The 57,671-nt window shown below is 47.4% G+C and carries 54 protein-coding genes and 1 tRNA gene (1 of these 55 running past the window's edge); 31 read left to right on the top strand and 24 right to left on the bottom strand.

Annotated features, from left to right (window positions below):
- Together yidC and CSD97_RS16485 are read right to left on the bottom strand one after the other, a co-directional pair.
- Nucleotides 1-12, bottom strand: partial view of a membrane protein insertase YidC gene (gene yidC / locus CSD97_RS16490; RefSeq protein ID WP_098032735.1) — the start only. It extends 1,842 nt beyond the left edge of the window; the window shows 12 of its 1,854 coding nt (coding positions 1-12); the start codon lies at nucleotides 10-12; its stop codon lies off the left edge, out of view.
- A gap of 31 nt (nucleotides 13-43) precedes the next feature.
- Nucleotides 44-1,663 carry a CTP synthase gene (locus CSD97_RS16485; protein WP_098032734.1) on the bottom strand — a complete coding sequence of 540 codons (1,620 nt, stop codon included), beginning with the start codon at nucleotides 1,661-1,663 and terminating at the stop codon, nucleotides 44-46.
- A gap of 270 nt (nucleotides 1,664-1,933) precedes the next feature.
- Between CSD97_RS16485 and CSD97_RS16475 the strand changes: the two genes are divergently transcribed.
- From CSD97_RS16475 to CSD97_RS16385, 19 genes are all read left to right on the top strand, one after another.
- On the top strand, nucleotides 1,934-3,373 hold the full coding sequence (locus tag CSD97_RS16475; RefSeq protein WP_098032733.1) for a DUF3078 domain-containing protein: 1,440 nt from the start codon (nucleotides 1,934-1,936) through the stop codon (nucleotides 3,371-3,373).
- 230 nt (nucleotides 3,374-3,603) lie between these two features.
- Nucleotides 3,604-4,023: a SoxR reducing system RseC family protein gene (locus CSD97_RS16470; protein WP_016273709.1), complete on the top strand. Its 420-nt coding sequence runs from the start codon at nucleotides 3,604-3,606 to the stop codon at nucleotides 4,021-4,023.
- A 37-nt stretch (nucleotides 4,024-4,060) separates the two neighbouring features.
- Nucleotides 4,061-4,963, top strand: coding sequence for a Fe-S cluster domain-containing protein (locus tag CSD97_RS16465; protein ID WP_098032732.1), 903 nt, complete (start codon nucleotides 4,061-4,063; stop codon nucleotides 4,961-4,963).
- Between the two features lie 60 nt (nucleotides 4,964-5,023).
- Complete coding sequence (rsxC, locus tag CSD97_RS16460) at nucleotides 5,024-6,361, top strand: electron transport complex subunit RsxC (RefSeq protein ID WP_005829145.1); 1,338 nt, start codon at nucleotides 5,024-5,026, stop codon at nucleotides 6,359-6,361.
- A gap of 6 nt (nucleotides 6,362-6,367) precedes the next feature.
- The gene (locus CSD97_RS16455) at nucleotides 6,368-7,360 is read left to right on the top strand and encodes an RnfABCDGE type electron transport complex subunit D (protein ID WP_005829143.1); all 993 of its coding nucleotides are present in this window, start codon (nucleotides 6,368-6,370) and stop codon (nucleotides 7,358-7,360) included.
- Nucleotides 7,357-8,022: an RnfABCDGE type electron transport complex subunit G gene (locus CSD97_RS16450; RefSeq protein ID WP_005829140.1), complete on the top strand. Its 666-nt coding sequence runs from the start codon at nucleotides 7,357-7,359 to the stop codon at nucleotides 8,020-8,022. Before CSD97_RS16455 ends, CSD97_RS16450 begins: the two co-directional genes overlap by 4 nt.
- A 16-nt stretch (nucleotides 8,023-8,038) precedes the next feature.
- Entirely contained in the window at nucleotides 8,039-8,623 is a 585-nt protein-coding gene (locus CSD97_RS16445) for an electron transport complex subunit E (protein WP_005829138.1), read from the top strand.
- 93 nt (nucleotides 8,624-8,716) lie between these two features.
- The gene (gene rsxA / locus CSD97_RS16440; protein ID WP_008663551.1) at nucleotides 8,717-9,295 is read left to right on the top strand and encodes an electron transport complex subunit RsxA; all 579 of its coding nucleotides are present in this window, start codon (nucleotides 8,717-8,719) and stop codon (nucleotides 9,293-9,295) included.
- 131 nt (nucleotides 9,296-9,426) lie between these two features.
- Nucleotides 9,427-10,461, top strand: coding sequence for a UDP-glucose 4-epimerase GalE (galE, locus tag CSD97_RS16435; protein WP_005829134.1), 1,035 nt, complete (start codon nucleotides 9,427-9,429; stop codon nucleotides 10,459-10,461).
- Between the two features lie 611 nt (nucleotides 10,462-11,072).
- Nucleotides 11,073-12,608 (top strand): F0F1 ATP synthase subunit beta, encoded by a 1,536-nt coding sequence (gene atpD, locus CSD97_RS16430; protein ID WP_005829130.1) that lies wholly within the window; start codon nucleotides 11,073-11,075, stop codon nucleotides 12,606-12,608.
- Between the two features lie 19 nt (nucleotides 12,609-12,627).
- A complete protein-coding gene (gene atpC / locus CSD97_RS16425) occupies nucleotides 12,628-12,876 on the top strand; it encodes an ATP synthase F1 subunit epsilon (protein ID WP_034523421.1) in 249 nt (82 codons plus the stop codon).
- A 41-nt stretch (nucleotides 12,877-12,917) separates the two neighbouring features.
- Nucleotides 12,918-13,337 carry a hypothetical protein gene (locus CSD97_RS16420; protein ID WP_005829126.1) on the top strand — a complete coding sequence of 140 codons (420 nt, stop codon included), beginning with the start codon at nucleotides 12,918-12,920 and terminating at the stop codon, nucleotides 13,335-13,337.
- The gene (gene atpB, locus CSD97_RS16415) at nucleotides 13,321-14,391 is read left to right on the top strand and encodes a F0F1 ATP synthase subunit A (protein WP_008663554.1); all 1,071 of its coding nucleotides are present in this window, start codon (nucleotides 13,321-13,323) and stop codon (nucleotides 14,389-14,391) included. The genes CSD97_RS16420 and atpB overlap by 17 nt, the downstream gene beginning before the upstream one ends.
- Nucleotides 14,392-14,447: 56 nt before the next feature.
- Nucleotides 14,448-14,705: an ATP synthase F0 subunit C gene (atpE, locus tag CSD97_RS16410; RefSeq protein ID WP_005829122.1), complete on the top strand. Its 258-nt coding sequence runs from the start codon at nucleotides 14,448-14,450 to the stop codon at nucleotides 14,703-14,705.
- A 95-nt stretch (nucleotides 14,706-14,800) separates the two neighbouring features.
- A complete protein-coding gene (atpF, locus tag CSD97_RS16405; RefSeq protein ID WP_005836994.1) occupies nucleotides 14,801-15,307 on the top strand; it encodes a F0F1 ATP synthase subunit B in 507 nt (168 codons plus the stop codon).
- Nucleotides 15,308-15,318: 11 nt separating this feature from the next.
- Nucleotides 15,319-15,879 (top strand): F0F1 ATP synthase subunit delta, encoded by a 561-nt coding sequence (locus CSD97_RS16400; RefSeq protein WP_098032731.1) that lies wholly within the window; start codon nucleotides 15,319-15,321, stop codon nucleotides 15,877-15,879.
- Nucleotides 15,880-16,012: 133 nt separating this feature from the next.
- A complete protein-coding gene (gene atpA, locus CSD97_RS16395) occupies nucleotides 16,013-17,596 on the top strand; it encodes a F0F1 ATP synthase subunit alpha (protein WP_087332616.1) in 1,584 nt (527 codons plus the stop codon).
- Nucleotides 17,597-17,717: 121 nt separating this feature from the next.
- Entirely contained in the window at nucleotides 17,718-18,608 is an 891-nt protein-coding gene (locus CSD97_RS16390) for a F0F1 ATP synthase subunit gamma (RefSeq protein WP_044467776.1), read from the top strand.
- Between the two features lie 167 nt (nucleotides 18,609-18,775).
- Complete coding sequence (locus CSD97_RS16385) at nucleotides 18,776-20,992, top strand: AAA family ATPase (protein ID WP_098032730.1); 2,217 nt, start codon at nucleotides 18,776-18,778, stop codon at nucleotides 20,990-20,992.
- Nucleotides 20,993-21,044: 52 nt separating this feature from the next.
- Here CSD97_RS16385 and CSD97_RS16380 read toward each other — a convergent pair whose 3' ends face one another.
- From CSD97_RS16380 to CSD97_RS16360, 5 genes are all read right to left on the bottom strand, one after another.
- Nucleotides 21,045-21,947: an SDR family oxidoreductase gene (locus tag CSD97_RS16380; protein WP_098032729.1), complete on the bottom strand. Its 903-nt coding sequence runs from the start codon at nucleotides 21,945-21,947 to the stop codon at nucleotides 21,045-21,047.
- A gap of 25 nt (nucleotides 21,948-21,972) precedes the next feature.
- Complete coding sequence (locus CSD97_RS16375; RefSeq protein WP_022400749.1) at nucleotides 21,973-22,569, bottom strand: hypothetical protein; 597 nt, start codon at nucleotides 22,567-22,569, stop codon at nucleotides 21,973-21,975.
- A 100-nt stretch (nucleotides 22,570-22,669) separates the two neighbouring features.
- Nucleotides 22,670-23,476, bottom strand: coding sequence for a hypothetical protein (locus CSD97_RS16370; protein ID WP_098032728.1), 807 nt, complete (start codon nucleotides 23,474-23,476; stop codon nucleotides 22,670-22,672).
- A 21-nt stretch (nucleotides 23,477-23,497) separates the two neighbouring features.
- On the bottom strand, nucleotides 23,498-24,220 hold the full coding sequence (locus tag CSD97_RS16365; RefSeq protein WP_022400751.1) for a response regulator transcription factor: 723 nt from the start codon (nucleotides 24,218-24,220) through the stop codon (nucleotides 23,498-23,500).
- Nucleotides 24,221-24,293: 73 nt separating this feature from the next.
- Nucleotides 24,294-25,988: a HAMP domain-containing sensor histidine kinase gene (locus CSD97_RS16360; protein ID WP_022400752.1), complete on the bottom strand. Its 1,695-nt coding sequence runs from the start codon at nucleotides 25,986-25,988 to the stop codon at nucleotides 24,294-24,296.
- A 201-nt stretch (nucleotides 25,989-26,189) separates the two neighbouring features.
- Here CSD97_RS16360 and CSD97_RS16355 point away from each other — a divergent pair, with 201 nt between their 5' ends.
- Together CSD97_RS16355 and CSD97_RS16350 are read left to right on the top strand one after the other, a co-directional pair.
- Nucleotides 26,190-28,343 (top strand): outer membrane beta-barrel family protein, encoded by a 2,154-nt coding sequence (locus CSD97_RS16355; RefSeq protein ID WP_005837004.1) that lies wholly within the window; start codon nucleotides 26,190-26,192, stop codon nucleotides 28,341-28,343.
- Nucleotides 28,344-28,458: 115 nt separating this feature from the next.
- Entirely contained in the window at nucleotides 28,459-30,129 is a 1,671-nt protein-coding gene (locus tag CSD97_RS16350) for a formate--tetrahydrofolate ligase (protein ID WP_005829089.1), read from the top strand.
- A gap of 105 nt (nucleotides 30,130-30,234) precedes the next feature.
- Here the strand turns inward: CSD97_RS16350 and glyA are convergent, their stop codons facing one another.
- The 5 genes from glyA to pyrB all read right to left on the bottom strand — a co-directional run bounded on the left by glyA (nucleotide 30,235) and on the right by pyrB (nucleotide 34,413).
- A complete protein-coding gene (glyA, locus tag CSD97_RS16345; protein WP_009038485.1) occupies nucleotides 30,235-31,515 on the bottom strand; it encodes a serine hydroxymethyltransferase in 1,281 nt (426 codons plus the stop codon).
- A 102-nt stretch (nucleotides 31,516-31,617) separates the two neighbouring features.
- Entirely contained in the window at nucleotides 31,618-32,388 is a 771-nt protein-coding gene (locus CSD97_RS16340; RefSeq protein WP_008663573.1) for a porin family protein, read from the bottom strand.
- A 23-nt stretch (nucleotides 32,389-32,411) separates the two neighbouring features.
- Nucleotides 32,412-32,978: a flavin reductase family protein gene (locus CSD97_RS16335; protein WP_005829084.1), complete on the bottom strand. Its 567-nt coding sequence runs from the start codon at nucleotides 32,976-32,978 to the stop codon at nucleotides 32,412-32,414.
- Nucleotides 32,975-33,439: an aspartate carbamoyltransferase regulatory subunit gene (pyrI, locus tag CSD97_RS16330; protein ID WP_005829083.1), complete on the bottom strand. Its 465-nt coding sequence runs from the start codon at nucleotides 33,437-33,439 to the stop codon at nucleotides 32,975-32,977. The genes CSD97_RS16335 and pyrI overlap by 4 nt, the downstream gene beginning before the upstream one ends.
- 26 nt (nucleotides 33,440-33,465) lie before the next feature.
- Nucleotides 33,466-34,413, bottom strand: coding sequence for an aspartate carbamoyltransferase (pyrB, locus tag CSD97_RS16325; protein ID WP_005829081.1), 948 nt, complete (start codon nucleotides 34,411-34,413; stop codon nucleotides 33,466-33,468).
- A 612-nt stretch (nucleotides 34,414-35,025) separates the two neighbouring features.
- On the opposite strand from pyrB, the gene CSD97_RS16320 reads away from it, so the two are divergent.
- The 5 genes from CSD97_RS16320 (at nucleotide 35,026) to CSD97_RS16300 (ending at nucleotide 41,171) form a co-directional block, all read left to right on the top strand.
- Nucleotides 35,026-37,356 carry a transglycosylase domain-containing protein gene (locus tag CSD97_RS16320; RefSeq protein ID WP_057255865.1) on the top strand — a complete coding sequence of 777 codons (2,331 nt, stop codon included), beginning with the start codon at nucleotides 35,026-35,028 and terminating at the stop codon, nucleotides 37,354-37,356.
- Nucleotides 37,357-37,427: 71 nt separating this feature from the next.
- Nucleotides 37,428-37,793, top strand: a complete 366-nt coding sequence (locus CSD97_RS16315) for a 2-amino-4-hydroxy-6-hydroxymethyldihydropteridine diphosphokinase (RefSeq protein ID WP_005829072.1) — start codon at nucleotides 37,428-37,430, stop codon at nucleotides 37,791-37,793.
- A gap of 82 nt (nucleotides 37,794-37,875) precedes the next feature.
- Nucleotides 37,876-38,631, top strand: coding sequence for a 3-deoxy-manno-octulosonate cytidylyltransferase (kdsB, locus tag CSD97_RS16310; RefSeq protein ID WP_005829071.1), 756 nt, complete (start codon nucleotides 37,876-37,878; stop codon nucleotides 38,629-38,631).
- 12 nt (nucleotides 38,632-38,643) lie between these two features.
- Nucleotides 38,644-39,933, top strand: a complete 1,290-nt coding sequence (locus tag CSD97_RS16305; protein WP_098032727.1) for a pitrilysin family protein — start codon at nucleotides 38,644-38,646, stop codon at nucleotides 39,931-39,933.
- Nucleotides 39,934-40,007: 74 nt separating this feature from the next.
- Complete coding sequence (locus CSD97_RS16300) at nucleotides 40,008-41,171, top strand: phosphatidylinositol-4-phosphate 5-kinase (protein WP_005829069.1); 1,164 nt, start codon at nucleotides 40,008-40,010, stop codon at nucleotides 41,169-41,171.
- Between the two features lie 92 nt (nucleotides 41,172-41,263).
- On the opposite strand, the gene CSD97_RS16295 is transcribed toward CSD97_RS16300, so the two are convergent.
- The gene (locus tag CSD97_RS16295; RefSeq protein WP_005829068.1) at nucleotides 41,264-42,202 is read right to left on the bottom strand and encodes a ribose-phosphate pyrophosphokinase; all 939 of its coding nucleotides are present in this window, start codon (nucleotides 42,200-42,202) and stop codon (nucleotides 41,264-41,266) included.
- Between the two features lie 124 nt (nucleotides 42,203-42,326).
- Here CSD97_RS16295 and CSD97_RS16290 point away from each other — a divergent pair, with 124 nt between their 5' ends.
- The 3 genes from CSD97_RS16290 to CSD97_RS16280 are packed head-to-tail and all read left to right on the top strand — an operon-like array spanning nucleotide 42,327 to nucleotide 48,849.
- Complete coding sequence (locus CSD97_RS16290) at nucleotides 42,327-46,673, top strand: DUF5113 domain-containing protein (protein WP_008663579.1); 4,347 nt, start codon at nucleotides 42,327-42,329, stop codon at nucleotides 46,671-46,673.
- Nucleotides 46,674-46,676: 3 nt separating this feature from the next.
- On the top strand, nucleotides 46,677-47,405 hold the full coding sequence (locus tag CSD97_RS16285; protein ID WP_005829066.1) for a DUF5932 domain-containing protein: 729 nt from the start codon (nucleotides 46,677-46,679) through the stop codon (nucleotides 47,403-47,405).
- Entirely contained in the window at nucleotides 47,398-48,849 is a 1,452-nt protein-coding gene (locus CSD97_RS16280; RefSeq protein WP_129643452.1) for an AbgT family transporter, read from the top strand. The genes CSD97_RS16285 and CSD97_RS16280 overlap by 8 nt, the downstream gene beginning before the upstream one ends.
- Here CSD97_RS16280 and rpiA read toward each other — a convergent pair.
- Nucleotides 48,824-49,528: a ribose 5-phosphate isomerase A gene (rpiA, locus tag CSD97_RS16275; RefSeq protein ID WP_005829061.1), complete on the bottom strand. Its 705-nt coding sequence runs from the start codon at nucleotides 49,526-49,528 to the stop codon at nucleotides 48,824-48,826. The two genes, CSD97_RS16280 and rpiA, sit on opposite strands and share 26 nt — an antisense overlap.
- Nucleotides 49,529-49,816: 288 nt before the next feature.
- Here rpiA and CSD97_RS16270 point away from each other — a divergent pair.
- Both CSD97_RS16270 and CSD97_RS16265 read left to right on the top strand, forming a co-directional pair.
- Nucleotides 49,817-49,890: transfer RNA gene (locus CSD97_RS16270), tRNA-Arg, on the top strand.
- A gap of 180 nt (nucleotides 49,891-50,070) precedes the next feature.
- Nucleotides 50,071-51,237, top strand: a complete 1,167-nt coding sequence (locus tag CSD97_RS16265; RefSeq protein ID WP_098032726.1) for a site-specific integrase — start codon at nucleotides 50,071-50,073, stop codon at nucleotides 51,235-51,237.
- 115 nt (nucleotides 51,238-51,352) lie between these two features.
- Here CSD97_RS16265 and CSD97_RS16260 read toward each other — a convergent pair whose 3' ends face one another.
- From CSD97_RS16260 to CSD97_RS16210, 10 genes are all read right to left on the bottom strand, one after another.
- Complete coding sequence (locus CSD97_RS16260) at nucleotides 51,353-51,652, bottom strand: hypothetical protein (protein WP_098032725.1); 300 nt, start codon at nucleotides 51,650-51,652, stop codon at nucleotides 51,353-51,355.
- On the bottom strand, nucleotides 51,649-51,894 hold the full coding sequence (locus tag CSD97_RS16255) for a hypothetical protein (RefSeq protein ID WP_005837015.1): 246 nt from the start codon (nucleotides 51,892-51,894) through the stop codon (nucleotides 51,649-51,651). Before CSD97_RS16255 ends, CSD97_RS16260 begins: the two co-directional genes overlap by 4 nt.
- On the bottom strand, nucleotides 51,887-52,249 hold the full coding sequence (locus CSD97_RS16250; RefSeq protein ID WP_098032724.1) for a hypothetical protein: 363 nt from the start codon (nucleotides 52,247-52,249) through the stop codon (nucleotides 51,887-51,889). The genes CSD97_RS16255 and CSD97_RS16250 overlap by 8 nt, the downstream gene beginning before the upstream one ends.
- Nucleotides 52,246-52,443, bottom strand: coding sequence for a hypothetical protein (locus tag CSD97_RS16245; RefSeq protein WP_244284046.1), 198 nt, complete (start codon nucleotides 52,441-52,443; stop codon nucleotides 52,246-52,248). The genes CSD97_RS16250 and CSD97_RS16245 overlap by 4 nt, the downstream gene beginning before the upstream one ends.
- A gap of 594 nt (nucleotides 52,444-53,037) precedes the next feature.
- The gene (locus CSD97_RS16235; protein WP_159461940.1) at nucleotides 53,038-54,084 is read right to left on the bottom strand and encodes a hypothetical protein; all 1,047 of its coding nucleotides are present in this window, start codon (nucleotides 54,082-54,084) and stop codon (nucleotides 53,038-53,040) included.
- A 234-nt stretch (nucleotides 54,085-54,318) separates the two neighbouring features.
- Nucleotides 54,319-54,747: a DUF5053 domain-containing protein gene (locus tag CSD97_RS16230; protein ID WP_035449769.1), complete on the bottom strand. Its 429-nt coding sequence runs from the start codon at nucleotides 54,745-54,747 to the stop codon at nucleotides 54,319-54,321.
- 38 nt (nucleotides 54,748-54,785) lie between these two features.
- Nucleotides 54,786-54,980 carry a hypothetical protein gene (locus CSD97_RS16225; RefSeq protein WP_005837025.1) on the bottom strand — a complete coding sequence of 65 codons (195 nt, stop codon included), beginning with the start codon at nucleotides 54,978-54,980 and terminating at the stop codon, nucleotides 54,786-54,788.
- Between the two features lie 105 nt (nucleotides 54,981-55,085).
- Nucleotides 55,086-56,861, bottom strand: coding sequence for a hypothetical protein (locus tag CSD97_RS16220; RefSeq protein ID WP_098032720.1), 1,776 nt, complete (start codon nucleotides 56,859-56,861; stop codon nucleotides 55,086-55,088).
- Nucleotides 56,858-57,304: a hypothetical protein gene (locus CSD97_RS16215; protein WP_244284045.1), complete on the bottom strand. Its 447-nt coding sequence runs from the start codon at nucleotides 57,302-57,304 to the stop codon at nucleotides 56,858-56,860. Before CSD97_RS16215 ends, CSD97_RS16220 begins: the two co-directional genes overlap by 4 nt.
- A 147-nt stretch (nucleotides 57,305-57,451) precedes the next feature.
- Nucleotides 57,452-57,671, bottom strand: a 220-nt coding sequence (locus tag CSD97_RS16210; protein ID WP_159461939.1) for an ATP-binding protein, incomplete at its 5' end; no start/stop codon positions are given.

The raw sequence follows: 57,671 nt of genomic DNA, 5'->3' as shown, positions 1-57,671 counted from the left end.
ATTTTTATCCATTCTTTGTTGATTACAAATTACTTATTACAAATTATTTCTTTTCGTTTTCATTTTCGATGGCGGCCTTCACGAATGCTACGAACAGTGGGTGCGGATGCAATACCGTACTGCTGTATTCGGGATGGAACTGGGTACCGACAAACCACTTCAATGCGGGAATCTCAACAATTTCCACCAAGTCCGATTCGGGGTTTATACCCACACACTTCATACCTGCTGCTTCGTAGGCATCCTTGAAGCTGTTGTTGAATTCGTAGCGGTGACGGTGACGTTCCTGGATATGCTCGGTACCGTATGCCTCGTATGCCTTGCTGCCTTTCTGCAGAACACATTCGTAGGCACCCAGACGCATGGTTCCACCCATATTGGTGATGGACTTCTGCTCTTCCATGATGTCGATGACATTGTGCGGTGTCTTTTCGTCCATCTCGCGTGAGTTGGCATCGGCATAACCCAGTACGTTACGGGCAAATTCGATGGCGATACACTGCATACCCAGACAGATACCGAAGGTGGGGATGTCGTGCGTACGCGCATATTTGATGGCTACGAACTTGCCGGCAACGCCGCGTTCGCCGAAGCCCGGACCGATAAGTACGCCTGCCATACCTTTCAAGGCTTCTGTCACATTCTCGTCCGTCAGCTTTTCACTGTTCACGAAGTCTACCGACACCTTGCGGTCATTGTAGGTTCCTGCTTGTGAAAGGGCCTCGCGGATGGACTTGTAGGCATCCTGCAAGTCATATTTGCCCACCAATGCGATGTGCAGCGGGGCAGTCTCTTCGGCTTTGTGACGGCGTTCGAGGAAAGCGCGCCACGGTCCCAGTCCCGGAGTATCACCGACGGGAAGTCCCATTTTCTTCAAAATGGTAACGTCCAGTCCTTGGCTCTGCATCAAGATGGGCACCTCGTAGATGGTAGGCGCGTCGATGCTCTGCACCACGGCATTTTCGTCCACATTGCAGAACAGAGCCACTTTCTTGCGCAGGGTGGTACTCAACTCATGTTCCGTACGCAGTACGAGGACATCGGGTTGGATACCGGCACTTTGCAGTTCCTTTACGGAGTGCTGGGTGGGCTTGGTCTTCAGCTCACCGGCAGCTGCCAGGTAGGGGACATAAGTAAGGTGTACGCACAAGGCGTCTTTTCCCAGTTCCCACTTCAGCTGACGGATGCTTTCCAGATAGGGCAGAGACTCGATGTCACCCACTGTACCGCCAATCTCGGTAATAACAAAGTCGAATTTGTATTTGTTTCCCAGCAGTTTTACATTACGCTTGATTTCGTCTGTAATATGGGGAATAACCTGAATTGTCTTTCCCAGATAGTCACCCCGGCGCTCTTTGTCGATGACGCTTTTGTAGATGCGTCCGGTCGTGATATTGTTGGCCTTGGTGGTCTGGATGCCCAGGAAGCGTTCGTAATGGCCCAAATCGAGGTCGGCTTCGTGGCCATCCACGGTAACGTAGCATTCGCCGTGTTCATAAGGGTTCAGTGTACCCGGGTCGATGTTGATGTACGGGTCAAACTTCTGGATGGTTACCTTGTAACCTCTTGCTTGCAGCAATTTACCGATGGAGGATGAGATGATACCTTTACCTAATGAAGAGGCAACACCACCGGTGACGAAAATATACTTTGTTTCTCCCACAACTATATTATTTTATTAATTGTTTAATCTAATGCCAAGAGCCTATACGGCTTGTCGTTCAGGGTGCGCACTGCTCCCGTCAGTACACGTAGAACTTAAAAAGCGCAAAATTATAAAAAAAAGAGGAAGTAGAGAAAGTTTCGATGAAACAATTATTAAAAAATACGATTTCATCGAAGAAAGTCCTTCTTGCCTTTTTCTTATGGCTTTTCTATGTTTTCTAAACATTTTAAGCTAAATTTGCGCTCGAAACATAGACTTTAGGGCATTATGAAGAATAGACACATTGCATTTTGGTTAATTGCTACGATGATTTCTTCGTCGGTGATGGCACAGAATACGCTGGATACCGCCTCGAAGAACAGTGGACAGGAAACAACTGCCAAAGCCGACACCTTGCCGGATATAATGAAAGAATACATGATTCTGAAATTGAAACCGGAAGGTATGGGTTACAAGCTGGATACTGTTTCCATATTATATGAAAGGTATATCGGAGTGCTGGATTATTTGAATGACCCCACGACTCCGGAGCGTTATATACCTTCCAATCCGAACTACTATAGGTTGTTCCTTCCCCTTACCTATTATTATGCCCCCATGAGACGCCTTTCCAAGGTGGACTGGCATTTCCAGGTGCCTGATACGGTGCCTGCCCTGACGCGCGAGATGTTGCCGTTCGACACACTGAGTTTCACCTCAAAGGACCGAGCCAACAAACTGGTGGACCGTACGCTGCTGAACACGTATGTAGATTGTCCCAATCTGGTTGTAATGACCGAGAAGGAGGTGATGAAAGGGAAGATATTCAAGGATAATATAGAGAAGGAGGTTTCTTCCAAGCCGTCCGTCGTGAAACTGTTTGCACAAGAGAATATGGTGGGAGTGAAGGAGGAAGCCGACGTGATTATCCACAAGCCCAACTGGTGGGTGACGGGTGGAAACGGTTCATTGCAGATTACCCAGAACTATATCTCCGACAACTGGTACAAGGGAGGTGAGAGCACTAACGCCGTGCTTGCCAACCTGCAATTGTTTGCCAACTATAATGACCGTGAAAAGGTGCAGTGGGAAAATCTGCTCGATGCCAAGCTGGGCTTCAGCTCCGCACCTTCCGACGAGTTTCATAACTATCTGGTAAGTACCGACCAACTCCGGCTGTACAGTAAACTGGGTATTCAAGCTGCGTCCAAGTGGTATTATACCATCACGACTGAGTTTAAGACCCAGTTCTGCAATGGCTACAAGGCCAACAGTGAAGAGCTGGTTTCGGCTTTCTTTGCTCCGGCGGACTGGTCGAGCAGTATCGGTATGGACTACAAGTTGAAGAAGCAGAAATTCAGCTTGTCCGTTTTCATGGCTCCGCTGACGTACATGCTGCGCTATGTAGGAAATAAGGGGGTGAATGAAGTGAGTTTCGGTCTTGATGAGGGCAAATGCGTGAAGCATAACTTCGGTTCGCAGATACAGCCTACACTTTCATGGACCATCATTCCTTCCATCACGCTGGATTCCCGCTTGGACTTCCAGACCAGTTATGAGTGGACACGTATTGAATGGGAAAACACGGTGAACTTTGTGCTGAACCGCTATCTTTCCACCAAGCTCTATGTGCACGCCCGCTATGACGACAGTGCCAAGCCGACGGAAGGGGACAGCTATTTTCAGGTAAAAGAACTGCTCAGTTTCGGTATCAATTATAAATGGTAAATAAACAAATGGTCTGTTCGGAGTGAACAGATTATCTGTTTTAGTTAGTCAGACGGTCTGTTTTCCCTTGACAGACCGTCTGTTTTTTGTCTTTTTGTAGTCTGTGGCAGGTGAAAAAACATAAAAACATAGAAAAAGCACGTTTACGAACACAGAAAATGCATAGGAAAGGTTTGCAGTTCACAAATAATGCGTAAATTTGCCGCGATTTGTAATGCACACTTTGCAAAATGGCGAATACTATAAAACATCAAGGTATTGTGGAAAACATAAACGGTTCTCATCTCCAAGTGAGAATCATCCAGACTTCAGCGTGCGCTTCGTGTAGTGTCAAGGGACATTGTACCTCTGCGGATACGAAAGAGAAACTTGTCGATGTGGCCGATGCCGATGCCGCATCCTACCAGCCCGGCGACCGTGTATGGGTGACGGGCGAACTTTCAATGGGAGTGATGGCAGTTCTGTTTGCCTTTATATTTCCTTTCCTTATTCTGATAATCTCACTATTTGTCTTTATGGCTATCTGGAATGACGAGCTGCGTTCCGCGCTTTGTTCGCTAGCACTTCTTGTACCTTATTATTATATATTGTGGCTGAACAAGTCGCGGATGGGTAAGAAGTTCTCATTCTCCGTACGACCGATGAACTAACTAATAATAAAACAAATAATTAATAAACAACTAATTTATGAATGTAATTCTGATTGCAGTGATTTCATTGGGAGTTATAGCGCTGGTATCGGCCGCTATTCTTTACGTGGCTTCCAAGAAATTCGCCGTGTATGAAGATCCGCGGATTGCCCAGGTAGCAGAGGTGCTTCCCCAGGCAAATTGCGGTGGATGTGGTTACCCCGGTTGTAGCGGATTTGCAGATGCTTGCGTAAAGGCAGGTTCGCTGGATGGTAAACTTTGTCCGGTGGGTGGACAGCCCGTCATGACAAAGATTGCCGAGATTCTGGGCTTGGATGCCGCTGCTGCCGAACCTATGGTTGCGGTGGTGAGATGTAATGGAACTTGTGCCAACCGTCCTCGTGTGAACCAATACGATGGCGCCAAGAGTTGTGCCATTGCGGCTTCTCTCTATGGTGGTGAAACGGGTTGTAGTTATGGCTGTCTGGGATGCGGCGACTGTGTGGCTGCCTGCCAGTTCGATGCTATCCACATGAATCCGGAGACCGGACTTCCCGAAGTGGATGAGGAAAAGTGTACGGCTTGTGGAGCTTGTGCCAAGGCTTGTCCGAAATCTATCATTGAAATCCGTCCTCAAGGCAAGAAATCACGTCGTGTTTACGTACAGTGTGTAAACAAGGACAAGGGGGCCGTAGCACGCAAGGCTTGTACCGTGGCATGTATCGGTTGCGGCAAGTGTGTGAAGGTTTGTCCGTTCGAGGCTATCACGCTGGAAAACAATCTGGCTTACATTGACCCCAATAAGTGCAAATCCTGTCGCAAGTGCGAGGAAGCTTGTCCGCAAAACACAATCATTGCCCTCAACTTCCCGCCGCGCAAACCGAAGGCTGACGATGCAGCTCCCCAAGTAAAGGTTGCAGCTCCTAAAGCTGAGGTTGAGACTCCCAAAGCAGAGGTTTAGACTTCCCAAGTTGAGGTATGAATTAATAAAGTAAATAAACGACTAAAAATACAGAATTGTATGTTGAAGACATTTTCAATTGGTGGAGTCCATCCACACGAAAATAAACTTTCAGCACATCAGCCTATCATCAAGGCAGAGATTCCGGCCAAGGCCGCTATCTTGCTGGGACAGCACATCGGTGCTCCTGCCAAGCCTATCGTTGCCAAAGGTGATGTTGTGAAAGTGGGTACAAAGATTGCCGAGCCCGGCGGTTTTGTATCAGCAGCCATTCATTCGTCTGTCAGCGGGAAAGTCGCTAAGATTGACACGATTGTCGATGCCAGCGGTTACGCCAAGCCTGCTATATTCATTGACGTAGAAGGGGATGAATGGGAAGAATCCATTGACCGTTCCGAAACGTTGGTGAAGGAATGCAGTCTGACCTCCGAGGAAATCGTGAAGAAAATCGCTGATGCCGGTATCGTAGGTCTGGGCGGTGCATGCTTCCCTACGCAGGTCAAGTTGTGTCCTCCTCCTGCATTCAAGGCAGAGTGTGTCATCATCAACGCCGTAGAGTGCGAACCGTATCTGACTGCCGACCATCAGCTGATGCTGGAACATGCGGAAGAAATTATGGTAGGTGTATCCATTCTGATGAAAGCGGTAAAGGTGAACAAGGCATTCATTGGCATTGAGAACAACAAGCCCGATGCCATCCAGCTGATGACGAAAGTCGCTTCCAGTTATGCAGGTATCGAGGTGGTACCCTTGAAGGTACAATATCCGCAGGGTGGTGAAAAGCAGTTGATTGATGCAGTCATCAGTCGCCAGGTTGCAGCCGGTGCGCTGCCTATCTCCACGGGAGCTGTGGTGCAGAATGTGGGTACCGCATTTGCCGTTTACCAGGCCGTACAGAAGAACAAACCTCTGTTTGAACGTGTCATTACCGTGACTGGTAAGTCGTTGGCAAAGCCGTCCAATTTCCTGGCACGTATCGGTACGCCGATGAAGCAGCTGATTGAAGCTTGCGGCGGTCTGCCCGAAGATACGGGCAAGATTATCGGCGGTGGCCCGATGATGGGTAAAGCTCTGGTAAATACGGATGTACCGACAGCCAAAGGAAGCTCCGGTATTCTGATTATGAACGAGAAGGAAGCCAAGCGCGGCGAAGTACAGCCTTGTATCCGTTGTGCCAAGTGCGTGGGAGCCTGCCCGATGGGGTTGGAGCCGTATCTGCTGGCTACCGTTTCGGCCCACGGAGATTTTGAAAGAGTAGAGAAAGAAGACATTATGTCGTGTATAGAATGCGGTTCATGCCAGTTTACTTGTCCTTCCAACCGTCCGATGCTGGATTATATCCGCTTGGGTAAGGGTAAGGTAGGAGCGATGATCCGTGCACGTCAAGCTAAAAAATAACGAAGTATGAATAAATTAATCGTATCCCTTTCGCCCCACGTTCACGGCGGTGACAGCGTGAAGAAGAATATGTACGGTGTGCTTATCGCATTGATTCCGGCATTCCTCGTTTCGCTTTACTTTTTCGGACTGGGTGCGCTGATTGTTACGGCCACTTCCGTAGCAGCCTGCTTGTTCTTTGAATGGGCCATCGGCAAATTCCTCATGAAAAAAGAGACCACAACCATCACCGACGGCTCTGCCATCATTACCGGTGTGTTGCTGGCCTTTAACCTGCCTTCCAACCTGCCCATCTGGATTATCATCCTTGGTGCCTTGTTTGCCATCGGGGTAGGCAAGATGTCCTTCGGAGGTTTGGGTTGCAATCCCTTTAACCCTGCACTGGCAGGACGTGTATTCCTGTTGCTTTCATTCCCCGTGCAGATGACGACATGGCCGGCTGTAGGCCAGTTGACAGCCTATACGGATGCCACGACGGCTGCTACGCCGCTGGCTATTATGAAAGGTGTCATCAATGGTGCTCCGGGCATGTCCCTGAGCGACCTTCCGGGAGCTTTCGACCTTCTGATAGGTAATAATGGAGGATGTCTCGGTGAGGTGAGTGCCTTGGCGCTGCTGCTTGGTTTGTTCTACATGTTGTGGAAGAAAATCATCACCTGGCACATTCCGGTATCTATTCTGGTGACGGTATTCGTGTTCTCCGGTATCATGTATCTGGTCAATCCGGAACTTTATGTATCCCCGGTCGTACAGTTGTTGTCCGGTGGTCTGATGCTGGGTGCTGTCTTTATGGCTACGGACTACGTGACTTCTCCGATGAGCCACAAAGGTATGCTGATTTATGGTGTTTGCATCGGCCTGCTGACTGTCATCATCCGTCTGTTCGGTGCATATCCGGAGGGTATGTCGTTTGCCATTCTGATTATGAATGCGTTCACTCCGCTCATCAACACCTATGTTAAACCTAAACGCTTTGGGGAGGTAGCGAAGAAGAAATGAAAAAGTTAGAATCATCCTTGAAGAATATGTTGCTGGTACTTACGGGCGTTACCGCAATCTCCGTAGCGTTGCTGGCTTATGTAAACGAATTGACGAAGGAGCCCATTGCGCAGGCCAATGCAAAGACCTTGAGCGATGCCGTAAGTGCGGTGGTTCCGGGCTTCGACAATGACCCCATCGCCGAGAAGAAGATGCAGGAAGTAAACGGAGTACAGTATTCTGTATATCCTGCCACCAAAGGCGGAGAATATATCGGAGCTGCTGTGGAAGCTGTTGCCATGGGTTTTGGCGGTGAGCTGAAAGTGTTGGTCGGTTTCGATGCTGAAGGCAAAATCATCGACTACTCCTTGTTGTCGCATGTGGAAACTCCGGGGTTGGGTTCCAAGGCTGCCGACTGGTTCAAGAAAGGCAATAAAGGTGACATCACCGGCATGAATCCGGGTGAAGCTGCATTGACAGTGAGCAAGGACGGTGGTAAAGTAGATGCCATTACAGCGTCTACCATCACCTCACGTGCTTTTTTGAATGCAGTGAATGCGGCTTATGCTGCCTATGCCGGTCAGGAAACTGCCGACGGCACTACCGGCGCTACTCAAAAGAATGTTGAACAACCTGCTGATTCCGCAGCTCCCGAAGCTGTAGATACACTCAGCGCTAAATGAGAAAGGAGTAGAAGATATGAATAATTTTAAAGTTATGATGAACGGGATTATCAAAGAGAATCCTACGTTTGTACTCCTGCTGGGTATGTGTCCTACACTGGGTACCACTTCCTCTGCCATTAACGGTATGGGTATGGGACTGGCTACAATGTTCGTGCTGATATGTTCCAATGTGGTGATTTCTGCCATCAAGAATCTGATTCCCGATATGGTGCGTATCCCTTCATTCATTGTAGTCATAGCATCATTTGTGACACTGTTGCAGATGATAATGCAAGCTTACGTTCCTGCATTGTACGCCACACTGGGCCTGTTCATTCCGCTGATTGTTGTAAACTGTATCGTATTGGGACGTGCCGAGGCATTTGCTGCCAAAAACAATCCGGTGGCTTCCTTGTTCGACGGTCTGGGCATGGGCTTGGGCTTTACCATTGCACTGACATTACTGGGTGCCGTGCGTGAGTTCCTGGGAACCGGCAAGATATTCAACTTGAGTATCCTTCCTGAAGAATACGGCATGTTGGTATTTGTCCTTGCTCCGGGTGCATTCATCGCATTGGGCTATCTCATTGCTTTAATCAACAGTATGAAGAAGAATTAATAATGAAAAATTAAAAATGAAAAAATTGAGAACGTATCGGCGGTAGGCTGCCGGGCTTTTAATTTTTAGTTTTTAATTCTTAATTTAATGATTATGGAATATATATTGATATTTATCTCGGCAATCTTTGTAAACAACATCGTATTGTCGCAATTCTTGGGAATTTGCCCGTTCTTGGGAGTTTCCAAGAAAGTGGAGACTGCATTGGGCATGTCGGCGGCGGTGGCATTCGTGCTCACCATCGCCACTATCGTGACATTCCTTATTCAGAAGTATGTGCTCGACGCTTTTGATTTGGGCTATTTGCAGACTATTACCTTTATCCTGGTGATTGCCGCATTGGTGCAGATGGTAGAGATTATCCTGAAGAAAGTTTCTCCTTCTCTGTATCAAGCCTTGGGCGTGTTCCTGCCGTTGATTACTACCAACTGCTGTATTCTCGGTGTGGCTATCCTTGTTATCCAAAAAGATTATGATTTGCTGACGGGAGTGGTTTATGCATTCTCCACGGCACTTGGTTTCGGCTTGGCACTGACACTGTTTGCAGGCCTGCGCGAGCAAATGAGCCTGGTTAGTGTACCGAAAGGTATGCAGGGTACTCCGATAGCTTTGATTACTGCCGGACTGCTGGCAATGGCATTCATGGGCTTTTCGGGGGTTGTGAAGATTTAAAGAAGAAAAACCGGAAATAAAGTGGAAGGGGGATAAACTAAAATTTATCCCCCTTTTTCTGTTTTTATTAATTTATTTCCTTACATTTGTGGCGTATTGATAACCTAAAAGCTAAATTATCTATATTTAATATGAAAGGGAAAATCTTAGTTACGGGTGGAACCGGTTATATTGGTTCTCACACGGTGGTGGAACTTCAAAACGCAGGTTATGAAGTTGTTATTATTGATAATTTGTCAAACTCCAGCGCAGATGTTGTAGATAACATAGAGAAGGTATCGGGCATCCGCCCTGCATTCGAGGAATTGGATTGCTTGGATTATGCCGGTCTTGACGCTGTGTTTACCAAATATAAAGGCATTAAAGCCATCATTCACTTTGCGGCCAGCAAGGCTGTGGGTGAATCTGTCCAGAAACCATTGCTTTACTATCGTAATAACCTGGTTTCACTGATAAACCTGCTGGAATTGATGCCGAAGCATGGAGTGGAAGGTATCGTATTCTCTTCTTCCTGCACAGTTTACGGCCAGCCGGACGAACTTCCGGTAACGGAAAAGGCACCTATTAAGAAAGCTGAGTCTCCGTATGGAAACACGAAGCAAATCAATGAAGAGATTGTACGTGATACGGTTGCTTCCGGTGCTCCGATAAACGCCATCTTGTTGCGTTACTTCAACCCGATAGGTGCACACCCCACAGCATTGTTGGGAGAGTTGCCTAACGGTGTACCGCAGAACTTGATTCCTTATCTTACCCAGACCGCTATCGGCATCCGTGAGAAACTGAGCGTGTTTGGTGACGATTATGATACTCCCGACGGTTCTTGTATCCGCGACTTCATCAATGTAGTCGATTTGGCCAAAGCACACGTAGTGGCTATCCACCGTATCTTGGAGAACAAGCAGAAGGAAAAAGTGGAAGTATTCAATATCGGTACAGGTCGTGGACTTTCCGTATTGGAACTGATTAATGCTTTCGAAAAGGCTACCGGTGTAAAACTGAACTATCAGATAGTAGGTCGGCGTGCCGGTGATATTGAGAAGGTATGGGCAAACCCGGAATTGGCAAACAATGAACTGGGTTGGAAGGCAGAAACAAGTATTGAAGATACTTTACTTTCTGCATGGAAATGGCAGTTGAAGCTTCGTGAAAGAGGTATTCAATGACAAACTTTGAATTTGTGTTTTTTAACAAATAGGCAATAAACAAATGCCTCCCCGCATTTGTTTATAATGTGCAAATCAGCCTGAAGCTGTTTATGTATATGTGAATATCCGTAACTAGTACGTATGCCTCCCCGGCATAGACAGGTAAGATTGCATAGTAGTTTTGTCGTGTTTTATTTTGTGTTTGTGTTGTGAATAAGCCTTGTCGAGAGACAAGGCTTATTTTTTGTATATTATATACAGAACCTCTGTTGTCAATTCAGTGTTTTTTTCATAAGATGGGTGGGCAATTCCTTTTTCTTGCTAATTGTTAACTGACGTTATCATGTCTGTAACAATTTGTTCCAATTGTAGTATTAATCGTTCAAAATAGTCTTTTTTGTTCAAAAAATGCTATACACGGTAACAACTACATGCAAATTGTTTATACATTTGCGTTGTTGTTTATGTAACTATTGGGATGAACAAACCATAGCTGACAAACGTTAATAGGTACGAGTACATAGCTGATGAAAGACGCGACTTGGCTGACTTGTTAATGAGGATACACGCGACTTACAACTTAGTATTGGGAAAAATAATTAAGGAAATATAGAATAAAAAGATTGCTTATGTCACAGATTGTCGGACATATCTCACAGGTAATCGGGCCTGTAGTAGACGTCTATTTCGAAGGAACGGAGGCAGAAATGATGTTGCCGAGTATTCACGACGCACTGGAAATAAAAAGGTCGAACGGCAAAAGACTGATTGTAGAGGTACAGCAGCACATTGGTGAAAACACGGTGCGTACTGTTGCTATGGACAGTACGGACGGCCTGCAGAGAGGAATGACAGTGCATCCGCTGGGAGGCCCCATCACCATGCCGATAGGTACACAAATCAAAGGCCGCCTGATGAACGTTGTGGGCGACTCTATCGACGGCATGAAGGAGTTGGACCGTACCGGTGCTTATCCCATCCATCGCGACCCCCCTAAGTTTGAAGATTTGACTACCGTACAAGAGGTGCTTTATACAGGCATCAAGGTTATCGACTTGCTGGAACCATATAGCAAGGGCGGTAAAATCGGTCTGTTTGGTGGCGCCGGTGTAGGCAAGACGGTGCTTATCCAAGAGCTCATTAATAATATTGCGAAGAAGCAGCACGGCTTCTCTGTGTTTGCCGGTGTAGGAGAACGTACACGTGAAGGCAACGACCTGCTGAGAGAAATGATTGAATCCGGTGTTATCCGTTACGGAGAAGAATTCAAGAAAGGTATGGAGGAAGGCCATTGGGATTTGTCCAAAGTAGATTATGACGAAGTGGCCAAATCACAAGTGTCTTTGATATTCGGTCAGATGAACGAACCTCCCGGTGCGCGTCAGTCCGTGGCATTGTCTGGGTTGACGGTGGCCGAGTCCTTCCGTGACATGGGAGCGGAGACGGACGGTCCGCGTGACATTCTGTTCTTCATTGATAATATCTTCCGTTTCACCCAAGCCGGTTCCGAGGTTTCGGCCTTGCTGGGCCGTATGCCTTCTGCCGTAGGCTATCAGCCGACACTGGCAACGGAAATGGGTGCCATGCAGGAGCGTATTACCTCTACAAGAAACGGCTCCATCACTTCCGTGCAGGCTGTATATGTGCCTGCCGATGACTTGACGGACCCGGCACCTGCCACAACGTTTACCCACCTCGATGCCACCACGGTGTTGAGTCGTAAGATTACTGAACTTGGTATTTATCCTGCTGTGGACCCGTTGGAATCTACTTCACGCATTCTCGACCCACACATCGTGGGGGTAGAACACTACGAAGTGGCACAACGTGTAAAACAAATATTGCAACGCAACAAGGAATTGCAAGACATTATCTCCATCCTTGGTATGGAGGAACTCTCTGATGCCGACCGTACGTTGGTGAACCGTGCACGTCGTGTGCAGCGTTTCCTTTCACAGCCGTTTGCCGTTGCCGAGCAGTTTACGGGTGTCCCAGGTACAATGGTTTCCATTGAGGACACTATCAAAGGCTTCAAGATGATTCTTGACGGAGAGGTGGACTACCTGCCCGAACCTGCTTTCTTGAATGTGGGAACCATTGAAGAAGCCATTGAGAAGGGTAAGAAACTGCTGGAGCAGGCAGGGGGAAAAACGATTAAAAATTAAAAGTCTGGGAGCTTTGATGATGAAAAAGTTGCATTTGAATATTGTTTCACCGGAGAAGGAACTCTTCAACGGGGAAGTGGAAAGTGTTACATTGCCGGGCACTATGGGCTCTTTTTCTATCCTGCCGCAGCATGCACCGATTGTATCATCGTTGGGAACGGGGAAATTGATTTACGCAACGGACGGTGAGGAACATGAGTTGGATATTCAAAGCGGATTCGTGGAGATGAGTAACGGAAGGGTTGCCGTCTGTATAGAACAGCAATAGGCTATTAAAAAATTAAAAATTAAAAAATAGAGGTTGTTGGCGTGACTATTACTAAGAGAAACTACTTATTGCATACAGCGCTCTTGACGGTATTGATAGGAATTGTAGGCGGTTGGGCGTATTTTTCGATAAATCCGCATCACTATTTCGGCGGTTATCCGCTGATTCCGCTTTTCTTCTTTGTTTTCGGAGTATTCATGATTAATATGACCGAAAGCTGCCGTCACCGGATGCCAGGACGAATGTTGCAGATTTATCTGCTGATGCGTGTGATGAGAATGCTGGTCTCCATGATTGTGATGCTGGTTTATTGCGTTGCAGTACGTGAGGAAGCCAGGGCGTTTTTGTTGACGTTTATAGCCAACTATCTGATATATTTGATTTATGATTCCTGGTTCTTCTTCACTTTTGAGGCGAATCGGAAACTGAAAAAGAAAAGTAACAATGAAAAGATTGCGTAACATACTGACTGTAGTTCTGCTGGCACTGGGCATGTTGCTACCCGCCACGGTGCGGGCCGAGAATACGGTGGACGTGAAGGAGATTGTCTTCGGGCATATCGGCGATTCTTACGAATGGCACATCACGACGTGGGGCGAAACTCACGTTACGATTCCTTTGCCGGTAATAGTGCATAGCTCTACCACCGGATGGCATGCCTTTCTATCCTCACGTCTGGAGGAGAACGGTGGAAGTTATGAAGGCTTTTCCATCGCTCCCGCAGGAAGCAAGTACGAAGGCAAGCTGGTGGAGTATGATGCCACCGGAAACGAAATACGCCCGTTGGACATCTCCATCACGAAGGTGACACTGGCTTTGCTCATCAACAGCGCATTGCTGCTTCTCATCATTTTGAGTGTGGCGCACTGGTATCGCAAGCACCCGCAGGGAAGTGCCGCTCCCGGTGGTTTCATCGGGTTTATGGAGATGTTTATCATGATGGTGAACGATGATATTATAAAGAGCTGTGTCGGTCCGAAGTACCGTAAATTCGCACCTTACTTGCTGACGGCCTTCTTCTTTATTTTCATCAACAACATTATGGGGCTGATTCCTTTCTTTCCCGGAGGGGCCAACGTGACGGGAAATATAGCCATTACGATGGTATTGGCCATCTGTACTTTCTTGGCCGTGAATATCTTTGGAACCAAGACTTATTGGAAAGATATCTTTTGGCCGGATGTGCCCTGGTGGCTGAAGGTACCGGTCCCCATGATGCCGTTTATCGAGTTCTTCGGTATTTTCACCAAACCGTTTGCTTTGATGATACGTCTTTTTGCCAATATGCTGGCAGGGCACATGGCAATGCTGGTGCTTACCTGCCTGATATTCATCTCGGCCAGTATGGGACCTGCTTTGAACGGAACGCTGACCGTGGCATCGGTGTTGTTCAATATCTTTATGAATGCACTTGAGTTGTTGGTTGCCTTTATCCAGGCATATGTGTTCACCATGCTGTCAGCCGTGTTCATCGGTCTGGCGCAGGAAGAGCATAAGGAGAAGGCGGTGAAGTGATACGATTATTGGGAATATAAATATTAATAAAAATAACCATTTAAAAACTGAAAGTTATGTTACTATCTGTATTATTGCAAGCTGCTGCGGCAGGTGTGGGAGTTAGTAAACTGGGTGCAGCCATTGGTGCTGGTTTGGCTGTTATTGGTGCTGGTGTAGGTATTGGTAAAATCGGCGGTTCTGCTATGGAGGCCATTGCCCGCCAGCCGGAAGCATCCGGAGATATCCGTATGAACATGATTATTGCCGCTGCCTTGATTGAAGGTGTTGCTTTGTTGGCAGTAGTTGTGTGTTTATTGGTATTCTTTTTATAATGTACAATCTACCATTTACCATTTACAATTTGTCCGTGCAGCATCACCGCGCAGCCAAATTGTAAATCGTAAATTGTCAAATAGTAAATAAAATTATGTCATTGTTATTACCCGATAGTGGTCTGCTGTTCTGGATGCTCCTTTCATTCGGTGTGGTGTTTGTGGTGCTTGCCAAGTACGGTTTTCCCGTTATCACCAAGATGGTGGAAGGTCGCAAGACCTACATCGACCAGTCTTTGGAAGTGGCACGCGAAGCAAATGCCCAGCTCTCCAAACTGAAAGAGGAGAGTGAAGCGTTGATTGCTGCTGCCAACAAAGAACAAGGACGTATTCTGCGGGAGGCGATGCATGAGCGTGACAAGATTATCGTCGAAGCACGCAAGCAGGCGGAAGCCGCCGCGCAGAAGGAGCTGGACGAAGTTAAAAAGCAGATACAGCAAGAGAAGGAAGAGGCCATCCGCGATATTCGCCGCCAGGTGGCAGTCTTGTCCGTAGATATAGCCGAGAAAATTATCCGCAAGAATCTGGACGAGAAACATGAGCAGATGGAGATGATAGACCGGATGTTGGATGAAGTGCTGGCCGCAAGTAAAAACAATTAATTCTCAAAGAAATGGATATAGGAATCGTTTCGATGCGTTATGCGAAAGCATTGATGGAATATGCCAAGAGCATGGGGGCAGAAGATACTCTGTACAAGGAGTTTTGTATGCTCGACCGTAGCTTCAGGAAACATCCCGATTTGCGCATGGCATTGGAAAACCCCATCCTGACGATACGTGAGAAGTTAACACTTATCTGTACCGCTGCTGTGGGGGATGCTCCTGCGAGCCGTGAGTTTGCGCGTTTCATGACCCTGGTGTTGAAGAACCGGCGGGAAAACTTTCTCCAGTACATCTGCCTGAGTTTTCTGGATTTGTACCGGAAAGACAAGCATATCGGTGTAGGAAAGCTGATAACAGCCGTTCCCGTCAGTCAGGAAGTGCGGGAGCGCATCCATGACAGTGCTTCCTCCCTGCTGCATGCCAGCATGGAGCTGCAGACTGAAGTGGATCCCTCCATTGAAGGTGGTTTTATCTTCGACATCAACGACTTCCGTCTGGATGCCAGTATTGCTACGCAGCTTAAGAAAGTGAAACAGCAGTTCATTGATAAGAATAGAAGAATCGTGTGATTTACGATTTGACAATTTACAATTTACTTATTTAATAGTCTTGTGATGCGTAAGTTGTAGAGGTCAAACAGTATATGATTCGGGTTCTTTCAAATAGTAAATAGTAAATTGTAAAATAGTAAATACTAAGATGTTGTCTGAAAATATAAAAGTAAGCGAAGTCTCCGATATTCTCCGCAAGCAACTGGAAGGGATTGACACCCGCGTACAGTTGGACGAGATTGGCACGGTACTGCAAGTCAGTGACGGTGTAGCCCGTATCTATGGGTTGCGCAATGCCGAAGCCAACGAGTTGTTGGAGTTCGACAACGGCATCAAGGCCATTGTGATGAACCTCGAAGAGGATAATGTGGGTGCTGTGTTGCTTGGCCCTACGGATAAAATCAAGGAAGGCTTCATTGTAAAGCGTACCAAGCGTATTGCTTCCATCATGGTGGGAGAGGGTATGCTGGGCCGTGTAATAGACCCTCTGGGTGCGCCGCTCGATGGCAAAGGACTGATAGGCGGAGAACTTTATGAAATGCCGCTGGAACGCAAGGCGCCGGGAGTTATCTTCCGTCAGCCGGTGAATCAGCCGCTACAGACCGGTCTGAAGGCTGTGGATGCCATGATACCTATTGGCCGCGGACAGCGTGAACTGATTATCGGTGACCGCCAGACCGGTAAGACGGCCATTGCCATCGATACCATCATCAACCAGCGTGCCAATTTTGAAGCTGGTGATCCGGTGTATTGTATTTATGTAGCCATTGGTCAGAAAGGTTCTACCGTTGCCTCTATCGTGAATACCCTGCACCAGTACGGTGCGATGGACTATACCATTGTGGTGGCTGCTACGGCGGGCGACCCGGCTGCATTGCAGTATTACGCTCCCTTTGCAGGGGCTGCCATCGGAGAGTATTTCCGTGATACCGGCCGTCATGCGCTGGTGGTCTATGACGACTTGTCCAAGCAGGCGGTGGCCTATCGTGAAGTGTCTCTGATTCTGCGCCGTCCATCAGGACGTGAGGCCTATCCGGGTGATATCTTCTATCTGCACTCCCGTTTGTTGGAACGTGCGGCGAAGATTATCAGCCAGGAGGAAGTGGCACGCGAGATGAACGACCTGCCGGACAGTCTGAAAGGCAAGGTGAAAGGTGGCGGTTCGCTGACTGCATTGCCCATTATCGAAACTCAGGCAGGAGACGTGTCCGCCTATATCCCAACGAATGTGATTTCAATCACTGACGGGCAGATATTCCTTGATACGAACCTCTTCAACCAGGGTAACCGTCCGGCCATTGACGTGGGTATCTCTGTGAGCCGTGTGGGTGGTAATGCCCAAGTCAAGGCTATGAAGAAGGTGGCAGGTACATTAAAGATTGACCAGGCACAGTACCGGGAGCTGGAAGCGTTTACCAAGTTCAGTGGCGATATGGACCCCGTGACGGCATTGACCATCGACAAGGGACAGAAGAATACACGCCTGCTGGTACAGCCCCAATACAGCCCGATGCCGGTAGAAAAGCAGATTGCCATTCTTTATTGCGGCACGCACGGCTTGTTGAGGAATGTTCCTTTGGACAAGGTCAGCGAGTTTGAACGCAACTTCCTTGAGTCTCTTGAGATGAACTATCGCATGGAGGTACTCGACGTTTTAAAGACGGGTGCCATCAATGACGATGTCTGCAAGAAGATTGAGGAGACAGCAGAGGCGGTTGCAAGGCAATTCATGTAATTTACGATTGGACGATTTACGATTTACGATTGGGGCTACTCTATATGGTAAGTGGTAAATCGGCTGCAAGCAAAAGTAACTTCAATCGTAAATCGTAAATAATTAAATCGTAAATAGATATATGTCTTCACTGAAAGAGGTAAAAAATAGAATAAGCTCCGTCAAGAGTACACGCCAGATAACATCGGCTATGAAGATGGTGGCATCTGCCAAACTGCATAAGGCGCAGGGGCGGATTGAGAATATGCTGCCTTATCAACGGAAGCTGAATGAGATTCTGACGAACTTTCTGCGTACGGATGCTTCCTTCGAGTCGCCCTATACCGAGAAAAGACCCGTGACGAGAGTAGCGGTTGTGGCGTTTTCGTCCAATAGTTCCTTGTGCGGTGCATTCAACTCGAATGTGGCGAAGATGCTGGAACGGGCTTTGGAAGATTACCAGTCGCTGGGCAAGGAGAATATTCTGATATATCCCGTTGGGAGAAAGATGGAGGAAGCCGTCAAGAAAATGGGATATGTGCCGCAAGGCAGCTACCAGGTGATGGCAGACAAGCCTTCGTACGTTGAAGCGTATGAGCTGGCAGAGAAGTTGATGCATGAGTTTGTGGAAAAGCAGATTGACCATGTGGAGCTGATTTACCATCACTTCAAATCGATGGGTTCGCAGGTGCTGCTCCGCGAGAATTATCTGCCCATTGACCTGACGCAAGTAGCGCAGGAGGCGGCAGAAGATGTACCGGAGGATGCCCGCAGTTTTAATAATGATTACATTGTGGAACCTTCCGTCGGCGAACTGATAGCGGAACTTCTGCCAAAAGTGTTGAGTCAGAAGATATTTACCGTGCTTCTCGATTCCAATACTTCGGAACATGCTGCCCGTATGCTAGCCATGCAGACGGCGACAGATAATGCCAACGAGTTGATTCAAGATTTGACGAAACAGTATAACAAGAGCCGTCAGCAGGCCATTACGAATGAGCTGCTCGATATTATCGGCGGTAGCTTGAAATAGTCCGGATTGCCCCGTAAAGGGCTTTCTCAGGATGGGTACAAATAAATGGAATAATAGGACAAGGATAACGAAATAAGCGTTATCTTTGTCCTATTATCATATATGGCTACTGATGAAATCCGTATCATTCTGAGAGAGAGCGGATTGGTTGAATAATAAACATATCAATGGAGAATAATCCCGAAATAGCGCTTGCATGGCAATTCATTGAAAACACAGGCACTCATCTTTTTTTGACCGGCAAGGCAGGTACCGGTAAGACAACTTTCCTGCGAAAACTGAGGGCAGAGAGTCCGAAACGGATGATTGTACTTGCACCGACGGGAATTGCCGCTATCAATGCAGGCGGTGTCACCATCCACTCCTTTTTCCAAGTACCTTTCGCTCCTTATGTGCCCGAAAGCTCATTCAGCGCAGATGGCAAGGCAACCTACCGTTTTCGTTACGGGAAAGAGAAAATCAACATTATACGCAGCATAGATTTATTGGTCATCGATGAAATCAGTATGGTCCGTGCCGACTTGCTCGATTCGGTGGATGCCGTCTTGAGGCGGTTCCGCGACCGGAACAAACCCTTTGGCGGCGTGCAACTGCTGATGATTGGCGACTTACAGCAGCTGTCTCCCGTAGTGAAAGACGATGAGTGGCAGATGCTGTGCAAATACTATGACACGCCTTATTTCTTCTCCAGCCAGGCCTTGAAGCAGACGGAATATTGCACCATAGAACTAAAGAAAGTCTATCGGCAGAACGATGGGACTTTTCTTGAATTACTGAACCGCATTCGCGAAAACCGTTGTGACGGGCAAGTGCTGGAAGCCTTGAACCGCCGGTATATTCCCAATTTCGTACCAGATAAAGAAGAAGGATACATCCGCCTGGTGACCCACAATTATCAGGCCCAACGGATTAATGACCATGAGCTGGAACAACTTCCGGGACGCTCGTATGCCTTTCGTGCCAAGATTGACGGAAAGTTTCCCGAATATTCCTATCCCACGGATGAAGTACTGGAACTGAAACGCGGTGCCCAGGTAATGTTTGTGAAGAACGACATCTCCGGTGAGCACCGTTACTACAATGGCATGATTGGAGAGGTGACAGCCGTGTCGGCAGATGGAATTGAAGTGCGCAGTAAGGGAAGCGACGCTACCTTCTTACTTCAAGAGGAAGAGTGGACGAATGCCAAATACGTGCTTGATGAGGAAACCAAGGAGATTACAGAAGATATTGAAGGAACATTCCGGCAATATCCGCTGAAGCTGGCGTGGGCGATTACCATTCACAAAAGCCAGGGACTGACGTTTGAACGTGCCGTGATTGATGCCAGTGCCTCCTTTGCGCATGGGCAGACCTATGTGGCTCTGAGCCGCTGCAAGACATTGGAGGGAGTGGTGCTCAGTGCCCCGCTTTCTGCAAAGGCCGTTATCAGTGACCATGCAGTAGATACCTTCACGATGGAGGCACGGAGAAACGAGCCGGACGAGAAACGCTTCCGTTCCTTGCAGCAGACCTATTTCCTGGAACTGCTGTCGGGCCTGTTCGATTTCCAGCCCATGGAGCAGGCTTTGCGGCGGTATGTGCGGCTGATAGACGAACACTTGTACAAGCTCTTTCCCAAGCAACTCGCAGCCTGCAAGGAGGAAGTGGAACGTTTTCACGACAAAGTGACGAAAGTGGCCCAGAAGTTCGGTATCCAGTATACCCGCCTGATTGATACTGCGCAGGACTATGCAGCCGACCCGACTTTGCAGGGGCGCATACACGCTGCCGCCACTTATTTTCAAGAGCAGTTGCAACCGCTGGATGCGGTGATGGCGAGTGCGGTAACTTCTGATAATAAAGAGTTGAAGAAGAAGCTCCGGGATGCCATGGAGGAGCTGGAGGAAATGTTTGACTTGAAGACTGATTTGCTGGATTATGTGCTGGAGAATGGTTTCCATGTGGCAGAATACTTGAAGCAGAAAGCACTGCTTTCCATTGATGATTCGGCTTTGCAGAAGGGTAAAGGCAAAGGGAGAAGTGCCGCTGCCAAAGAAGGGCAGGGAAGCAGTAAGCAGGCTGATAAAGAGAAACGTCCGCGTGAGCGGAAACGCGATGCTGCGGCTGTTGAAGTACCCACGGATGTGTTGCATCCGGAACTTTACAACCGCTTGGTGGCATGGCGCAATGCAGAAGCTTCCGCGTTGGGGTTGCCCGTATACACCGTCATTCAGCAGAAGGCAATTCTGGGTATCAGCAATCTGCTCCCTTCGGATAAGGCTATGCTTGTACGCATTCCGTATTTCGGAAAGAAAGGGGCGGAGAAATATGGAGATGTGATTCTGGAGATGGTACGTGTGTATCGCAAAGAGAAAGGACTGGCAGAGCCGGAGTTGCTGTAGTCGAATCTGCTGCCATCCTCAACCTGCATCATTTACCATCCGACTGCATCATTTACCATCCGAACATCTGCTTTATTCCTTCTTCCAGCGTGCGCGGCTGATACCCCAGTTCCCGGCTTGCCTTTTCTATACTCAGCCCGCTGAAACGGGGACGTGGCGTCTTTTCATTCATCTCCTTCGTAGTGACGGGACGGATGAGCGAGCGATTCAGCCCCAATACGTCCGCTACCCGATAAGCGATGTCTGCAATGGTCAGGCACTCGCTGCCACAGAGATGATAGATACCGTTTTGCGGATGACTTATTAGCTTCTCCACTCCTTGCGACACGTCTCCCACGAAGGTGGGCGTACGCCATTGGTCGGATACGACGAACACTTCCTCATTGTTCCTTAATCTGTTTGCCACCAGTTGGAGCACATTTCCATGCTGTCCGGGCAGGGCGGCACCGTACACCACCACTACGCGCACGATGGCATAATCCCTGCAAACGGCAGCGATACGTTTCTCACCTTCCAGTTTGGTGTAGCCGTAATAATTAACGGGAGCGGGAATATCCTCCTCCGTATAGGGTCGGTCCGTATCACCACCGAAAACGAAGTCGGTGGAAAGATGGATAAAACGGCTGCCTCCCGCCTCACAGCATTCTGCCAGATGCTCCACGGCAGTAATGTTGACGGCATCCGCTTCTGCATGGTGCGTTTCGCAATAATCGGGGACGGAGAGGGCGGAGGTATTGATTACAACATCCGGCTGTACTTCCTGGAAAAGTTTTTCCACCGCCTGGCGGTTGCATATATCCGTGCGGATAAAGCGATAGTTGCCCGAATGGGGACAGATGTCGTCGTGCAGGGAACAGCCCGTTGTCTGATAAAACACGTTGTGGGACAAATCATCCAGGATGCGTCTGCCGGTAAAACCGTTGGCGCCTATCACCAGTATTTTCTTTCTTGTCATTGATTCTGTTGTTAAGTGATGGGCATCAATAGGGCACGTGTCTGCCCTGCTGTACCTCGATGCGTATGCCAAAGGATCCGTTGGCTGATTTCAGCTCGAACGCCCCTTTGAAATTGTTCTTTTCCCAAGGCAGTGCGGAAGGGTTGGGCACTTTCCAGCCGTCCTTGTCATATTCGCCGTACGTATGGATGCGCATGCCGTTCTTCAAAGTGAAACTTCCCATTTGCAGGTTGTCAGTAGAGCCCCAGAAGCCCGTCAGTCCGAAGGGATTCGAACTGAAATACCGGGAGTTGCTGAGTGAGAATATGTTCGAAAGACCTTGTGAATAAGTCACGTTCGGGTTCAACTGGAAGATGCGGCTATAGTCTTTGCTGGCATCCGGTATCTCCAAAGTGAATTTGGGAAGAGTGGGGGTGGACAGATTCATCAGCCCCATATCCAGCAGGAAGCCGTCGTAATTCTTCACGTCCGGCAGAAGCTCCTTTTCAGACGGAGACATGCCTTCGGGAGACGCTTCGCCACGTACAGCGGTACGTACCGTATCGGCAGGCATCCCACTCTGTGCGCTGACGGACGATATGCCTGCAAGTAAAATGATGATGCAGAAGAAGATTCGTTTCATAGTTCTTTGTTCACAATTTCAGTTGCTGTCTGCCGCATAGGGGCAGACTGAACAAAGATACTCGTTTCCCTCTATTTCCGGAAATATCTTTGTATTATTTCTATTTCTTTATACGAATGGTAGGGGCGAAGACGGGCGAAGTCACCCATTTCATTTTGGTGGGGTCGTAGCTCCGTTCCAGGCCTCCGTTGAGGTCGAGCCAGTCCGTCACTTTCAGTTCCAGTACCATGCCATAACCGCTTTGCGGATACATCGGGTTCATATATCCATGAAAGGAGTTACTTCTCCCGTAGCCCGAATACTGGCCGAAGGCATGTAGACGCATGTAGGGATTGATGCGGTAGGATACGGAGGCATTGTAGCCTATGTCCCATTGAGTACCTCGGGGGGCATCCCTTTTGGCATACTGGGCACCGGTAATGGATGAAGGTTGGGAGATGGAATAATGGGCGGCATATACCCCTCCGCTCAATTCCCAATGTCCGTCGGGACTGTAATAAGTAACTCCTGCGCCAGCCTGCATGATGGAGCCCATTGCAGGATAGGTGTTATGGCTGCCGTACATCGTCAGTACGACTTCCGGCGAGAGCAGGAAATCGGCGAAACGCTGGAAGTCCCATTCAAAGATGTTTTTCTGAAAGTGTATCTTCTTCATGTCCGTCCAGGGCAGGGGCTCCACATTGTCGGAGGGAGGGAGATGGAGATTTATCTCTTCCTGCTGTTCGCCCTGCAGACTTTGTTGGGGCTGGCTTTCATCAAGGCCCGTACGCTTGTTCTCTTTTGGAGAAAAGGGAATCTGCTCTTTCTTTACGGGAGGCCGGTTCTTTATTGTGTCTTCCGGAATCTCGCTCTGTGCATAGGCGCAGAGTGAGGAACAGATAAAAGTAATGAATAATAACTTTCTCATAAATAGTAGTTTAGTTTTAGTTTAGTTCACTATTAGTTTATATCCTATTCCCCGCACATTGACGATACGGATGCGCTCGTCTCCGGCCAGTTTATGCCGCAGTTTGGTGATGAACACATGCAGGCTGCGGGAGTTGAAGAAGCTGTCGTCTCCCCAGAGGTCGAGCAATACATTCTGGGTGTTGACCACCTGGTTACGGTTCTCGCAAAGACGTTTCAGTATCTCGGACTCGCGGTGGGAGAGTTCCACTTCCGTATCCGCGTTAGGTGAAGTCGGGGTGCTGCCTGCAAAAGCAAGTCGTTGAGTGACGGAATTGAAACGGTAGTCACCGATTTCAAAAACGGTAGTTTCTTTGGGCTTTTCCTCTGTAAAGGAGAAAGCTTTGCCTACCAGGGCCTTTATGCGGATAATGAGTTCCTGCATTCCGAAAGGCTTTTTCAGGTAGTCGTTGGCACCCAGCTCAAACCCTTCCACCACATCGTTGATGGTGGAGCGGGCGGTAAGGAACAGTACCGGGGTCTGTTTGTCGGTCTGCCGGATGCGGCGCACCATTTCAAAGCCGTCCATGCGGGGCATCATCACGTCTGCCACCAGCACGTCGGGACGGAGGTCGAAGAACTTGCGCAATCCCTCTTCACCGTCTGCTGCGGTGTGGATGATGAAGTTCTGTCCTTCCAATGTGTCCTTGATAATCATGGCGAGGGTCTGTTCGTCCTCAACCAGAAGTACAGTTATCTTTTCCATAATTGTCGCTTTTGTTACAAGTAATGTAAAGCTCCTTAACAAGTAATGTAAAGTACCCTAACAAATAATGTTATCATATCCTTATCGTAAAGGTACTTCCTTTTCCCAACTCACTCTTTACCGATACGCTGCCACCATGCTTCTCTATCATGGTCTTCACATAGAACAATCCCAGCCCATAGCCTTTCACATCGTGCAGATTACCCGTGGGTACGCGGTAGAATTTGTCGAAGATGTGCTTCTGCTTCTCGGGAGCAATACCGATACCGTGGTCGCTGACGGAGATTTCGGTCTGTTCATTCTGCCCTTCGACGGTTACCTTGCGGCAATGGATGGCCACTTCGGCTTCTCCGTGCGAATATTTGATGGCGTTGTCTATCAGGTTGCTGATGATGTTGCTGAAATGCGTACGGTCGGCAAGTACGCTCAAATCTTCCGGTTCGATGTCCACCGATATGTGGACGGAGCTTTCCGCTTTCAGCTTGTGTTGTTCGATGAGCGTTTCCAGAATATCACGTATTGCAAACTCCTCCGGGTGCAGGCGGAAAGTCCTGCGGCGTTCCATACTCATGGAAAGTATCTGTTCAACCAGTCCACTGAGGCGCTGAAGCTGTTCCTGGCAGATACGCAGGTATTTGTCGCGTTTGGCCTTTTCCTCCGCTTGGTTGAAGTTGAGCAGAGCGTCGTTGGCGGCATATGCTACGGCGATGGGGGTTTTCAGTTCGTGGGTGATGTTGTTGGTGAAATCGCTCTTCATCTCTTCCAGTGTCTTCTGTTTCAGGATGGTGCGTATCAGGAACCAGAAGGAGAAAGCGAGTACGATCAGAATAACGAATGATGTGGTGAGAATGCCCGACATCTGTCGCAAGACCAACATGCCGGCCGGTTCCATGATGAGACGGTAGCTTTGATTTGTATTGATGTCGAAAGAATAATTATATTCCACGGCTTTTGAGGTAGGCACATAGCCGGGGGTACCGATGTTTACCAATGTATCTATATAGAGAATGGTAGAGTCCCATTTGCTGCCTTTGTGAAGATGTAGCAGCCTATGGGGAAGATTGATGTTACGGTCATGCAGGAATGAAGTCAGCAGGCTGTCATAAAGCACTACGTCGGGGTCGGAAATGATGTCCAGTCCCGAATGCAGTCCGCGCTGGAGGTAGGTGGCGAGTTCCAGCATACTGTTTTGGTCGCGCAAAATCACATCCAGTCCCCCTTTGGCACTCAATGCGGATTGGGGAGAGCTGTCTGAGTCCTTGACTGCTTCTTCCAGACGCTCTCGGGCAGAATCGGCAGACATCCAACGGACTTTATCCGTTTCTCTATGCTGGTCGATGAAAAGCACACTGTCCTCTTTGGTGAGCAAAGGAACGTTCTTCCTGACACTGACTTCCACGCGGGTTGAATCGTTCGGGTGGGTCACGTAAACACTGTCTCCTTTGGGCATGAAGGTTTCGTGCAGGGTGGTGTTGTCCAAAGAATCTTCACGGGAGATGGTGGTACTGCTACGGACAAATGATTTTCCGTCATCGCTGTATCCGGCTGATACGCTGACTTCACCGTGGTTTATGTCGTCCTGCTTCATTTTATCCACGCGTATCATCATTTCGTTATAGTCGCTCATGCGCATGGCTTCGGTGATGTCCCTTTCCATTTCACTGTGCATGGTATGGTAGAGCCCCGTCAGCCAGTAGGCTTGGTAGGCGAAGATGCCGGCCAGGGAGACGATGACAAGTATGGCAATATATTTGAATGGCAGTTTCATGTTTGTTTCCGGTTACTTTTATACATACAAAGGTAAGATTAATATTGTGAACCCTATCATCCGATAAGACTAAATAACACTCCCGATAACACTGGATAACACTTGGTAAGCCGCTGATAACACAAGTTTCTGCTGATTCTGCCGTACTTTGCAGACGAAGATTTGCAGAAGAAGAATATAAACATAAATAAAAAGAAGAACATGAAACGATTCTATTTACTCCCTATTGTATGCTGTGCTTTGAGCATCAGTCTTTCGGCACAAGAGAACAACGGCACTGCAACCACCTCCGGTGCAGACGACAACCGCATCCTCAGCGCCGACAGCCTTATCACGACCGATGCCCGTCTGGACAGTCTTTATCAGACCTTGCCGGAAGTGATGATTACCGGCGAACGCCCCATCGTAAAGGCAGCGCAAGGCAAGCTGGTGTACGACCTGCCCCGCCTTATCCGGAACCTCCCCGTAGACAATGCCTACGATGCCGTGAAAGAGCTTCCCGGCGTCATCGAGATGAATGGCGGGCTGCAGTTGGCAGGCCAGGGAGTCACCGTTATCCTGGACGGCAAAGTAACCACCCTCAGCACCGAGCAGCTCTATTCCTTGCTGCGCAGCATCCCTGCCAGCCGCATAGAGAAGGCGGAAGTGATGTACAACGCCCCTGCACGCTACCAGGTGCGTGGCGCACTGATCAATATCACCTTGAAACAATCGGCAGGCGGCCCAGACTCCTGGCAAGGCGAACTCTATGCCAAGTATCGCCAGAAGCATAACGAAGGCTTTGAGGAACGCGCCAGCCTGCTCTTCAGCAAAAATAAATTCTCAGCAGATTTTCTTTACTCGCACAGCCATGGCCGGGGCTACTCTACTACCGACAAAGAGGCTGTGCACACCCTGGCAGACGGCTCGGTTCACCCCATGACAACATATGAGGTGGGCCGTGGCCGCAGCCATACCCATAATTTCAGGGTAGGGGCGGACTATAACATCGCCAAGGACCATCAGCTGAGTTTCGTCTATAACGGTGGCTATTCCACCTCCCACAACTGGACGGGCGTGACGGGCACGCAGGTGTCCACAACTCATGGCAATAGCACCGACTGGCTGCACAACGGCCGTCTGGACTATCGTACCCCTTTCGGCCTCAAAGCCGGTGCCGAACTGACCTACTACCGTTCCCCGTCCGACCAGTTGCTGCATAGCCGCATGCAGGATGAGGAACTTGACTTCTACACCGAAGATTGCCAACGCATCAACCGATGGAAATTCTTTCTGGCCCAGGAGCACAGTCTGGGAAAAGGTTGGGATTTGAATTACGGAGCCATCTATACTACCAGCATCGACAACAGCTACCAATATTATTACGACCCCGAAACCGGCGAACAACTGACCTCCTCAGATGCCTTAAGCAATATGAAGTCCCGCCGCCGCGAACAGACCTGGAATATCTATGCAGGTTTCAGCAAGAGTTTCGGCGACAAACTCGCTTTGGACGCTTCCCTGGCTGTGGAGCATTACAAGACTCCCGTCTGGAACCAGTGGGACTGGTATCCCATCGTCAACTTGAACTATATGCCGTCACCGGGACATATCCTTCAGCTCTCTCTGAGCAGCGACAAGGACTATCCCGACTACTGGGCGGTGCAGGATGCCGTCTCTTACATCGGTGGCGGATACTCTGAACTGCATGGTAATCCGTTGCTGAAACCGGCGCAAGAGTATGAGCTTAAAATGACCTATATTTTGAAGAGCAAATACATCTTCAGCGCTTGGTTCAACCATACCAAGGACTACTCCGTACAGACGCTCTACCAATCTTCCGAACGTCTGGTTGAAATCTACAAGACACTCAATTTTGATTATCAGCAACAAGCAGGTATACAAGCCTCTATACCGTTTAAGGTGAAGAATTGGTTGAATTCTCGTCTTACCCTCATCGGCTTGTGGCATCGCGAAAAGGATGGTGATTTCTGGGATATTCCTTTCGATAGAAAGCAATGCTATGGCATTGCCCAGATGAACAATACTTTTACTCTCTCCACCAAACCCGACTTGAAGCTGACGGTGACCGGATTTGTGCATAGTAAAGCCATTCAGGGCATCTACGACCTGCCTACGTCGGGCAATGTGAATATTGCCCTGCGCTACGGCTTCGCCAAGAACAAAGCCATTCTCAACCTCTATTGCAACGATATTTTTGAGACGGGACAGATTTCTCCCCGCATCCGTTTCAAGACGCAGAATGTGACGAATCATTACTCATGCTTCCGCGAATTCGGCGTATCGTTCACCTATAAATTCGGTGGATATAAGGAGAAGCAACGGGAGGCAGTGGATACGTCGCGGTTCAAATAGATAGAAGATGCAGGTGGTCAGGTGAAAATACGGTATTCTTTTGTACTTTGCCACATCTTTCGTACTTTTGCAACTTTCAAAACATTAAAGTTGTTATTTAAAGAAAAGACTCTGTATGAAATCGGACATTGAAATAGCCCGCAGCATAGAGCTGAAGAAGATAAAGCAGGTGGCTGAAAGTGTGGATATCCCGCGTGACGAAGTAGAGAACTATGGCCGTTACATAGCCAAGATTCCTACGCATCTGATTGATGAAGAGAAAGTGAAGAAGAGCAATCTGATACTGGTGACGGCTATCACGGCTACGAAAGCGGGTATCGGTAAAACAACCGTGTCCATCGGGCTGGCATTGGGGCTGAACAAGATTGGCAAGAAAGCGATTGTGGCTTTACGCGAACCCTCGCTGGGTCCTTGCTTCGGCATGAAAGGCGGTGCTGCCGGTGGAGGATATGCCCAGGTGCTTCCCATGGAGAAGATAAACCTGCACTTTACGGGCGACTTTCACGCCATTACCTCCGCACACAACATGATTTCCGCTTTGCTCGACAATTACTTGTACCAGCATCAGGCAGACGGCTTCGGACTGAAAGAAATCATCTGGCGGCGCGTACTTGATGTGAATGACCGTTCCTTGCGGAGCATTGTCACCGGATTGGGACCGAGCACCAACGGCATTACTGAGGAGTCGGGCTTCGATATTACCCCGGCTTCCGAAATTATGGCTATTCTCTGTCTGGCAACAGACCTCGACGACCTCCGTCGCCGTATTGAAAATATTATTCTGGGATTCCGTTTCGATGGTACTCCTTTCACAGTGAAGGAGTTAGGAGTAGCCGGTGCCATTACCGTACTGTTGAAAGATGCTATCAACCCCAACTTGGTACAGACTACCGAAGGCTCTGCTGCTTTTGTTCATGGAGGACCGTTCGCAAATATTGCCCATGGTTGCAACTCCATTCTTGCCACAAAAATGGCCATGACATTCGGCGATTATGTAGTGACGGAAGCCGGTTTCGGAGCTGACCTGGGTGCGGAGAAGTTCTACAACATCAAGTGCCGCAAGAGCGGCCTACAGCCCAAGCTGACGATAATCGTTGCTACCGCACAAGGACTGAAGATGCATGGCGGTGTCAGTCTGGACCGCATCAAGGAACCCAATATGGAAGGACTGAAAGAGGGCTTCGGCAATCTGGACAAACATGTACGCAATTTGCGTTCATTCGGCCAGCAGGTCATCGTGGCATTCAACCGTTTTGCCAGTGATACGGACGAGGAGGTGGAAGCTATCCGCCGCCATTGCGAAGAAAAGCTTGAGGTAGGTTTTGCCGTGAACAACGCCTTTGCCAAAGGAGGAGAGGGAGCCGTTGACCTTGCCAATCTGGTAGTAGATACTATCGAGAACAAACCATCCGAACCGCTGACCTTCACCTACGAAGAGAGCGATTGCGTGGAACGTAAAATAGAAAAGGTAGCCTGCAACCTCTACGGGGCAAGCGTAGTGACTTACAGTCTCCACTCCCGCAAGGTTATCAAACTGATAGAGCAGATGGGTATCAGCCATTACCCCGTCTGTATCGCCAAGACGCAGTACTCCTTCTCTGCCGACCCGAAGATATACGGTGCAGTCAACAACTTTGAGTTCCACATCAAGGATATTGTGGTCAATAACGGTGCGGAAATGATTGTAGCCATCGCCGGTGAAATTCTCCGTATGCCGGGATTACCCAAGAAACCACAAGCCGAACACATTGATATTGTGGACGGAAATATAGAAGGGCTGAGCTAAACGCGCGGAGCGCGTTTAGAATTAAAAATTAAAGGCTGCGCAGTTCAAAGCGAACATTGCGCAGCCTTTAATTTTTAATTCTTAATTTTTAATTCTGTTTGCTTATTAATAAGCAAACAGCGGGTATTCTTTCATCTTCGCATTGACGTGTGCACGTACCTCTGCGATGACTTGTTCGTTGTCTACGTTGGACAGAACGGTTTCAATCATCTCGGCAATTTCGAGCATCAGGTCTTCCTTGGCACCACGGGTTGTGATGGCAGGAGTACCCAGACGGATGCCGGAAGTCTGGAAAGCCGAGCGGCTGTCAAACGGAACCATGTTCTTGTTTACGGTGATGTCGGCAGATACCAACGCCTTCTCGGCAACCTTACCGGTCAAATCGGGATATTTGCTGCGCAGGTCTACCAGCATGGAGTGGTTGTCCGTACCGCCGGAAACGATGGTGAAGCCACGGTCTATCAAGGCTTGTGCCAGGACAGCGGCGTTTTTCTTCACCTGCTTGGCATATTCTTTCCATTCCGGTTGCAGGATTTCGCCGAAGGCAACGGCTTTGGCTGCGATGACATGTTCTAGCGGACCACCTTGGATACCGGGGAATACGGCTGAATCCAGCAACTGGGACATCATCTTGATTTCTCCCTTCGGAGTTTTCTTGCCCCAGGGGTTGGGGAAGTCCTTACCCATCATGATAACGCCACCGCGAGGACCACGCAGAGTCTTGTGGGTAGTGGAGGTCACGATGTGGGCATATTTCACGGGGTTATCCAGTTCACCGGCTGCAATCAGTCCGGCAGGATGAGCCATGTCAATCATTAGGATGGCACCTATCTTGTCCGCGATTTCGCGCATGCGCTTGTAGTCCCATTCGCGGGAATAAGCAGAACCGCCGCCGATAATCATTTTGGGTTTCTCGCGCAGGGCAACTTCTTCCATCTGGTCATAGTCCACACGTCCGGTTTCCTGGTTCAGATTGTATTCGCAGGGAGTATAGATAATACCGGAAGTGTTGACCAGTGAACCATGGGAGAGGTGACCGCCGTGTGCAAGGTTCAGTCCCATGAATTTGTCGCCCGGATTGAGCACGGCGAGGAATACGGCTGCATTGGCTTGTGCACCGGAGTGCGGCTGTACGTTGGCCCATTCTGCGCCGAAAATCTGTTTCAAGCGGTCGATGGCAATCTGCTCACTCTGGTCCACTACCTCACAACCACCATAGTAACGCTTGCCGGGGTATCCTTCAGCATACTTGTTGGTGAGGCAGGAGCCCATTGCCTGCATAACCTGGTCACTTACAAAGTTCTCTGATGCAATCAGTTCAATGCCTTTGAGCTGACGTTGGTGTTCTTTTTCGATAAGTTCGAAAATTAAATCATCTCTTTTCATTCTGCTTATTAGATAAGTTTGATAAATCTGTGTTCTCTTATTAAGCGCACAAATTTACGGGAAATAAATGAATAAATTGAAAGAAAAGGAAGAAATTTACTGTCAAAAGAACACTCCGAAAGAAAAACTCAGCACATTGTCCCTGCGGTGAAAACGGATTTCGTTTTTCGTGTTTTCGTCTGCAGCGTTGTTGTCGGCCGGAATATCGTATGTCACGCTTTTGGAGATGTTATGCAGCCCCATGTCGTAACGGAAGTCGAAAAAGACGCGTGAGATGGTGACGGATACGCCGACGGTGAAACTGAGATTGAGCGGACGCAGCCTTTCACGGATATTCACCTGGTCGAAATTCTCGAAGTCGATGTCACTTTTCCTGTCCCATATATAGCGCACTTTGGGTCCTCCAAAGACGGCAAGGCTGTACGGCCCCTCCTTGATGAAGTTGTATCCGTAGATGACGGGGATGTCTATACTGTGGATGGACGATGTAATGGAGGCTTCCTCCAGCCGGGCTCCTGATGCGGCGTCTTCGGGCAGAGGTTTCTCGAAGGTGATGTTGCACCGGTTGATGTTGTAGGATATTTCCGGTTGCAGGAAGTGGCGATCGAAGTTTATCCGCATGAAAAGGGAGCCGAAATATCCTATCTTGTAATTGTTCTGCACTTCGTCGATGGGCACTCCGTTGACGCTGAACTGGGATACAAGGAACAAGGAAGAGGTGAAACCGCCTTTGAAACCGAAATTGACCGGAGTTTCCTTGCGGTGTCCGGAATGCTCTTCGTCGGCAGTACCGGGCACAACCGGAGTCTGTCCCCACATCATGGCGGGGAAGGCCAACAGATATAAGCCCATCAAGATTCGTCGCAACTCCATCTCTTAAAACCTTTATCGCATTATTACTTCTTTTTCTCTACTGACCATCCGAATTTGCCTATCTTTTCTCCCAGCTCATAATATCCACCGTGCACATAGACCAGCGGATTCGTTTCCGCCAGTTCCAGTTTGCCGGTTTCAGGGTTCAGATTACGGGTATCGGCACGTACATTTACCACATCCGCTATAAACATGTCGTGCGAACCGAGAGCCATAATCTCCTTTACCCGGCATTCTATGCAAAGCGGTGATTCCTCAATGAGAGGCGCGCTGACTACGGTGCTTTTCCCCGGTGTCAGATGCATTTCCTCGAATTTGTTGTAGTCCTTTCCGGAGCGTACGCCACACCAGTCCGTGGCCCGTGCCATATCTTTCGTGGTGAGGTTGATGACGAATTCCATATTCCGCTTGATGATGTCGTAGGAGTGGCGTTCGGGGCGTACGGAGATGTAGCACATGGGCGGGTTCGTACAAATCGTCCCCGTCCATGCGATAGTCAGAATGTTATATTCCTCCGGAGTGCTTCCGCAGCTCACCAGTACGGCGGGCAGCGGATAAATCATTGTTCCGGGTTTCCAGTCTTCTTTCATATAATCTCAATATCTTCTCTGGTCTGCTCCTTTTCGCAGTAGTGGCATTTGATGACGCAATTGTCCTTATCCACGACATGAAACAACGTAGGCATAGGCTCATTGTTCGTGATGCACTTCGGGTTGGCGCATTTCACGATTCCGCGCAGCTCTTCGGGCAGGCGGACTTCGCGTTTCTCCACCACTTCGTAGTCGCGGATAATGTTCAGTTTTACATTGGGAGCCACCACGGCGATACGGTTTATCTCTTCGTCGCAGAAGAACTTGTCGGCAATCTTGATGATACCTTTCGTGCCCAGCTTCTTGCTCTTGAGGTTGAAGCCGATAGTGATATTGTTGCTCATGTGTTCCAGTCCGAGCAGGGAGACTACGGTAAACAGTCTCTCGGAGGGTATATGGTCTATTACAGTGCCGTTTTCCAGAGCAGCAACCTGCAATTCTTGTTTCTTTTCGCTTAACATCTTGAAATATTTGTTATTAGACGATTCTACTGAATTACTCCTTTACTCTTTTTCACCTCATCCAGCGTGATGCCCAGTACATCGCACAGAATAGCTTCACGGGCATACAGTCCGTTTTGTGCCTGCTGGAAATAGTATGCCTTGGGATTGTCGTCCACATCATAGGCTATTTCGTTGACACGGGGCAACGGATGCAGGATGCGCAGGTTGGGACGGGTATGTTCCAGCATCTTGTTGCGCAGGATGTAGACATTCTTCACCCGCTCGTACTCCATAAGGTCGGTGAAGCGCTCGCGCTGCACACGGGTCATGTAGAGGATGTCGGCATCAGCAATGATTTCTTCCGTAAAGTCCGTATGTTCCACGTACTTGATGTTGTGCTCGCGGCAGTAAATTTTGTATTCTTCGGGCATCCGCAACTCGTCGGGAGCGATGAAGTGGAAAGTGGGGTTGAAGTGGCGCATGGCCATCAGCAGGGAGTGGACGGTACGGCCATACTTCAAGTCGCCGACCAGGAAGATATTCAGATTCTCCAGCGTGCCTTGCGTCTTGTAGATGGAGTAGAGGTCGAGCATGGTTTGTGAGGGATGCTGGTTGGCACCGTCTCCGGCATTCACAATAGGCACGGTGGTGACTTCACTGGCATAGCGTGCGGCCCCTTCGAGGTGGTGGCGCATCACGATGATGTCGGCATAGTTGCTCACCATCTTGATGGTGTCTTTCAGCGTCTCGCCCTTGGATGAGCTGGTGGCTTTGGGGTCACTGAACCCGATGACACGTGCTCCAAGCCGGTTGGCGGCAGTCTCGAAACTGAGGCGTGTACGGGTGGAAGGCTCGAAAAATAAGGTGGCAACTACTTTCCCGTCCAATATATGCCGGTTGGGATGGGCTTCAAACTCTTTCGCCATCTCAAGCATATAGAGGATTTTTTCCCGGCTATGCTCGGCAATGGTGACTAAACTTCTGTTTTCCATATCGTTGAATTCATTTATACTTTTCGAGAGTGTAAAGTTACGGAAAATATGCGGGCTACGGAAATATGCGGGGAAGTTTTTTGCGAAATATGGGCTGTTTTTTTAACCGTGTGGCTTGTTGTCCGGAATGCCACACTTCATCATCCGGAATGCCACACTTCGACAAAGTAAATGCCGCATTTCGCGAATGTTCAAGTGTGGCATTTGCCTTAGTCAAGTGCGGCGTTTGCCTTGTCGAAGTGTGGCATTCCGGACAGTGAAGTGTGGTATCTCTTTACGCCGTCGCCGTCGTTCTTTTTAACGACAACGTCGTTTTTTTCTCTTCTCTTATTATCTTAATCTCCTCTTACGCGCGCGAGGGCAAGTTTTTATTGTTCCAATCTGTATTATAGCTCATTACGATGTATTTTTCCTTTCCGATTTTTTCTTCAAGTTTTCTAATTGTTTTGCAATCGTTTTGCATTTCACTGAGAGTTTCCATTAAAATAAACGGGCGTTTTTTTTGTGGATGCCGGAAATCTTATCCTGAAAAAGATATAAAAAGCATAGGCACATCCAATATATTTCCGTACCTTTGCCCTATTATTGAACTTTGATTTTAGCAACTGAAACATGATAAGGAAAGTCGTCAAAATCCTATGGATTTTCATCGCACTGATTTCGCTGGTGTGTGTCTTTATATTCTTTTCCATAGCCAAGGGCTGGATAGGCTATATGCCTCCGGTGGAAGACCTGGAAAATCCGAATTACAAATTTGCCACAGAAGTCTTTTCCGAGGACGGAAAAGTGTTGGGTACTTATTCCTATAGTAAGGAAAATCGCGTGTTTGTGGGATACAATGATTTGTCGCCCAATATCATCAACGCCTTGATAGCTACGGAAGATGTACGTTTTGCCGAACATTCGGGCATTGATGCCTACGCCCTGACGCGTGCCATAGTGAAGCGCGGTATCCTGATGCAGAAGAATGCCGGCGGTGGCAGTACCATCACCCAGCAGCTTTCCAAGCAGCTTTATTCCCCCAGTGCCGACAATGTGATGGAACGTCTGTTCCAGAAGCCTATCGAATGGGTGATTGCCGTAAAGCTGGAACGTTACTATACAAAAGAGGAAATCCTCACCATGTATCTCAACAAGTTCGATTTCCTGAACAATGCGGTAGGCATCAAGACTGCTGCCTTTACCTACTTCGGTTGCGAACCGAAAGATTTGAAGATTGAGGAAGCGGCTACGTTGGTGGGCATGTGCAAGAATCCGTCTCTCTATAATCCGGTGCGCTACAATGAACGTTCCCGCGGACGGCGCAATGTGGTGCTCGACCAGATGCGGAAAGCGGGATATATTACGGAAGCCGAGCGCGACTCCCTCCAGGCGTTGCCTCTGAAACTGAAGTACAACCGTGTGGACCACAAGGAAGGGTTGGCCACTTATTTCCGCGAATACCTGCGCGGCGTGCTCACCGCCAAGAAGCCCGACAAGGCCAACTACCGCGGTTGGCAGATGCAGAAATACTACGAGGATTCACTCGACTGGGAGAACAACCCGCTCTTTGGATGGTGCGAAAAGAACACCAAGAAAGACGGTACCAAATACAACCTCTACACCGACGGGCTGAAAATCTATACCACGCTCGACTCGCGTATGCAGCAGTATGCCGAGGATGCCGTGACAGAGCATCTGAAGGAACTGCAAGGTTACTTCTTCAAGGAAAAGAAAGGGGCCAAGAAAGCTCCCTACACCTTCCGTCTGACCCAGGAGCAGGTGGACGAGATTCTGGGACGTGCCATGAGGTTGTCCGACCGCTACCGCATTATGAAGAAAGCCGGAGCCACCGAAGCTGAAATAAAGAAAGCCTTCGATACCCCGGAGGAGATGTCCGTATTCAGTTGGGAAGGGGAGAAAGACACCATTATGACCCCGATGGATTCCATCCGTTACTACAAGTTCTTCCTTCGTGCCGGTTTCATGTCCATGGACCCGCGCAGCGGACATGTCAAGGCATACGTAGGCGGACCGAACTACCATTACTTCCAGTACGATATGGCCATGGTGGGACGCCGCCAGGTAGGTTCTACCATCAAGCCTTTCCTTTATACATTGGCTATGGAGAACGGTTTTTCTCCCTGCGACGAAGTGCGCCACGTGGAATACACGCTGATTGATGAAAACGGAAAACCGTGGACGCCGCGTAATGCCAACAAAAAGCTGATTGGTGACATGGTGACCGTGAAGTGGGGGCTGGCAAACTCGGACAACTGGATTACGGCCTATCTCATGAGCAAGCTGAACCCCTATAATCTGAAACGTCTTATACATACTTTCGGTGTCCGCAACCGTGATATAGTACCTTCCGTTTCACTCTGTCTGGGCCCGTGCGAGATTTCCGTCGGCGAGATGGTAAGTGCCTATACCGCATTCCCCAACAAGGGTATCCGGGTAGCTCCGCTGTTCGTGACCCGCATCGAGGACAATGATGGAAACGTGCTGGCGACCTTTGCTCCCGAAATGCAGGAAGTCATCAGTGTATCCAGCGCTTACAAGATGCTGGTCATGCTGCGTGCCGTTGTCAACGAAGGTACCGGAGGCCGTGTGCGCCGTCTAGGTGTGAAAGCCGACATGGGCGGCAAGACCGGAACGACGAACTACAATGCCGACGGCTGGTTTATGGGCTTCACGCCTTCGCTTGTGTCCGGTTGCTGGGTGGGCGGTGAGGACCGCGACATCCACTTCGATACGATGCTTCACGGACAAGGTGCTTCCATGGCATTGCCTATCTGGACCAAATACATGGTGAAAGTGCTCGGTGACAAATCTCTGGGATATGATGAAAATGAAACATTCCAGTTGCCCGAAGGCTATGACCCGTGCAAGGATGATGTGAATCTGGAAGGAGACACCCATATAGAAGAACCGATAGAGGGACTCGACGAACTGTTTAATTAGTTGAAAGGTGAAAATTGAAAGTGGAAAGGTAAACTTTCAATTTTCACCTTTTCCCCTTTCACCTTAAAAAAATGGATTATACGATTAGTATTGGGAGCAACGAGCAGCGGAGGGAGAACATGGAACTGGCTCGCAGACGCTTGACGGAACTTTTTTCGGGAATACGTTTCTCGGAAGAGGAGGAGACGGTACCTTTGTTCTTTCACCGTCCGAATCTGTTCTCCAATCAGGTGGCATGCTTTGCTTCCGATAATCCGGTAGAGGAAGTCACCGCCTGCCTGAAAGCCATCGAACGGGAAGCCGGAAGGAAGCCCGAGGAGAAGGAGCAGGAAATTGTACGGCTGGATATAGACTTGTTGTCTTGTGACGGGACTGTCTATAAGCCAAAAGATTTGAAACGTGATTATATCCTGCGAGGATTGAAACAACTGTTATAATTAATAAAGAATATAAGGAGATGGGTCGATAGTATATGAACACTTTCGGACACACTCTCATTTTAAAAAACGAAGATTGAAAATGAAATTTTTAGGAATCATACCTGCCCGTTACGCATCTACGCGTTTTCCAGCCAAACCATTGGCGGTGTTAGGTGGAAAAACCGTGATACAGCGAGTATACGAGCAAGTGGCAGGAATCTTGGACGATGCATACGTGGCTACGGACGATGAGCGTATTGAAGCCGCAGTAAAAGCATTCGGAGGAAAGGTGGTAATGACTTCCACCGAACATAAAAGCGGCACCGACCGCTGTCAGGAAGCTTGTACAAAAATAGGAGGACAGTTTGATGTCGTGGTGAATATCCAGGGGGATGAGCCTTTCATCCAGCCTTCGCAGTTACAAGCCGTCAAAGCATGTTTCGACGATCCGGCCACCCAGATAGCCACTCTGGTGAAACCCTTTACGGTAGATAATGGTTTTGAGGCACTGGAAAATGTGAACTCTCCGAAGGTTGTGCTCAACAAAAACAGGAATGCCCTCTATTTTAGCCGTTCCATCATTCCCTACCAGCGCAATGCGGCGAAGGAAGACTGGCTGGAGAACCATACGTATTATAAGCATATCGGCCTTTATGCCTATCGCGTAGAGGTACTGAAAGAGATAACCGCCCTTCCGCAGTCATCCCTCGAGATTGCCGAATCATTGGAACAGCTTCGTTGGTTGGAAAACGGATACACTATCAAAGCAGGTATCACGGATGTAGAAACTATCGGCATAGATACTCCTCAAGATTTGGAACGGGCAGAAGAATTTCTTAAAAGCCATGGGCTGTAAACTAGAAAGCCCATGCTGAACCGAAGTGACCAACCCCGGATTCTTGAACCGGAACAACTGGTGGTGCAAAGGCCGGAACGTATCAAGTTGCCTAATGGCGTGCCATTGAGTGTGCTCAATGCCGGTGACAATGAAGTGACACGTATCGATCTCCTCATGGCAGGCGGCCGATGGCAACAGAAACAGCCCTTGCAGGCGTTGTTTACGAACCGCATGCTTCGCGAGGGAACCCGACGCTACGATGCCGCCCAGATAGCGGAAAAGCTGGACTATTACGGAGCCTGGCTGGAATTGTCCAGTGCATCCGAGTATGCCTATGTCACCCTTTATTCTCTGAATAAATACCTTCCCCAAACGCTTGACATATTGGAGTCTATCGTCAAAGAGTCGGTATTTCCTGAGAAAGAGCTGGGAGTGATTGTAGACAACAATATCCAGCAGTTTCTTGTCAACTCTTCCAAGGTGGACTTTCTGGCGCACCGCGGATTGGTGAAGGCTCTGTACGGCGGGCAGCATCCCGGTGGACGTCTGGTGCAGGAAGAGGATTATCGGCGCATCACTCCTGCGGTGCTACGCGAGTTTTATGACCGTTACTATCATTCCAATAATTGCAGCATCTATCTCTCGGGTAAGGTAACCGGTGATTGCATCCACAGGATAGAGTCCTTGTTTGGCTGCGAGGCTTTCGGTACGGATTTCCGCAAACCGGAGAAGACTGAATTCCATCCGGTTACCACCTCCGGAAAACGTATCTTCATCGAACGTCCGGACGCCCTGCAAAGTGCCGTCCGTATGGGCATGCTTTCCCTGGACCGTAATCATCCGGACTACTTGAAGGCCCGCGTACTGGTCACACTGTTCGGGGGTTATTTTGGCAGTCGCCTGATGTCCAATATCCGGGAAGATAAAGGATACACATACGGTATCTCCGCAGCCATCATGCCCTATCCGGGGCAGGGAGTGTTGGCGGTCAGTGCCGAAGCCGCCAACGAATTTGTGGAGCCTCTTATCGGTGAGGTTTATCATGAAATAGACCGCCTTCAGAACGAGCTGGCTTCCGATGGAGAGCTTTCCATGGTGAAGAACTATATGTTGGGAGACATGTGCCGTAGTTATGAATCTGCATTCTCGTTGGCAGATGCCTGGATTTTTGTGCAGGTATCGGGCTTGCAGGATACCTACTTTGCCGAAGCACTGGATGCTGTCAAGGAGGTTACTCCACAAGAAATCCGTGAACTTGCAGGGCGGCATTTATGCAAAGAGAAATTAAAAGAAATAGTGTGCGGCAAAAAAATGTCATAAAAAGCGGGAGTTATCGCATCATTTTACCGGATAAATCCTACCTTTGTCAATTATCAACTATCAATTATCAATTAATGAAATATCTATATACTGCACTCATTCTGGCTTTCTTATGCCAAGGTGGAGCCACTGCCCAGGAAAAAAAAAGCGGCTTTTTCGATAAAGTGAAAAGTACATTCTCTTCGGAGATAAAGATAGGTACCTATACGTTCAAAGATAACGGGGCCGTCTATACCGGTGAAATAAAAGGCCGCAAGCCCAATGGAAAGGGGAAGACCGTTTTCAAGAACGGCGACGTCTACGAGGGTGAGTATGTGAAGGGCAAGCGTGAAGGCTACGGTACATATATGTTTCCCGACGGTGAAAAGTATGAGGGGCAATGGTTTCAAGACCAGCAGCATGGCAGGGGTATCTACTATTTTATGAATAACAACCGTTATGACGGCATGTGGTTTCAGGATTACCAGCACGGTAAAGGAACCATGTACTATTACAATGGTGATATTTATGAGGGCGACTGGGTGAATGATAAACGCGAAGGCCAAGGAACGTATACCTGGAAGAACGGTTCCAAGTATGTAGGCTCGTGGAAGAATGACAAGAAAGACGGCAAAGGAACACTGACCTGGAATGACGGTTCCAAATATGACGGGGAGTGGAAAAATGATGTCCGGGACGGTAAAGGAACTTTTGAATATGCCAACGGCGACAAATATGTAGGTGACTGGAAGGACGACATGCAGCATGGCAAAGGTATTTACTTTTTCCATACCGGCGACCGTTACGAAGGTTCTTATGTTCAAGGTGAACGTACCGGAGAGGGCATTTATTACCATGCCAGCGGCAACAAGTATGTGGGCAGCTTCAAGGATGGAAAGCAGGAAGGCCACGGCACATTTACGTGGGCAAGCGGCGCCGTTTACGAAGGTAATTGGAAAGATAACCAACGTGACGGATACGGTACTTACAAATGGAATGTAGGTGACTCTTACGAAGGTGAATGGAAAGACAATAAGTTCAACGGCCAAGGTACCCTGATTCAGACCGATGGAACCAAATATAAAGGCGGTTTTGTGAACGGTATGGAAGAAGGTAGCGGTATCCAGGAGGACAAGAACGGAAACCGTTATGAAGGCTTCTTCAAACAAGGCAAGAAACACGGTCCGTTTGTAGAAACAGACAAGAACGGAAAGGTGATACGAAAAGGAACCTACAAGATGGGAAGGCTGGAGAATTAGAATTAAAAATTAGAAATTAAAAATTAAAGGCTGCGCAATGTTCACTTCAGAACCGCGCAGCCTTTAATTTTTAATTTCTAACCGCTCCGCGGTTAGATAATGTATTGTGAACTGATTGATTCATTGTTCATCACCCGCTTGATGGTTTCGGCGAACATATCGGCAATGCTCAACTGTTTAACCTTGTCACATTTTTTAGAGTAGGGGATACTATCAGTAAATACCATTTCCGTTAGTGCGGATTCTTGTACACGGAAAGAAGCAGGGTCGGACATTACGCAGTGGCTGGCAATGGCACGGACAGATTTGGCTCCTGCTTCCAGCATGATGTTGGCAGCCTTGGTAATGGTTCCTGCTGTATCTACAATATCGTCTACCAATACTACATTCTTGTCTTTTACATCACCGATGATTTGCATGGTGGCAACCACGTTTGCTTTTTCGCGTGTCTTGTTGCACAATACCAGGGGTACACCGAGGTATTTGGAGAATGTGCTGGCGCGTTTTGAACCGCCGACATCCGGGGTGGCGATTACCAAGTCTTCCAGTTTCAAGGATTCAATATAGGGGAGGAATACTGCTGATGCATACAAATGATCCACCGGAATATTGAAGAAACCTTGAATCTGGTCTGCATGAAGGTCCATCGTAATCAGACGGTCGATACCTGCAACAGAGAGCAGGTCGGCCACCAGCTTGGCGCCGATGGAAACACGGGGTTTGTCTTTTCTGTCCTGACGTGCCCAACCGAAGTAAGGGATAACGGCTACAACGCTTTTTGCCGATGCTCTTTTAGCAGCATCAACCATCAGCAGAAGTTCCATCAAGTTGTCAGAATTAGGGAAGGTTGATTGAACCAGGAATACATGCGAGCCACGGATAGATTCCTCATAAGAGACTGCAAACTCACCATCTGCAAAATGGGTGATGTTCATCTTTCCCAGAGGGCAATCAAGGCTAGCGCAGATTTTCTCTGCAAGGTATCTCGAATTTGTTCCGGAGAATACCATAAAGGGTGCTTTTTCGCTCATTTGTGTAATAGATGTTACCTATTTGTTAATTTGCATGCAAAGGTAGGAATTTCCCGTTACATAAAACAAGAGTTATTGTATAAAAATTATTTTTCTTTCCCGGATTTATTCGTAGCTTTGCTTTATGAAACGACTTTCTTTTATATGGTTTGCGGGGTTGTTGTGCCTTTGTACAACAATGGTTTCGTGTGTGGGAACGGCACCCATGAAGGAAGTACGCCTTATCGACTCTCTAAACCAGGTGGCTTATGCTTTTCGTTATAAAAACCTGGATTCATCCTGCCATGCGGCATCAAGGGCCTACCGTGAAGTCAGCCTCTATAAACAAGGAAAAGCGGAAGCATCCAATAATCTGGGCTTTTGTGCTTTTATGCGCATGGATTTTGAGCAGGCCGAAAAGTTTCATATGGATGTCTATAATCTGACCAAGAATGAACTGGAACTCCTTATTGCCGACATCGGTTTGATGAAGATTTATCAGCGGACGGCGTTGAACAAGGAGTTCTACGATTATCGCAATAGTGCCTTGCACCGTATGAAAAGAATAGCGGAGGATGACAATCTGTTTGTGGACCAACACGAGCAAATGCGTTTGAATTATGCCCGTTCGGAATTTTATATTGTATCTGCTGTGTATTATTATTATTTGCAACAGCGTCCGGAAGCTGTAGCCTCTATTAATGAAGTTACTAAAAAACAAGAGTTGCTGGCAGATACCAATCAGCTGTTGTATTATCACTACATCAAAGGTTCTGCTGCCTTATGCGAGGGTGAGACACCGGATGAGCGAAGACTGAGAGAATTTGATGAGCTCTATACCGCATGGCAGTTGGCTTCGCGCAAGGGCTATCTTTACTTTGAGGGCAATGGAGTGCAGGGACTTGCCAACTTGATGGCTTCACCGGATAATTACGCATTTTTTCAAGACCGCCGCTCCCATGCCTTGACACGTTTTGGAGTACCGGTAGATTCGCTGCTTCCCATGCGTCTGGGGCAGTTGGCATTGCAAAAATTCAGCCAATACAAGGATTTGTATCAGATAGCAGGTGCATATGTATCTATCGGCAAATACCTGAATGCCCACAGTCACTATACAGAAGCTCTTGACACGCTAAAACTTGCTCTGGAATGTGTAAATGACCATCACCGCCTTTTCTATGACTGCCACGATAGTTTGGACTGGCTGAAAGCATTTGACCGTCGAGATACGATTTGTGCGGAGAAGGCATGGATGGAGCAGAAACTGAAAACCGTGCCCGAGTGGATTTCACGTATTCGTGAACAGTTGAGCGTTTCGTATGCAGGACTCGGGATGAAAGAAAAATCAGACTATAACCGCAATATTTACCTGGATATCCTTGAAGATACACGCCAGGATAAAGAGCTGGAAAGCCGCTATCAAGCATTGGAAAAGGAGGCGGGGCAGCTCAACGTCGTGTTGTCACTGGTCATTGTGGGCTTCGTGCTTGTATCCCTCTTTTTCTGGTTTTTCAACAAGCGTTCCAAAGACCGGAACAGAGTGCATCTCCGCCGTCTGCAGCTGATGCTGGATATCTGTCAGAAGATAACGGCATCCATTCCGGCAGATGCACAGACTGAGGAGGAAATCATCGACTCTATCCGGACGGCTGTCTGCCCGGAATTGGAAAAGCTGTTTGGAGTGAAGGACATCCGCATAGACAACGGGCAATTAGTGTTCCCGCGTCGGATGAGCAAGGATGAGCAGGCGATGGTACGGGTGATAACCCCCTATATCCAATGGGCAATCGACAACGGCATGACGTCCATCTCCCTTGGGGATGAGCGCCGCAGACTGGAAAAGCAACGCTACATTTACGAGCAGCACATCGCGGGGAACAAACGGCAAAATCTGATAAAGAAAGCATGTATGGCTATTGTCAACGGGATTCATCCGTACATAGACCGTATCATCAACGAAGTGCAGAAACTGACTCAAAAAGGATTCATCAAAGAGGAACGGATAAAGGAGGAGAAATACCAGTATATCGACGAGTTGGTTACTACCATCAACGAATACAATGATATTCTTGCCCTTTGGATAAAGATGAAGCAAGGAAGCCTTAGCCTGAACATAGAGACGTTCGAATTGAATGAACTTTTCGAGCTGCTCAGGAAAGGAAGCCGTACATTCGAGATGAAGAGACAGTCGTTGGAGGTGCAGCCTACGGATATCCGGGTGAAGGCAGACAAAGCCCTTACATTGTTTATGATAAATACACTGGCAGAGAATGCCCGTAAATATACCCCTCAGGGCGGTATGGTGAAAGTATATGCACGGCAGGAGGAGGATTACGTGGAAATCTCGGTAGAGGATAATGGTTGTGGATTGTCACCGGAAGATGTAGCTCGCATCGTGGGAGAAAAAGTATATGACTCAAAAGCCATCGGTATGAGTGACGCTCCCGACAAGGAGGAATTGAGGAAGAACAAAGGAAGTGGCTTTGGACTGATGAACTGTAAGGGCATCATTGAAAAATATCGCAAGACGAATGATTTGTTCAAGGTCTGTCTGTTCAATGTGGAGAGCGGGCTGGGAAAAGGCAGCCGTTTTTATTTCCGTCTGCCTGCCGGTATCCGTAAGTCTGTGTCGGTGTTGCTCGTCGTGTTGTTTTTGTGCATGTCATCCTGCCGGCATGCTGTGGAACAGACTGCTTCCGGAGAGGTGTTGCCGGATTCTTTGGCACTGCTTGCACAGAATGAATACGAAGCTTTGCTGGACGAAGCCTCCGATTATGCCAATGAAGCTTATTACTGCAATGTGGACGGAGAATACGAACTGGCTTTACAATACATAGATTCGGCAATGTATTGCCTGAACGAACATTACAAGCAATACGCCCATCCTATACATCGCTATATGACGCTGACCGGAGACGGGACGCCTGCGGAACTGGATTGGTGGAACCAGATGTTCAATTCGGATTTCCATGTAATTCTGGATATCAGGAATGAAGCGGCAGTCTCATTTCTTGCATTGAAGCAATGGGATGACTATAGTTATAATAATGCTGCCTACACCACCTTGTACAAACTGTTGGGAGAAGACCAATCCTTGGAAGAATATTGCCGGCAGCTGGAGCGTTCCACCAACAACAAGATGGTGGGCATTTTGCTGGCGGTGATTTTGCTGTTCGTATTGCTGTTGGGATATTACATACTCTACTTCCGTAAACGTCTGGTGAACCGCTGGAATCTGGAGCAAGTACTGGAAATTAATGGAAAGGTGTTCAATGCCTCCTTGTTGCCGGTTTCGGATACGGAGGAAATGTTGCAGCGTGAGGAGGATACATTGAAGGAAATCCCGCGGCAGATTGTAGGTTCCGCTTTTGATGCAGTGAACGAACTTTTGAGTATCGACCGGTTAAGCATAGCTGTATACAACGAGACTACACATAAGCTGGAATACACTTCCAATCCAGTGGAAGATACCGCCGTGGACGAGTTGCCTATCTGGAGGAAATATATGGAGAATTGCTTTGAGCAGCAAGAGTACATATCGGAAAAGGGTATACAAACATTGCCGCTTGTTGTGGATGCGGGAAATATGTGTCGTTGCATAGGTGTGCTGTGTCTGGAACGCAGGGAAGGTACGGAGCAGGAGACCGACCATTTGCTTTTGGAACTGATAGCCCGTTATGTCTCCATTGTAATCTTCAATGCAGTGGTTAAGTTGGCTACGAAATACCGGGACATCGAAGTGGCTCAAGATGAAGCCCGGCGAGCTTCCTGGGAAGACAGTTTGCTGCATGTACAGAACATGGTGCTGGATAATTGTCTCTCGACCATCAAGCATGAAACGATTTATTATCCGAACAAGATAAAGCAGCTGATAGGGAAACTGCGGTCCGGCAAACAGACAGAAGCGGAGGAGCGGGAAACGGTGGTTGCCATCAGCGAATTGATAGAGTATTACAAAGGTATCTTTACGACACTCAGTTCATGCGCTTCCCGCCAGTTGGAAGAGGTGACTTTCAGGCGTGCGACAATATCTGTGCCGGAACTTATGGCTACTGCCGGGAAATATTTCCGCAAAGTGTATAAGGGAAACAAGGCGCATATTGATTTTAAGATACAACTGTTGGAAGGACGGATTACCGGTGACTGGAACCAGTTGCGTTTCCTGCTTGAAAACCTGATAGACGAGGCTTGCTCCGTAACTCTGGATGGAGCTGTCTGTCTGTCGGCCCGGGAAGATGGGGAATTTATACGTTTTCTGTTTACAGATATGCGCAGGGAAAAGACCCGTGAAGAATTGAACCAATTGTTCTATCCCGACTTGTCCCGCATGACGGCCGGTGAGAAAGGAGAACTGTATGGTACGGAATATCTGGTGTGCAAGCAGATTATCCGCGACCATGACGAGTTTGCCGGACGCCGGGGATGCCGTATCAATGCCGAACCGGGAAAGGAAGGAGGTTTTACAATATATTTTACGCTACCGAAAAAATGAAATATGGAAGACAAAAAATTTAAAGTAATCATCGTTGAAGATGTCAAGTTGGAGCTGAAAGGGACGGAAGAGATTTTCCGCCATGAAATTCCCAATGCGGAGGTAATAGGTACTGCTATGACTGAGCAGGAGTTCTGGACATTGATTGAAGCCGGCGTACCGGATCTTGTTCTGCTGGACTTGGGATTGGGAGGTTCGACCACAATCGGGGTGGACATCTGCCGGAATATCTTCAAGCGTTATCCGGGAGTACATGTGCTGATATTCACGGGAGAAATATTGAATGAGAAGTTATGGGTGGACGTACTTGAAGCCGGTGCCGACGGCATTATCCTGAAAACCGGAGAGTTGCTGACCAAAACCGATGTGCAGGCAGTGATGGACGGCAAGAAGCTGGTCTTTAACTATCCGATACTGGAGAAGATAGTGGAACGCTTCAAGAAATCTGTCCTGAATGATGCAAAACGTCAGGAAGCAATCATAAGCTATGATATTGATGAGTATGACGAGCGTTTCCTCCGTCATTTGGCACTGGGCTATACCAAAGAAATGATTGCCAATCTTAGGGGAATGCCTTTTGGAGTCAAGTCGCTGGAGAAACGGCAGAATGACTTGGTCGGCCGTCTTTTCCCGCCTAGTGAACGGGTGGGGGTGAATGCCACTCGTCTGGTGGTGCGTGCATTGGAACTTCGAATCTTGAATATAGACAATCTGGAAGCCGACGATGAGTAAACTCCGAATGCCACATCCCGCTACGATGTTCTTCCTGCTGACGCTGGCAGTCATCCTCCTTTCATGGATATTCGATGTCTATGGTCTGAGCGTGCTGCAACCGCAGACTGGAGAAGAAATACGGGTGCAGAGCCTGCTGAGTCCGGAGGGCATACGCTGGCTGCTGCGCCATGTCATAACCAATTTTACGGGATTCGCTCCGTTAGGGCTGGTGATTGTGGCTATGTTCGGAATAGGGGTGGCACAGCATTCGGGTTTCATCGATGCATGTATTCGCAGGGGGGTACGACGTCCACGTGATCCTTGGCGCATTATTCTGCTGGTCATTGTCTTAGGACTGTTGTCCAATATAGTGGGAGATGCAGGATATATCATTCTGTTGCCGATAGCTGCAACTTTGTTCCAGTCCGTCGGTCTGCACCCCATTGGAGGTATAATTACAGCTTATGTTTCAGTCTCTTGTGGCTATAGCGCTAATGTGTTTTTGAGTACATTAGACCCCATGATTGCCTCTGTAACGCAAGAAGCGGCTGATAGGATGAATATTGCTCCGGGGCAGACTGGACCGCTGTGCAATTATTATTTTCTCTTTGTTTCCACGTTCCTGCTTGCATTCATCATTTATCATATTACCCGCAGGAGCTTGTTGCCGCACTTGGGAATGTATGCAGGGGATATTCATTTTAATGGCTACAAACAACTGTCCCGCAAGGAACGGAGAGCTATGTTGGGAGCTGTATTTGCAGGCTTGCTGTATATTGCCATTATTCTGTGGGCTACATTCTCTTCATGGGGGATATTGCGGAGTGTCAATGGTGGGTTGATTCGTTCTCCGTTTATAGTTGGTATTCTGTTTTTGCTTTCGTTTGGAATAGGTTTGATGGGGATGGTCTATGGTTTTGCCTCCGGCCGATACCGTACGGACGGTGATGTGATAGAAGGACTTACGCAGCCGATGAAACTGCTGGGCGTTTATTTTGTGATAGCTTTCTTTGCCTCACAGATGTTTGCTTGTTTTGAATATTCCCACTTGGACAAGTGCATTGCCATTTTAGGCGCTAATCTGCTGTCCTCCGCCTCTTTGAGTAGTTTATGGATATTGATTCTCTTCATTCTTTTTACGGCGCTGGTCAATCTCTTTATGGTATCTGCCACAGCTAAATGGGCTTTTATGTCTTTCATTTTTGTTCCGGTATTGGCAAGTATGGGCATTTCGCCGGATATGACCCAATGTGCGTTCCGTATAGGTGACAGTGCAACAAATGCCATAACACCTTTTATGTTCTACATGCCACTTGTCTTGACCTATATGCAGCAATATGATAGGCAATCCACTTATGGTTCACTACTGAAGTATACTTGGAGATATTCTTTAGTCATTCTATTGGCATGGACTGCCTTATTTGTACTTTGGTACATCAGCGGTTTGCCATTAGGACTGTAATGTCATAACCAATGAACAGCCCGCTTTCGATAACCCCGGTAATGGCTTTCAGTTTCTGTTCCAAATCAGGAACAATGTTGCTGAGATGAATGTCAAGAATGAAATTACCGCTTTCGGTAAATACCGGACCGTCTTTTCCTTCTGCAAGACGTAGGCTGATTTTTGAAGCTCCCAATAAGCGTATCTCGTTTTCCACATGGGAGAGAGCATGTGGAAATACTTCCACCGGTATGGGGTATTTGCTCCCCAGTTTGCTGACAAGCTTGCTCTCATCGACAATGATGTAAGTCTTACCACTGCTTTTAATTAGGAGCTTCTCCTTAAACATGGCTCCACCACGTCCTTTGATGAGGTTATTATGCGGATCCACTTCGTCTGCACCGTCGAATGTCCAATCCGGACGCTTATTCCACAGAGTAGTTTGCGGCAGGCCAAGCTGTATACATGTCATCGAAATTTCGGCAGATGCCGGAATGATTTCTATATGCAAAGATTCTTGTTTAACTCGTTGAGCTAATGCAAACAAAGTGAGATAAACGGTAGAGCCGGAGCCTGCTCCTATGACATCACCGTCTTTGGCCAGTCCGGCAATCTCCTGGGCTACCAATTCCTTACTCGCCTTATTGCTGATTTTATTTGACCATTGCAATTCTTGTATCAACTGATTTTCCCATTCCATCTCTTTAAAATTTAGTTGTTATTACTCTTTCATTCATTTTCGGGTCAATGCTACTTTTCCTACTTGAATATTCCTCCATATTTTTACTTTTTATAATTAGTAACATTGATAATTTGCAAAATGTTTTAATACATCTGTATATAAATACCGTGTATCTTGTTTGTAAAGGTAACTAATCATTACTTTTTATGTAGCAAATGAGCCTTTTATACATAGGTAACGAAAAAAGGTGATACAAAAATTTGCAATATTCGTAAAAAAGCGTACCTTTGCACCGCAATTAAGGCTGGTTCCGTAGCTCAGCTGGATAGAGCAACGCCCTTCTAAGGCGTGGGTCTTGCGTTCGAATCGCAACGGAATCACAACGATAAGGCAAGTAGTCGATAAAAAGGCTGCTTGCCTTTCGTCGTTTAGCTGGGTATCAACGATTTACTACCTTGCCAATTTCGACAGAATTTGTGCAAAAAGTAGGTAACATAGCAGAAACACAGCTTTCCGTAGTTCCACTTTTCCGGTGGGTAGAAATAATTTAGAAAACAAAAATGAGTACGGTAAGAGTCATCCAGAACAAGCAGAGATTGACCAAAGAGGGCAATGCTCCGCTATATATAACCTTTTATCTCGGTAAGGAAAAGTTAATGCTTCCTTGCAAAGTGTCTGTGCCTGCTGCTAAATTTGACGAGAAAAGCGGACTTCTCAAAGGAAACAGTAAGGAAGCAAAGGATATAAATCTTATTGTGAGTAACCTGAAAGCACGTGTCAACGATATATTGGTGAAGTTCCGGCTGAGGAACCAGGCTTTGACAAAAGATATTTTCATGCGGGAGTATAACAATCCAAGTGATTATAAGACTTTCCATGATTTCGTGAAGGAGCATATGAAAACCTACAGCCGGCGAATAGAGATGGGAACGTTCAAGCATCATCTGAGCTGTATGAAAAAGTTCAAGGCATATAATGAACTGTTACAGTTCCGGGACCTTACTCCGGATTATCTGACTGACTACCTGATTTACATGAAAAAGGAGCTTGGAAATACGGAGATAACCGCACAACGTAATATGTCCACCATCAAGATATATGTCACTGCAGCCTACAGAAAGGGTTATATAGAAGAAAATCCTTTCCAGGAATTCCATATCAAAAGAATAAAAAGCGATGTGGACTATCTGACAGAAGAGGAGCTGATGCAGTTTGTGCAATTATACTATCAAAGAACATTGCCGGAAAAGCTTCAGCTGACCTTGGCCTTCTTCCTTTTCATGTGTTTCACGAGCATGCACATTACGGATGCACGTATGTTCTGTATCGAGCAGGTAAACAATGATGTGCTGACTTACTACCGTGTGAAGAACCGGAACTGTAAACCGGAACCGATAAAGATTCCGATGCCGGTACCTGCGGAAAAACTTCTGGAAGAATGGGCAGAGGGTAGGGAAGAAGGACGTCTGTTCAGGAACGTTCAATGTGACCAGGTCGTTAACCGACAGTTGAAGGCCATTGCCAAAGAACTGGGGATTAACAAAAAAATATCGGCCAAGACAGGAAGACATACGTTTGCAACTATTTATCTCCGGAAAACAAAAGACTTATCCAGCCTGCAAAAATTGCTTGGACATAGCAATATCCGGGAAACGATGATTTATGCGCACGTCATGGATGAGAGCAAGCGGGAAGGCATGCAATGTTTCAATAGCTTCACCCTATAATAAGGGCCAAAAGCCGTACAATCGTGCGGATGATTCATAACGTTTTATTTATCAAATAAATGCGGCTGCACCGATTTGTACAAGTTCGTACAAAATGAGGTGCAGCCGCACGAATTTATGCTCTCTCGTACATCACCCAGTAGGGTTGTCCTGCCAAATATTCTACATGGTACCCGGCATCAGCCAGTTGTTTGGCCAGCGCCATCGGAGCGACATCGACAATGTTCGACAGCTCATATACCAGTTCAGCGGTGGTCTTGTAAGATTTCTGTGAAGTGGTACCGATGGGTGAATAGTTCTGGCCGATGAAGTTTGCTATGGCTTTCTGCCGCTCGGCTTGTTGCTTCTCCAATTCGTCTCGTTTGTCCGGTTCTTCGTCGTTTTGATAAGAACGGAATCCTATAGGCTTTTTCATTGGGCACCTCCTTTCTGATTAGGGATAAGGCCTAAAAATTCGGTACGGGCATTATGTAATGTTGCTAAAACATCCAAAAATGTTTTTGAATTGTCATAGAAATAACCACTGTATTCAAGAAGAAAGCCGATACTATCATCCAACAATTCTGCAAGAGATGCTGCTCGATTATTTTGCAATTTCAATAAGCAATTAGATATGGAATCGTTGAGTACAATTCCATTAACGGTAGTATTATCCATTCTCACCTCCTTTCTGTTCCAGCATATTCGCCTTCTCACTGAATTGATAAATGGAACGTACCTTGCAAATATCGAGAAAGAATACCGTGTCCGGGCATCCACCACTTATGACATGTGCCTCGATGCGTATAGTACAGTCACGTCCCAAAGGAGTAGCAGTACATTTCATACGTTTCATCTTGGGGTGTTCGGCATTGATGCGGTTAACCACATCGCCTATTTCATGCTTGAGTGCATCCAGGGAAAGTTCATCCTTGATAAGAACGTTTTTATACTTCTCTACATAATCAATAACCTTTTTCCATGCCCGGTTCTTTGGGGAATAGGTCTGCAGATGGTAAACAAAGAACATCATGCTTTGCCTCCTTTCTCATTAAAGGTGATGTTGACTGTCCCACCATTGACATAGATGGAAATGGATTTGTCGCTACGTGCTGCACGGATACGTTTACGTCCGGCGCACAGTTCAATACCCAACTGGGCAAACAGTTCTTGAACCTTCTCTGCGGATACATAGCGTCCGCGAGCGCTTTGAGGTTGTTTTTTCATTTTGGAGATCAATTAAAATGAAACAATATGGTTAATGGATGACGGGAAAGCAGACTTTCAATACCCAAAAAATAAGAAAACATGCTTCAAAAAAGAAAGTTCCGCTTTCCCGTTGATCTCCACCTGAAACAGGCAGTGGGTGCATTAACACTCCACACGGGGGTCGGAACTATATAGATAACCGATGGGCATAAAAAATGCCAACGGCAATCGGTTGGCGAACTACTCGTCGCCTGTTTCAAATGGAGATCACTGCAAATATAGAGGTTGTTTTTGGAATGACAAAAGAAAAGCGGAGATTTTTTGTTTCTCCAGTATCTCTATTGGGCTTTTAACATACCTACATATCGGAGATATTTATTTTTGCCTTATATTTGTCGGCATAATCATAATCTGTATGTTCGATTGTCTGAGAAATATATTAGCATTTGCAAGTACATTTCTTGTAATAAGTACCAGTACAATGCTGCTGATACAAGGAATTGTATGTTTCGTTACATGGGATTGGACATACAAAAAAAACACCGATTATAGAATTATCATAATCGGTATTTTGGTTGCTTTATTGCTTATTCCCTTCTACTACTTGCCGGTTCAATAATTACGCCTACCTTCGTTTTTGGCATTTAAGATTTCAATTATTGGTTGCATATCTTCAGGAGTCTTTATTTGTAGAGAGTCCATTGCTCGTGCAGCTGCTCTTACTAATTCTCTATCAGCTTTCCTATCGAGATAATCATTGATTATTCCACCGATACCGTTAGTATAGATGTCCAGTCCATCCTTTTTATTGAATTTAACTCCTCCGCCAGTTAGTATTGTGGTGAATAGACCGAAAAGCAATAGTTTCCCAATTCCTTTAGTCGATAATCGTAACCATCCTGGAGATTCCATTTGAACTTTCATGTTCAAAGGAGCTTCTGAGGAAATATTGTAATTTTGACAAAAATCGTCAATTAACAATGAAACAGCTTTTAAATCGCAAAAGTCATCCAAAGATACTTCTTTTTGAGTCCGAATTTTTAGAACTAAATTCATAACATCTTCTTTGACATAACAATCGTGAATTACACTGTCTATATAAGAAGCGTAATTACTTACATCGGATAAAATATGCCTGGAAGTAAACATTAATTGTAGGGCAGGAGGAAGAGTTGCTCTTCTACCAAAATATTTCCATTTAATATGCCTTCTTTTTTTGAAATCACAATGATGCTCATCATCAATTATGGGTGTGTTTTCCTCATACATATTTCCATCAATAATACCAATTGCAACATGACTGGCGCCTGACGATGGAATAATAACAACGTCACCTTGTCGTATATCACGAGCAAATCGTAGAATTTGAGCAACGGGATAACCGGAGTTTCTTATATCAGGATAACGGTGATGAAACATTGCTTTCAAAACTTCTTTGGCTGCATTATCTGTTTCTGGTAAGTGTTGTAAATCTCCTAATGATATATTATTGTACCCAACGGCGATGTAATTTCCTCTTATAAATTCTCCGTAATAAGCACCTCCCATGGTACGTACCATCCAATATTTCTGTTCTTCATTCAGATTTTTTAAATCACCTACTAAATCTTCAAAATTGAAATACTCCATTTGACTAGAAAAATAGAGCTTACTCTTCACAACGGGGCATGTTGCTACAAAGTAAACTCTATTAATCGCGATTTATACCTTTTACAATTAAATCCGTATGCCCCACGTCTTTATTGTAGTTATTTCTTGATTGCAAAAGTAAGATAAGTCATTGATAAAACAAAAGAAAAGTGGAGATTTCTAACAACCTATATTTCATAGAACCAATATATAGAAAACAAAAAAGGCTTCCAACCCGTGGAAGCCCCTCTGTCATTAAAAACCTTACGGCCTCGCGATAGACCGAGAAGTATCTTTCATTATGTCGCCAAGCTCGGATAGAGCTAAAGATAGGGTATTCAGTTCATCAGCGGTGAAGTTGGCTGGTTTGCCGTTTACCGCACTTCCGTTAATCCGTTGATATAGCCATTGGCGTGTTCTGCCAAAATAGTGCTGGGCAATATACGACATAGAAGCGAAAGGCAATACTTTTTCTAAGGTCTGCCTGATTTCTACTGTTTTCACAATGGCTTGGGCTTCATTGATTGATTGCCTGGCACCATCTTGGAACGCCTGCACAAACGCTTTTTTATCTTCCGGTGAAAGCGTCTGCAGAAAAGCCCTGAAACGTTTTTTATGGTCGGCCAATTCCTCCGGAGTATTGCATTTTACATATTCCGACTTCCATTTTCCCAATTCTTTCTGTACGTCCATAAGCCTAAAAATTATATGTTAGAGAAAAAGTAGCCCCCTCAAGGAGGGCTACCGTTTTCATTCAGCTTGTCTTGTGCATCATTCAAGTCATCGAGACAATCATTGATGCCTTCCTCAAGCTCCTCATCGGAAATCCAATCAGTATTCTGAATGTCATCCCAATAGAGGGAAAAGAAGCTGAGGTCTTTTTTCGCAGCTTCAATCCGAGCCTTTAGCTCTTCTTCTTCAGTCATAAAAAGATCGCGATTCTTAATGACAGTGCAAATATAATAACCTTTTGGTAATTACGCAAGGGAAAAAGGAGTTATTTTTGAAAGGCAGATGTCTTTTTAACATTATTATTCTATCCGGTAAAAAGTTCCCTTCAGTACCTTGCTTAATCCATCAACATCTATTTCCGTCTCAATCTTCTCGCACAAATACTGCTTGTTGCCTATAAGAAACACCTTATTCACATCTGGCAGCTTATTGGCTTGGAACTGGATTGTGTAAGGGATATTGGAGTGAAACAGACTGAGTGTCGACAACCGATGTCCGACACTGTCCGGACAAACATCGTTCAAGCTTAGGGAATACGGAAGGAAGTCCGTGAGCTGTGCTCCGGTCTTCTGCTGGTAGTCCGTAAAAGGATAGGCATAATCATAGGCATGTGTCTGACCGCTGTAAGTTACGTTCTGCCGGTTGAACTTACCGGTATTGACAGCCACTTCCATGTGCCCGTTTTTTTCCTGCTTCTCCTTCAGCTCCACGTCACCGTTTATGGCTTCCTGGACATTGAAGCGCTCCTGCTTGGCAACAGTAGCCTGGTAGCCCACCGCGGGTATGTTCAATACCATGGAGGTGTACGGACGGGACAAATCGTAATCAGCTACAGAGCCATACACACCGACATTGAACTGAATAATTTTAGCCGGGACGATTCCGAGTGAGGTCTCTACATCGGACGATTCCGGGTCACGGATTAAATCCGCATACAAATTGACTTCACGCAGCGTATTCTTATCATTTTCATTGTAGTTGATATAATACCGTTTACCAACAATAAAGATTGTACTTTTCTTGTCACTGTCACCCATTCCGTTGTATGCGGCCAGCATTGCATCGTAAGAATCATATTCTTGTTTGTATGCAGCTTCTATGATGTCCCTTTCAATCCGCAGATAGCCGTCATCCGTATGGGAAGGTAGATTGTAGCCCACATTGCCAGTGCTCAAGTCTTTCTCATTCTTTTCATCTTCAATATCCACAGTGAACTCCCGTAGCAGGGAGGATGCAGGAATAATCTCCTTTCCGGATTCTGTAAAATAATCGTTAAGCCCTACGAGACTCACCACTTTGGTGCGTTCGTTGACCACTGTAACCGCACAAAGGAATTTCTCCAGTTCATCAAAGAATTCGGAAACAGTCCAGTGCGGCAATGCGGCGGCCACCCGGTTGCTGCTTACCGCGCTGCATACATAAACGTTCCGCAAGAAATTGTTATCAAAGAAGGAGGTATCGAACGTATAGCCAAAATACTCCACTATTCTCTTGATGACTGTCAAAAGGTATGGTTGTACACATCGACGGCCATAATAGGGGCAAAGGGTAAAATTGTTCGTGCCGAACTCATAGATTGCATCGTTCTGAAGGTTCTCCCATTTGGCTTCCTGATAGAACACCGGCAACCATACAGCTTCAATGTCGTCCACCGAACCGTAGTAGTTCACCATATTGGCAGGTGGCTGGAAACGGTTCTGATTGTTGTTCGGCCAACTGATTGTACCTAAATCAAGTTCGTCAATATACAGATCATCATTCGTCAGCAGATTAAATTCCGCATTACCCGATACGAGCTGTACCTTAACCAGTGCATCTTCTACTGAGAGTAAAACCGCACTGCCGTAAAGCAGGCATCTGGCGTCAACGATGAGTGTGGCCGGAAGGATAGTCTTTTTTTTTGTCACATCCAGTCTGTTCACGTGCTTGAATATGGCATGATTAGCAGGCATGGGGAGTTCTATGTCCAAGGAGTAATTGGAACTGCGGGTGAAATACGGATTCTCGGAGGTGAACGTGATGTTGAACCCTTCAGGAAGGGCGGTCAATTGCCCGTCAATGTATAATTCTGTCATTGCTTGTTGCGTGATTTATTGTTGTTCAACTTCTGATACTCTTTCTGAGCCTGGTTGATACCCCGTTTGCCGGTAACATAAGTTTCCGCTACCAGCGGATCATCCAGCCTGTTTTTAAGCTTCCGCAATACGCGGGTACATTCTATCAGCATCGCCACCATAGCCGGATCATTGGCCGTCGTTGTGGCGCTGGCAGCGGGTGCTTTGGCTGGTACGGTACGTGTACTCTTTCCGGAACCTGTCACAGCCGCTATGTCTTCAGCTGTCAGATTACCAACATTACCGCTACGCTGTGCCACGTCAATGGCGTCGAATATCGGTCGCAGATTCGGGTTGGCGACAGCGAAACGGTTGGCGACGAACTCGTTGGAATGTACGATGCCTTGTGGCTGATCCCAGTCACCGGGACTGGTATAGCCACCAGTGTAGAAGTTGCCGACCATCCCTTTTACTACAGCAAAAGCCGCTTTGATGGCAGCTGGAAAATCCAGTGTAAGCTGCCCCCTAAAACCAAGCGATTCTGCCCCCTTAAAACATTCAACAATGCCCCCTTAAAAAGTCTTGACCGATGGGGTTATTATTATTTTAGTTTATTTCCCTCTGTATGCAGCCATTTTACGGACACTTTCTCCTGTCAGCTCAATCCGGTGCGCCGTATGTATAATACGATCCATAATGGCATCTGCTACTGTAGGGTCTCCGATTGCATCATACCAATTGTCCGTTGGCAGTTGCGAGGTGATGATGATGGACTTGCGCCCATGTCGGTCCTCTATTATATCGAGCAGGATGGGTCGTTCCTTGGCATCA

It is taken from the genome of Bacteroides sp. AR29, from assembly GCF_900217715.1.
Lineage (GTDB): Bacteria > Bacteroidota > Bacteroidia > Bacteroidales > Bacteroidaceae > Bacteroides > Bacteroides uniformis.
The sequence above is the reverse complement of the archived record's forward strand: the minus strand, read 5'-3'. Positions and strand labels throughout refer to the sequence as shown.

Coding starts and splice junctions, on each gene's coding strand:
- CSD97_RS16475 (WP_098032733.1), top strand. CDS start 1,934: ATGAAGAATAGACACATTGCATTTTGGTTAATTGCTACGATGATTTCT.
- CSD97_RS16470 (WP_016273709.1), top strand. CDS start 3,604: ATGGCGAATACTATAAAACATCAAGGTATTGTGGAAAACATAAACGGT.
- CSD97_RS16465 (WP_098032732.1), top strand. CDS start 4,061: ATGAATGTAATTCTGATTGCAGTGATTTCATTGGGAGTTATAGCGCTG.
- rsxC (WP_005829145.1), top strand. CDS start 5,024: ATGTTGAAGACATTTTCAATTGGTGGAGTCCATCCACACGAAAATAAA.
- CSD97_RS16455 (WP_005829143.1), top strand. CDS start 6,368: ATGAATAAATTAATCGTATCCCTTTCGCCCCACGTTCACGGCGGTGAC.
- CSD97_RS16450 (WP_005829140.1), top strand. CDS start 7,357: ATGAAAAAGTTAGAATCATCCTTGAAGAATATGTTGCTGGTACTTACG.
- CSD97_RS16445 (WP_005829138.1), top strand. CDS start 8,039: ATGAATAATTTTAAAGTTATGATGAACGGGATTATCAAAGAGAATCCT.
- rsxA (WP_008663551.1), top strand. CDS start 8,717: ATGGAATATATATTGATATTTATCTCGGCAATCTTTGTAAACAACATC.
- galE (WP_005829134.1), top strand. CDS start 9,427: ATGAAAGGGAAAATCTTAGTTACGGGTGGAACCGGTTATATTGGTTCT.
- atpD (WP_005829130.1), top strand. CDS start 11,073: ATGTCACAGATTGTCGGACATATCTCACAGGTAATCGGGCCTGTAGTA.
- atpC (WP_034523421.1), top strand. CDS start 12,628: ATGAAAAAGTTGCATTTGAATATTGTTTCACCGGAGAAGGAACTCTTC.
- atpB (WP_008663554.1), top strand. CDS start 13,321: ATGAAAAGATTGCGTAACATACTGACTGTAGTTCTGCTGGCACTGGGC.
- atpE (WP_005829122.1), top strand. CDS start 14,448: ATGTTACTATCTGTATTATTGCAAGCTGCTGCGGCAGGTGTGGGAGTT.
- atpF (WP_005836994.1), top strand. CDS start 14,801: ATGTCATTGTTATTACCCGATAGTGGTCTGCTGTTCTGGATGCTCCTT.
- CSD97_RS16400 (WP_098032731.1), top strand. CDS start 15,319: ATGGATATAGGAATCGTTTCGATGCGTTATGCGAAAGCATTGATGGAA.
- CSD97_RS16390 (WP_044467776.1), top strand. CDS start 17,718: ATGTCTTCACTGAAAGAGGTAAAAAATAGAATAAGCTCCGTCAAGAGT.
- CSD97_RS16385 (WP_098032730.1), top strand. CDS start 18,776: ATGGAGAATAATCCCGAAATAGCGCTTGCATGGCAATTCATTGAAAAC.
- CSD97_RS16380 (WP_098032729.1), bottom strand. CDS start 21,947: ATGACAAGAAAGAAAATACTGGTGATAGGCGCCAACGGTTTTACCGGC.
- CSD97_RS16375 (WP_022400749.1), bottom strand. CDS start 22,569: ATGAAACGAATCTTCTTCTGCATCATCATTTTACTTGCAGGCATATCG.
- CSD97_RS16370 (WP_098032728.1), bottom strand. CDS start 23,476: ATGAGAAAGTTATTATTCATTACTTTTATCTGTTCCTCACTCTGCGCC.
- CSD97_RS16365 (WP_022400751.1), bottom strand. CDS start 24,220: ATGGAAAAGATAACTGTACTTCTGGTTGAGGACGAACAGACCCTCGCC.
- CSD97_RS16360 (WP_022400752.1), bottom strand. CDS start 25,988: ATGAAACTGCCATTCAAATATATTGCCATACTTGTCATCGTCTCCCTG.
- CSD97_RS16355 (WP_005837004.1), top strand. CDS start 26,190: ATGAAACGATTCTATTTACTCCCTATTGTATGCTGTGCTTTGAGCATC.
- CSD97_RS16350 (WP_005829089.1), top strand. CDS start 28,459: ATGAAATCGGACATTGAAATAGCCCGCAGCATAGAGCTGAAGAAGATA.
- glyA (WP_009038485.1), bottom strand. CDS start 31,515: ATGAAAAGAGATGATTTAATTTTCGAACTTATCGAAAAAGAACACCAA.
- CSD97_RS16340 (WP_008663573.1), bottom strand. CDS start 32,388: ATGGAGTTGCGACGAATCTTGATGGGCTTATATCTGTTGGCCTTCCCC.
- CSD97_RS16335 (WP_005829084.1), bottom strand. CDS start 32,978: ATGAAAGAAGACTGGAAACCCGGAACAATGATTTATCCGCTGCCCGCC.
- pyrI (WP_005829083.1), bottom strand. CDS start 33,439: ATGTTAAGCGAAAAGAAACAAGAATTGCAGGTTGCTGCTCTGGAAAAC.
- pyrB (WP_005829081.1), bottom strand. CDS start 34,413: ATGGAAAACAGAAGTTTAGTCACCATTGCCGAGCATAGCCGGGAAAAA.
- CSD97_RS16320 (WP_057255865.1), top strand. CDS start 35,026: ATGATAAGGAAAGTCGTCAAAATCCTATGGATTTTCATCGCACTGATT.
- CSD97_RS16315 (WP_005829072.1), top strand. CDS start 37,428: ATGGATTATACGATTAGTATTGGGAGCAACGAGCAGCGGAGGGAGAAC.
- kdsB (WP_005829071.1), top strand. CDS start 37,876: ATGAAATTTTTAGGAATCATACCTGCCCGTTACGCATCTACGCGTTTT.
- CSD97_RS16305 (WP_098032727.1), top strand. CDS start 38,644: ATGCTGAACCGAAGTGACCAACCCCGGATTCTTGAACCGGAACAACTG.
- CSD97_RS16300 (WP_005829069.1), top strand. CDS start 40,008: ATGAAATATCTATATACTGCACTCATTCTGGCTTTCTTATGCCAAGGT.
- CSD97_RS16295 (WP_005829068.1), bottom strand. CDS start 42,202: ATGAGCGAAAAAGCACCCTTTATGGTATTCTCCGGAACAAATTCGAGA.
- CSD97_RS16290 (WP_008663579.1), top strand. CDS start 42,327: ATGAAACGACTTTCTTTTATATGGTTTGCGGGGTTGTTGTGCCTTTGT.
- CSD97_RS16285 (WP_005829066.1), top strand. CDS start 46,677: ATGGAAGACAAAAAATTTAAAGTAATCATCGTTGAAGATGTCAAGTTG.
- CSD97_RS16280 (WP_129643452.1), top strand. CDS start 47,398: ATGAGTAAACTCCGAATGCCACATCCCGCTACGATGTTCTTCCTGCTG.
- rpiA (WP_005829061.1), bottom strand. CDS start 49,528: ATGGAATGGGAAAATCAGTTGATACAAGAATTGCAATGGTCAAATAAA.
- CSD97_RS16265 (WP_098032726.1), top strand. CDS start 50,071: ATGAGTACGGTAAGAGTCATCCAGAACAAGCAGAGATTGACCAAAGAG.
- CSD97_RS16260 (WP_098032725.1), bottom strand. CDS start 51,652: ATGAAAAAGCCTATAGGATTCCGTTCTTATCAAAACGACGAAGAACCG.
- CSD97_RS16255 (WP_005837015.1), bottom strand. CDS start 51,894: ATGGATAATACTACCGTTAATGGAATTGTACTCAACGATTCCATATCT.
- CSD97_RS16250 (WP_098032724.1), bottom strand. CDS start 52,249: ATGATGTTCTTTGTTTACCATCTGCAGACCTATTCCCCAAAGAACCGG.
- CSD97_RS16245 (WP_244284046.1), bottom strand. CDS start 52,443: ATGAAAAAACAACCTCAAAGCGCTCGCGGACGCTATGTATCCGCAGAG.
- CSD97_RS16230 (WP_035449769.1), bottom strand. CDS start 54,747: ATGGACGTACAGAAAGAATTGGGAAAATGGAAGTCGGAATATGTAAAA.
- CSD97_RS16225 (WP_005837025.1), bottom strand. CDS start 54,980: ATGACTGAAGAAGAAGAGCTAAAGGCTCGGATTGAAGCTGCGAAAAAA.
- CSD97_RS16220 (WP_098032720.1), bottom strand. CDS start 56,861: ATGACAGAATTATACATTGACGGGCAATTGACCGCCCTTCCTGAAGGG.
- CSD97_RS16215 (WP_244284045.1), bottom strand. CDS start 57,304: ATGGTCGGCAACTTCTACACTGGTGGCTATACCAGTCCCGGTGACTGG.